Annotated in this window: 54 protein-coding genes and 1 tRNA gene (2 of these 55 only partly in view); 27 read left to right on the top strand and 28 right to left on the bottom strand. The window is 34.3% G+C overall.

Features of this window, described 5'->3' with window-relative positions; translation table 11 throughout:
- The 8 genes from nuoF to aspS all read right to left on the bottom strand — a co-directional run.
- A protein-coding gene (gene nuoF / locus GWR14_RS11445; RefSeq protein WP_163409160.1) for an NADH-quinone oxidoreductase subunit NuoF crosses the window boundary here: on the bottom strand, window positions 1-49 show its 5' end (the start). 1,322 nt of this gene lie to the left of the window's left edge; only the first 49 of its 1,371 coding nucleotides appear in the window; it begins with the start codon at window positions 47-49; its stop codon lies beyond the left edge, outside the window.
- A gap of 1 nt (window position 50) precedes the next feature.
- A complete protein-coding gene (locus tag GWR14_RS11440; protein WP_163409159.1) occupies window positions 51-581 on the bottom strand; it encodes a complex I 24 kDa subunit family protein in 531 nt (176 codons plus the stop codon).
- Between the two features lie 82 nt (window positions 582-663).
- Complete coding sequence (locus tag GWR14_RS11435; RefSeq protein ID WP_163409158.1) at window positions 664-1,902, bottom strand: NADH-quinone oxidoreductase subunit D; 1,239 nt, start codon at window positions 1,900-1,902, stop codon at window positions 664-666.
- A 24-nt stretch (window positions 1,903-1,926) separates the two neighbouring features.
- On the bottom strand, window positions 1,927-2,448 hold the full coding sequence (locus tag GWR14_RS11430) for an NADH-quinone oxidoreductase subunit C (protein WP_163409157.1): 522 nt from the start codon (window positions 2,446-2,448) through the stop codon (window positions 1,927-1,929).
- Between the two features lies 1 nt (window position 2,449).
- Complete coding sequence (locus GWR14_RS11425; RefSeq protein ID WP_031454074.1) at window positions 2,450-2,998, bottom strand: NADH-quinone oxidoreductase subunit B; 549 nt, start codon at window positions 2,996-2,998, stop codon at window positions 2,450-2,452.
- A 154-nt stretch (window positions 2,999-3,152) separates the two neighbouring features.
- On the bottom strand, window positions 3,153-3,518 hold the full coding sequence (locus tag GWR14_RS11420; protein WP_163409156.1) for an NADH-quinone oxidoreductase subunit A: 366 nt from the start codon (window positions 3,516-3,518) through the stop codon (window positions 3,153-3,155).
- A gap of 237 nt (window positions 3,519-3,755) precedes the next feature.
- Window positions 3,756-3,950 carry a cold-shock protein gene (locus GWR14_RS11415; protein ID WP_007137066.1) on the bottom strand — a complete coding sequence of 65 codons (195 nt, stop codon included), beginning with the start codon at window positions 3,948-3,950 and terminating at the stop codon, window positions 3,756-3,758.
- Window positions 3,951-4,258: 308 nt separating this feature from the next.
- Window positions 4,259-6,010 carry an aspartate--tRNA ligase gene (aspS, locus tag GWR14_RS11410; protein WP_163409155.1) on the bottom strand — a complete coding sequence of 584 codons (1,752 nt, stop codon included), beginning with the start codon at window positions 6,008-6,010 and terminating at the stop codon, window positions 4,259-4,261.
- 166 nt (window positions 6,011-6,176) lie between these two features.
- Here aspS and GWR14_RS11405 point away from each other — a divergent pair, with 166 nt between their 5' ends.
- Together GWR14_RS11405 and GWR14_RS11400 are read left to right on the top strand one after the other, a co-directional pair.
- Complete coding sequence (locus GWR14_RS11405) at window positions 6,177-7,172, top strand: TlpA family protein disulfide reductase (RefSeq protein WP_163409154.1); 996 nt, start codon at window positions 6,177-6,179, stop codon at window positions 7,170-7,172.
- Window positions 7,173-7,383: 211 nt separating this feature from the next.
- Complete coding sequence (locus tag GWR14_RS11400) at window positions 7,384-7,731, top strand: toxin-antitoxin system YwqK family antitoxin (RefSeq protein ID WP_163409153.1); 348 nt, start codon at window positions 7,384-7,386, stop codon at window positions 7,729-7,731.
- 67 nt (window positions 7,732-7,798) lie between these two features.
- Here the strand turns inward: GWR14_RS11400 and GWR14_RS11395 are convergent, their stop codons facing one another.
- The 8 genes from GWR14_RS11395 to GWR14_RS11360 all read right to left on the bottom strand — a co-directional run bounded on the left by GWR14_RS11395 (window position 7,799) and on the right by GWR14_RS11360 (window position 17,076).
- Complete coding sequence (locus GWR14_RS11395; protein ID WP_163409152.1) at window positions 7,799-9,346, bottom strand: PepSY-associated TM helix domain-containing protein; 1,548 nt, start codon at window positions 9,344-9,346, stop codon at window positions 7,799-7,801.
- 3 nt (window positions 9,347-9,349) lie between these two features.
- Entirely contained in the window at window positions 9,350-9,652 is a 303-nt protein-coding gene (locus GWR14_RS11390) for a hypothetical protein (RefSeq protein WP_163409151.1), read from the bottom strand.
- Window positions 9,653-9,655: 3 nt separating this feature from the next.
- Entirely contained in the window at window positions 9,656-9,988 is a 333-nt protein-coding gene (locus GWR14_RS11385) for a hypothetical protein (protein ID WP_163409150.1), read from the bottom strand.
- A gap of 161 nt (window positions 9,989-10,149) precedes the next feature.
- Window positions 10,150-13,326 (bottom strand): efflux RND transporter permease subunit, encoded by a 3,177-nt coding sequence (locus tag GWR14_RS11380; RefSeq protein ID WP_163409149.1) that lies wholly within the window; start codon window positions 13,324-13,326, stop codon window positions 10,150-10,152.
- A gap of 92 nt (window positions 13,327-13,418) precedes the next feature.
- Window positions 13,419-14,486, bottom strand: coding sequence for an efflux RND transporter periplasmic adaptor subunit (locus tag GWR14_RS11375; protein WP_163409148.1), 1,068 nt, complete (start codon window positions 14,484-14,486; stop codon window positions 13,419-13,421).
- An 8-nt stretch (window positions 14,487-14,494) separates the two neighbouring features.
- Window positions 14,495-15,829 carry a TolC family protein gene (locus tag GWR14_RS11370; protein ID WP_163409147.1) on the bottom strand — a complete coding sequence of 445 codons (1,335 nt, stop codon included), beginning with the start codon at window positions 15,827-15,829 and terminating at the stop codon, window positions 14,495-14,497.
- A 19-nt stretch (window positions 15,830-15,848) separates the two neighbouring features.
- Window positions 15,849-16,448 (bottom strand): TetR/AcrR family transcriptional regulator, encoded by a 600-nt coding sequence (locus GWR14_RS11365; protein ID WP_163409146.1) that lies wholly within the window; start codon window positions 16,446-16,448, stop codon window positions 15,849-15,851.
- A gap of 106 nt (window positions 16,449-16,554) precedes the next feature.
- Window positions 16,555-17,076, bottom strand: a complete 522-nt coding sequence (locus GWR14_RS11360) for a YceI family protein (RefSeq protein ID WP_163409145.1) — start codon at window positions 17,074-17,076, stop codon at window positions 16,555-16,557.
- A 261-nt stretch (window positions 17,077-17,337) separates the two neighbouring features.
- On the opposite strand from GWR14_RS11360, the gene GWR14_RS11355 reads away from it, so the two are divergent.
- The 3 genes from GWR14_RS11355 (at window position 17,338) to GWR14_RS11345 (ending at window position 19,490) form a co-directional block, all read left to right on the top strand.
- Window positions 17,338-18,312, top strand: a complete 975-nt coding sequence (locus GWR14_RS11355; protein WP_163409144.1) for a polyprenyl synthetase family protein — start codon at window positions 17,338-17,340, stop codon at window positions 18,310-18,312.
- Window positions 18,313-18,324: 12 nt separating this feature from the next.
- A complete protein-coding gene (locus GWR14_RS11350) occupies window positions 18,325-19,071 on the top strand; it encodes a hypothetical protein (protein WP_163409143.1) in 747 nt (248 codons plus the stop codon).
- Between the two features lie 65 nt (window positions 19,072-19,136).
- Window positions 19,137-19,490: a hypothetical protein gene (locus tag GWR14_RS11345; RefSeq protein ID WP_163409142.1), complete on the top strand. Its 354-nt coding sequence runs from the start codon at window positions 19,137-19,139 to the stop codon at window positions 19,488-19,490.
- Window position 19,491: 1 nt separating this feature from the next.
- Here GWR14_RS11345 and GWR14_RS11340 read toward each other — a convergent pair whose 3' ends face one another.
- On the bottom strand, window positions 19,492-20,067 hold the full coding sequence (locus tag GWR14_RS11340; RefSeq protein WP_163409141.1) for a hypothetical protein: 576 nt from the start codon (window positions 20,065-20,067) through the stop codon (window positions 19,492-19,494).
- A 60-nt stretch (window positions 20,068-20,127) separates the two neighbouring features.
- Window positions 20,128-20,682 (bottom strand): hypothetical protein, encoded by a 555-nt coding sequence (locus GWR14_RS11335; RefSeq protein ID WP_163409140.1) that lies wholly within the window; start codon window positions 20,680-20,682, stop codon window positions 20,128-20,130.
- 118 nt (window positions 20,683-20,800) lie between these two features.
- Between GWR14_RS11335 and GWR14_RS11330 the strand changes: the two genes are divergently transcribed.
- From GWR14_RS11330 to GWR14_RS11315, 4 genes are all read left to right on the top strand, one after another.
- The gene (locus GWR14_RS11330; protein ID WP_163409139.1) at window positions 20,801-23,578 is read left to right on the top strand and encodes a 2-oxoglutarate dehydrogenase E1 component; all 2,778 of its coding nucleotides are present in this window, start codon (window positions 20,801-20,803) and stop codon (window positions 23,576-23,578) included.
- A gap of 86 nt (window positions 23,579-23,664) precedes the next feature.
- Complete coding sequence (odhB, locus tag GWR14_RS11325) at window positions 23,665-24,906, top strand: 2-oxoglutarate dehydrogenase complex dihydrolipoyllysine-residue succinyltransferase (protein ID WP_163409138.1); 1,242 nt, start codon at window positions 23,665-23,667, stop codon at window positions 24,904-24,906.
- Window positions 24,907-24,992: 86 nt separating this feature from the next.
- The gene (locus GWR14_RS11320; RefSeq protein ID WP_163409137.1) at window positions 24,993-25,772 is read left to right on the top strand and encodes a ThuA domain-containing protein; all 780 of its coding nucleotides are present in this window, start codon (window positions 24,993-24,995) and stop codon (window positions 25,770-25,772) included.
- Window positions 25,773-25,831: 59 nt separating this feature from the next.
- The gene (locus tag GWR14_RS11315) at window positions 25,832-27,055 is read left to right on the top strand and encodes a TCR/Tet family MFS transporter (RefSeq protein WP_163409136.1); all 1,224 of its coding nucleotides are present in this window, start codon (window positions 25,832-25,834) and stop codon (window positions 27,053-27,055) included.
- Between the two features lie 113 nt (window positions 27,056-27,168).
- On the opposite strand, the gene GWR14_RS11310 is transcribed toward GWR14_RS11315, so the two are convergent.
- The 6 genes from GWR14_RS11310 to GWR14_RS11285 all read right to left on the bottom strand — a co-directional run bounded on the left by GWR14_RS11310 (window position 27,169) and on the right by GWR14_RS11285 (window position 35,522).
- The gene (locus tag GWR14_RS11310; RefSeq protein ID WP_163409135.1) at window positions 27,169-28,671 is read right to left on the bottom strand and encodes a T9SS type A sorting domain-containing protein; all 1,503 of its coding nucleotides are present in this window, start codon (window positions 28,669-28,671) and stop codon (window positions 27,169-27,171) included.
- A 53-nt stretch (window positions 28,672-28,724) separates the two neighbouring features.
- Window positions 28,725-29,162: a retropepsin-like aspartic protease gene (locus tag GWR14_RS11305; protein WP_163409134.1), complete on the bottom strand. Its 438-nt coding sequence runs from the start codon at window positions 29,160-29,162 to the stop codon at window positions 28,725-28,727.
- Entirely contained in the window at window positions 29,099-31,777 is a 2,679-nt protein-coding gene (locus GWR14_RS11300; RefSeq protein ID WP_163409133.1) for a CHAT domain-containing protein, read from the bottom strand. The genes GWR14_RS11305 and GWR14_RS11300 overlap by 64 nt, the downstream gene beginning before the upstream one ends.
- Before the next feature lie 124 nt (window positions 31,778-31,901).
- Window positions 31,902-33,854, bottom strand: coding sequence for a PKD domain-containing protein (locus GWR14_RS11295; RefSeq protein ID WP_163409132.1), 1,953 nt, complete (start codon window positions 33,852-33,854; stop codon window positions 31,902-31,904).
- Between the two features lie 181 nt (window positions 33,855-34,035).
- Window positions 34,036-35,016, bottom strand: a complete 981-nt coding sequence (locus tag GWR14_RS11290) for a hypothetical protein (RefSeq protein ID WP_163409131.1) — start codon at window positions 35,014-35,016, stop codon at window positions 34,036-34,038.
- A gap of 206 nt (window positions 35,017-35,222) precedes the next feature.
- Window positions 35,223-35,522: a hypothetical protein gene (locus tag GWR14_RS11285; RefSeq protein WP_163409130.1), complete on the bottom strand. Its 300-nt coding sequence runs from the start codon at window positions 35,520-35,522 to the stop codon at window positions 35,223-35,225.
- Window positions 35,523-35,810: 288 nt separating this feature from the next.
- Here GWR14_RS11285 and GWR14_RS11280 point away from each other — a divergent pair, with 288 nt between their 5' ends.
- From GWR14_RS11280 to GWR14_RS11260, 5 genes are all read left to right on the top strand, one after another.
- On the top strand, window positions 35,811-36,392 hold the full coding sequence (locus GWR14_RS11280; protein WP_163409129.1) for an RNA polymerase sigma factor: 582 nt from the start codon (window positions 35,811-35,813) through the stop codon (window positions 36,390-36,392).
- 6 nt (window positions 36,393-36,398) lie between these two features.
- Window positions 36,399-37,124 (top strand): tetratricopeptide repeat protein, encoded by a 726-nt coding sequence (locus GWR14_RS11275; protein WP_163409128.1) that lies wholly within the window; start codon window positions 36,399-36,401, stop codon window positions 37,122-37,124.
- 201 nt (window positions 37,125-37,325) lie between these two features.
- Window positions 37,326-38,105, top strand: a complete 780-nt coding sequence (locus GWR14_RS11270) for a TatD family hydrolase (protein WP_163409127.1) — start codon at window positions 37,326-37,328, stop codon at window positions 38,103-38,105.
- A gap of 63 nt (window positions 38,106-38,168) precedes the next feature.
- Window positions 38,169-39,305: a 1-acyl-sn-glycerol-3-phosphate acyltransferase gene (locus GWR14_RS11265; RefSeq protein WP_163409126.1), complete on the top strand. Its 1,137-nt coding sequence runs from the start codon at window positions 38,169-38,171 to the stop codon at window positions 39,303-39,305.
- Window positions 39,295-40,329, top strand: coding sequence for an asparaginase (locus tag GWR14_RS11260; protein ID WP_163409125.1), 1,035 nt, complete (start codon window positions 39,295-39,297; stop codon window positions 40,327-40,329). The genes GWR14_RS11265 and GWR14_RS11260 overlap by 11 nt, the downstream gene beginning before the upstream one ends.
- A gap of 156 nt (window positions 40,330-40,485) precedes the next feature.
- Here GWR14_RS11260 and GWR14_RS11255 read toward each other — a convergent pair whose 3' ends face one another.
- Complete coding sequence (locus tag GWR14_RS11255) at window positions 40,486-41,727, bottom strand: MFS transporter (RefSeq protein ID WP_163409124.1); 1,242 nt, start codon at window positions 41,725-41,727, stop codon at window positions 40,486-40,488.
- Between the two features lie 90 nt (window positions 41,728-41,817).
- On the opposite strand from GWR14_RS11255, the gene GWR14_RS11250 reads away from it, so the two are divergent.
- The 6 genes from GWR14_RS11250 to GWR14_RS11225 all read left to right on the top strand — a co-directional run bounded on the left by GWR14_RS11250 (window position 41,818) and on the right by GWR14_RS11225 (window position 47,287).
- Window positions 41,818-42,687, top strand: coding sequence for a LysR family transcriptional regulator (locus GWR14_RS11250; protein ID WP_163409123.1), 870 nt, complete (start codon window positions 41,818-41,820; stop codon window positions 42,685-42,687).
- A 60-nt stretch (window positions 42,688-42,747) separates the two neighbouring features.
- Window positions 42,748-42,834, top strand: a tRNA-Ser gene (locus tag GWR14_RS11245).
- A gap of 177 nt (window positions 42,835-43,011) precedes the next feature.
- A complete protein-coding gene (locus GWR14_RS11240) occupies window positions 43,012-43,539 on the top strand; it encodes a DUF6438 domain-containing protein (RefSeq protein ID WP_163409122.1) in 528 nt (175 codons plus the stop codon).
- Between the two features lie 353 nt (window positions 43,540-43,892).
- A complete protein-coding gene (locus GWR14_RS11235) occupies window positions 43,893-44,576 on the top strand; it encodes a DUF3800 domain-containing protein (RefSeq protein WP_163409121.1) in 684 nt (227 codons plus the stop codon).
- The gene (locus GWR14_RS11230) at window positions 44,566-45,105 is read left to right on the top strand and encodes a hypothetical protein (RefSeq protein WP_163409120.1); all 540 of its coding nucleotides are present in this window, start codon (window positions 44,566-44,568) and stop codon (window positions 45,103-45,105) included. Before GWR14_RS11235 ends, GWR14_RS11230 begins: the two co-directional genes overlap by 11 nt.
- 652 nt (window positions 45,106-45,757) lie before the next feature.
- Window positions 45,758-47,287 carry a Fic family protein gene (locus GWR14_RS11225; RefSeq protein ID WP_163409119.1) on the top strand — a complete coding sequence of 510 codons (1,530 nt, stop codon included), beginning with the start codon at window positions 45,758-45,760 and terminating at the stop codon, window positions 47,285-47,287.
- A 46-nt stretch (window positions 47,288-47,333) separates the two neighbouring features.
- Here GWR14_RS11225 and GWR14_RS11220 read toward each other — a convergent pair whose 3' ends face one another.
- The 3 genes from GWR14_RS11220 to GWR14_RS11210 are packed head-to-tail and all read right to left on the bottom strand — an operon-like array spanning window position 47,334 to window position 51,308.
- Window positions 47,334-49,862 carry a TonB-dependent receptor gene (locus GWR14_RS11220; RefSeq protein WP_163409118.1) on the bottom strand — a complete coding sequence of 843 codons (2,529 nt, stop codon included), beginning with the start codon at window positions 49,860-49,862 and terminating at the stop codon, window positions 47,334-47,336.
- Window positions 49,863-49,865: 3 nt separating this feature from the next.
- Window positions 49,866-50,762 (bottom strand): FecR family protein, encoded by an 897-nt coding sequence (locus GWR14_RS11215; protein ID WP_163409117.1) that lies wholly within the window; start codon window positions 50,760-50,762, stop codon window positions 49,866-49,868.
- A 24-nt stretch (window positions 50,763-50,786) separates the two neighbouring features.
- Window positions 50,787-51,308 carry an RNA polymerase sigma factor gene (locus tag GWR14_RS11210; protein ID WP_163409116.1) on the bottom strand — a complete coding sequence of 174 codons (522 nt, stop codon included), beginning with the start codon at window positions 51,306-51,308 and terminating at the stop codon, window positions 50,787-50,789.
- A gap of 192 nt (window positions 51,309-51,500) precedes the next feature.
- Here GWR14_RS11210 and GWR14_RS11205 point away from each other — a divergent pair, with 192 nt between their 5' ends.
- The 7 genes from GWR14_RS11205 to GWR14_RS11175 form a co-directional block, all read left to right on the top strand.
- Window positions 51,501-53,459, top strand: a complete 1,959-nt coding sequence (locus tag GWR14_RS11205) for an LTA synthase family protein (RefSeq protein ID WP_163409115.1) — start codon at window positions 51,501-51,503, stop codon at window positions 53,457-53,459.
- 169 nt (window positions 53,460-53,628) lie between these two features.
- Window positions 53,629-54,081 (top strand): hypothetical protein, encoded by a 453-nt coding sequence (locus tag GWR14_RS11200; RefSeq protein ID WP_163409114.1) that lies wholly within the window; start codon window positions 53,629-53,631, stop codon window positions 54,079-54,081.
- Window positions 54,082-54,432: 351 nt separating this feature from the next.
- Window positions 54,433-54,795: an S-adenosylmethionine decarboxylase family protein gene (locus GWR14_RS11195; RefSeq protein WP_163409113.1), complete on the top strand. Its 363-nt coding sequence runs from the start codon at window positions 54,433-54,435 to the stop codon at window positions 54,793-54,795.
- A gap of 3 nt (window positions 54,796-54,798) precedes the next feature.
- Window positions 54,799-56,028 carry a DUF4178 domain-containing protein gene (locus tag GWR14_RS11190; RefSeq protein ID WP_163409112.1) on the top strand — a complete coding sequence of 410 codons (1,230 nt, stop codon included), beginning with the start codon at window positions 54,799-54,801 and terminating at the stop codon, window positions 56,026-56,028.
- 6 nt (window positions 56,029-56,034) lie between these two features.
- Window positions 56,035-56,214 carry a hypothetical protein gene (locus tag GWR14_RS11185; RefSeq protein ID WP_163409111.1) on the top strand — a complete coding sequence of 60 codons (180 nt, stop codon included), beginning with the start codon at window positions 56,035-56,037 and terminating at the stop codon, window positions 56,212-56,214.
- Window positions 56,215-56,225: 11 nt separating this feature from the next.
- The gene (locus GWR14_RS11180) at window positions 56,226-56,441 is read left to right on the top strand and encodes a DUF350 domain-containing protein (RefSeq protein WP_163409110.1); all 216 of its coding nucleotides are present in this window, start codon (window positions 56,226-56,228) and stop codon (window positions 56,439-56,441) included.
- Window positions 56,434-57,671: the 5' portion of a polyamine aminopropyltransferase gene (locus tag GWR14_RS11175; protein ID WP_163409109.1), read on the top strand. 283 nt of this gene lie beyond the right edge of the window; only the first 1,238 of its 1,521 coding nucleotides appear in the window; its start codon is at window positions 56,434-56,436; its stop codon lies beyond the right edge, outside the window. Before GWR14_RS11180 ends, GWR14_RS11175 begins: the two co-directional genes overlap by 8 nt.

Here is a 57,671-nt window from a genome sequence, read left to right as displayed (position 1 = left end):
TCTTAATACCCGGAATATTGATTTTGTCTAATAATATTTTCTTTGACATCTTATTTATCGTGTAATATTATTTTATCGTCTCTGCAATCAGCGATTAACTGATCGATTTTGTCTTCTGTCAGTTTTTCTTTGTAGAAATCACCTAATTGTAACATCGGAGCATACCCACAGGCACCTAAACATTCTACACCGGCAATGGTAAACATTCCGTCAGGAGTAGTTTCTCCCATTTTAATGCCTAATTTTTCAGAAGTATAATCCATTAAATTTTCGGCACCATTTAAACAACAACAAGAAGTCTGGCAAAACTCAAACATGTATTTTCCAATTGGTTTTTGGTTGAACATGGTATAAAAAGTAACCACTTCATAAACCTCGATTGGTTTTATCTGAAGAATCTCAGCCACTTTATCCTGTAGTTCAATACTAAGCCAGTTGTTATGTGCATCCTGAACTTCATGTAAAACAGGCAATAAAGCCGATTTTTGTTTGCCTTCAGGATAATGACTAATAAGTTCATTGATGCGGTTCATCAATGCTTCAGTCATGTTTATTTCTTGTTTGTAATGTTTACGTTCCATTTTTTATTATTTTGAATCTTAAATTTTAAATTTTAAATGTTTATGGCATTTATAATTTACAATTCAAAATTTATAATTCATTTTATGCGTCTAATTCTCCTGCAATTACATTTAAACTTGACAAAATAACAATTGCATCTGATAATAAAGCACCTTTGATCATTTCCGGATAAGCCTGATAATATATAAAGCAAGGTCTTCTGAAATGTAATCTGTATGGCGTTCTGCTTCCGTCTGTAACCAGATAAAAACCGATTTCTCCATTTCCTCCTTCAACAGGGTGGTAAATTTCTGCAACAGGTACAGGAACTTCTCCCATTACAATCTTAAAGTGATAAATCAAGGATTCCATTGAAGTATATACATCTTCTTTTGGAGGAAGGTAATAATCAGGTACTTCTGCGTGATATTCATTTCCAGCTGGCATTTTATCCAAAGCCTGACGAATAATACTTAAACTTTCCCAAACCTCGGCATTACGAACACAGAAACGATCGTAAGTGTCTCCTGATTTTCCAACAGGAACAGTAAATTCAAAATCTTCGTAAGAAGAGTAAGGGTGTGCTACACGTACATCATAATCGACTCCGGCAGCACGTAAGTTTGGACCTGTAAATCCATAAGCCATTGCTTTTTCAGCTGAAATAGCGCCTACGTTTACAGTTCTGTCAATAAAAATTCTGTTTCTTTCAAATAAGTTTTCAAATTCTTTCCATGCAATTGGAAATTCTTCAAGGAAAACATTTAATTTACGGAATGCTTCCGGAGACCAGTCTCTTTCAAATCCACCAATTCTTCCCATATTGGTTGTCAAACGGGCTCCACAAATTTCTTCATAGATTTCATAGATTTTTTCCCTAAACTGGAAAACGTATAAAAATCCGGTATATGCTCCTGTGTCAACACCAAGAATTGAGTTACAGATCAGGTGGTCTGCAATACGGGCCAATTCCATTACGATAACTCTTAAGTATTGAGCTCTTTTAGGTACTTCGATACCTAATAATTTCTCTAAAGTCATCCACCATCCCATATTATTAATAGGAGAGGAGCAATAGTTCATACGGTCTGTCAGAGGAGTAATTTGGTAAAAAGGACGATTTTCGGCAATTTTTTCGAAAGCTCTGTGAATGTAACCAATAGTTGGTTCAGCATCAAGAATTCTTTCACCATCCATCAACAGAATATTTTGAAAAATACCGTGTGTTGCAGGGTGCGTAGGGCCTAAATTTAGTACAGAAAGCTCGCTTCCGTCTTCATTCAGTCTTTCCTTAATTATTTTAGCATAACGATGCTCTGGTGATAATAATAGTTCTGACATTTTATAATGTTGAATTATTTATTTTTAGCAATTTGTTGTTGTTCTTCCAAAGAATCTGTCATCTTTATCCGTTCTTCCGCTGTCTTCCATCGGGAATTCTTTTCTCATCGGGAAAGAAACCATTTCATCCATATTTAAAATACGTTTCAATTGCGGATGACCGATAAAGTTTACCCCATAAAAATCGTATGTTTCTCTTTCCATCCAGTTTGAACTCAGGAAGATATTTGAAATTGTTTTTATTTCAGGTTTTTCTCCGTTAAGGAATACTTTGATTCTAATACGCTTGTTTTCGTACCAATTGTGCAAATGATATACTATAGCAAACTGACGTTCTGTTTCGTTATCCGGATAGTGGATACCGCATAAATCAGTTAAAAAGTGAAAACGTAAATCAGTATCATTTTTTAAAAAAAGAATCAGGGCTGTAATTTTATCAGCAGAAGTTTCAAATGAAAAAATATCTCTTTCCTGTTGAAAGTTAAAAACACTTGAGTCAAATGTTTCTATAAGTTTGTCCTGAATTAGGGTGTTTTCTAAAGCCATCTTATGAAATATTATAGGAAGCTAATAATTCTTGGTATTCCGGAGAGCTTCTTCGTCTCACAGATTCGCTTTTTACCAATTCTTGAAGTTTCATTACGCCGTCAACAATTTGTTCAGGTCTTGGAGGACATCCAGGCACGTAAACGTCAACCGGAATTACTTTGTCAATCCCTTGTAAAACGGAATAAGTATCAAAAATTCCGCCTGATGAAGCACAGGCTCCAACAGCAATTACCCAGCGTGGCTCAGACATTTGTTCGTAAACCTGTCTTAAAATAGGAGCCATTTTTTTGGAAATAGTTCCCATTACCATCAGCATATCTGCCTGACGGGGTGAGAAACTCACACGCTCAGAACCAAATCGTGCTAAGTCGTAATGTGACGCCATAGTTGCCATAAATTCGATTCCGCAACATGAAGTTGCGAAAGGCAATGGCCAAAGAGAATTCGCGCGTGCCAAACCTACAACGTCATTTAGTTTTGTGGCAAAAAAACCTTCACCAACAACACCTTCAGGAGGGGCAACCATATTTACATTTGAATCGCTCATTTATTTTAGATTTTAGATTCCTCATTTTAGATTTTAAAAATCTAAAAGTTGAAATCAATATTTTAAAAAAATCAATATTATATCTTGAGAAATTTCTTTTTTCAAATCTATCCTGATAACTATCGGGACTAAAATCTGAAATATTTAAATTTCTTTATTCCCATTCTAATGCTCTCTTTTTGATGATGTAGAAAAAACCAACCAAAAGTAAAGCCATAAAAACAATCATTTTCAACATTCCTTCAATTCCCAGTTCTTTAAAGTTTACTGCCCAGGGATAAAGGAAAATTACCTCTACATCAAACAGAACAAATAAAATAGCCACAAGGAAATATTTTACTGAAAATGGAATACGTGCGTTACCAACCGATTCGATACCACATTCGAAATTTTTGTCTTTAGTTTCTGAGGTTCTTTTTGGGCCTAATTTTCCGGAAATAATGATAGTTCCTACCACAAAACCTACCGCCAGAATAAGCTGCATTAAAATAGGAAGATAGCTGTATTGTTCAGATTGCATAAACTTAGGGTTTTTACTTAAAAAATAAGCCACAAAGATAGGTTTCAACTCTGTAAATCACAAGCTAAAAAAGGATTTAAGTATAGTGCTGAACAGGGTTTAAGTGTAATTTTTATTGATTATAAATAACAGGTTAAACTTTTACATTTTTTTAACAAGAAAGCAAAAAAAAACGTTTCGAAATCAATCGAAACGTTTTAAACCATTCAGGCAAAAAAAATAAATGCTATATTTTTCTTAGATCACTGCTACTTTAGCAGCAACTTTCCCTTTTCTTCCTTCTTCTTCTTCGTAGCTTACACGGTCACCTTCGCGTAATTCTTCCGCGTTAATTCCTGAAGCGTGAACGAAGATGTCCTTTCCTGTTTCTTCGTCTGTAATGAATCCATAACCTTTAGATTCATTGAAAAATTTTACTGTACCTGTACGCATTGTAATTGTAATAATAATTTATAATAAAGCAAATGTAACATATTAACTGATACAAAAGACAAGTACATGTTAATTTTTTGTAAAAATTATTGATTTCCAGTGTTTTTACGTGGTTTATTGCAAGTTTTTTTATATGAAATGCCCTTATTTGAGAATCATTAATTGTAAGAATATAAAAAACGATAATTTGTAAGAATTTCATATTTTGAAAAAATCAATATTGCGAAAATTTTTATGATTTTTTAATAAAAAGAAAAATGCAGCTGAAATTTCAACTGCATTTTTGGTATAAAACTATCTCGGTAAAATTAAACAAGGTCAATTTTAATGTGTAATTCTTTTAATTGCGCTTCATCAATTGCAGCCGGAGCATCAATCATAACATCACGGCCTGAATTGTTTTTAGGGAAAGCAATAAAATCCCTAATAGTTTCCTGACCACCTAAAATAGCTACTAATCTGTCAAGACCAAATGCTAATCCTCCATGAGGTGGTGCTCCAAACTGGAAAGCATCCATTAAGAAACCAAATTGTGCTTTTGCTTCTTCTTCAGTAAATCCTAAATATTTGAACATTAACTGTTGTGTCGCTTTATCGTGAATACGGATAGATCCTCCTCCAATTTCGTTTCCATTCAAAACCATATCGTATGCGTTTGCACGAACTTTTCCCGGTTCTGTTTCTAATAAAGCCATATCTTCTGGTTTTGGAGAAGTAAATGGGTGGTGCATTGCATGATAACGACCACTTTCTTCGTCAAGTTCTAATAACGGGAAATCTACAACCCATAACGGAGCAAATTCTTCTGGATTACGCAATCCTAAACGAGTTGCCAATTCCATACGAAGTGCAGATAATTGCGCTCTAGTTTTGTTAGCTGGTCCAGAAAGGACAAAAATCATGTCTCCAGGATTTGCTTCTGTAGCTTTTGCCCAGTTTGCCAAATCATCGTTATCGTAGAATTTATCTACAGATGATTTGAAAGTTCCGTCTTCGTTACATTTTATGTAAACCATTCCAGATGCACCAACCTGAGGACGTTTAACCCAGTCAATTAATCCGTCGATTTCTTTACGAGTGTAATTTCCTGCTCCGGGAACAGCGATTCCGACAACTAATTCAGCTGCATTGAATACAGGGAATTCTTTGTGCTGTGCAAATTCGTTTAATTCACCAAATTTCATCCCGAAACGAATGTCCGGTTTGTCATTTCCGTATGTTTTCATAGCATAATCGTAGGTAATTCTTGGGAATTTGTCTACTTCAATGCCTTTAATTTCTTTTAATAAATGTCTTGTCAGACCTTCAAAAATATTTAGAATATCTTCTTGCTCTACAAATGCCATTTCGCAGTCAATCTGAGTAAACTCAGGCTGACGGTCTGCACGTAAATCTTCATCACGGAAACATTTCACAATTTGGAAATATTTATCCATTCCCCCAACCATTAAAAGCTGTTTGAAAGTCTGTGGCGATTGCGGTAATGCATAAAACTGACCTTCGTTCATACGGCTTGGTACAACGAAATCTCTTGCTCCTTCAGGAGTTGATTTGATTAAGTAAGGCGTTTCAACTTCGCAGAAATCTAAATCAGAAAGATATTTGCGAACTTCCATTGCCACTTTGTGACGGAATAATAAACTGTTTTTTACCGGATTTCTTCTGATGTCTAAATAACGGTACTTCATCCTGATATCTTCTCCACCATCTGTTTCATCTTCAATAGTAAATGGAGGAGTAAGAGCAGTGTTTAAAATCGTTAATTCTGAAACTAAAATTTCGATTTCACCAGTCGGAATGTTTTTGTTTTTGGCTTCACGCTCAATTACAGTTCCTTTTACCTGAATTACAAATTCCCTTCCAAGAGTTTTTGCCAATTCAAAAACGGTTTTATCGGTACGGCTTTCGTCGAAAATAAGTTGTGTAATTCCATAACGGTCACGTAAATCAACCCAATTCATAAATCCTTTATCGCGTGATTTTTGAACCCAGCCCGCAAGTGTAACTTCGGTATTAATATTTGAGGCATTTAATTCGCCACAATTATGACTTCTATACATTGATCAAAATTTTAGACTGCAAAAGTAAACACAAAATTCAAATTAATGTAGAAAAGTAATAACATGATGCTTATAAATTTGAAATATTTTGTTAATGCCTAATTTTCTAACATAGAATTTCTTTAGATTTGATCTGCTAAACAAATAATAAATAAATTTCACACATATGAAAAAAGTTATTCTTTTAGGTTTGATTATGCTTAGCGTTTTTGGCGTTGATGCTCAAACTAAGAATCAGATTAAATTTACGGCTAAAATTACGAACAGAAATAGCGATACCTTGGTTATCCGAGGAGCAAATGATTTTAAACAAGCTATTCCCATTAACAAAAAAGGAATTTTTGCTGCTACTTTTGAAGCTCCAAAGGGGTTTTATCAATTTTCTGATGGTCATGAAGTTTCGAGTTTGTATTTAAAGCCTGATTCAGAAATAAATCTGACTATGGATGCAAAACAATTTGATGAAACGATTGTTTATAAAGGAAAAGGAGTTGATGAAAGCAATTTTCTGGCTCAGTACTCATTGAGCAATGAGAAATTTCAAAATGAGGCTTTTTCTAAAGACGAAACAGAATTTGCTGCACTTTTAGAAGCGAAGAAAAAGTGGGATAATGAAACCCTTGCAAATGGAAAATATGATGCAGAATTTCAAACCGCAGTAAAAAATGCATTCGTACAATTTCATCAATATGCGGCGCAGGCTTATGCAAGTAATGCGAAAACAAACAAACTTAAAGGAAAACCATCACCGGATTTCGATTATGTAAATTATAAAGGAGGAAAAACAAAACTTTCTGACCTTAAAGGAAAATATGTTTACATTGATCTTTGGGCAACCTGGTGTGGGCCTTGCAGGGCAGAAATTCCTTTTTTGCAAAAAATTGAAGAGAAATATCATGGAAAAAATATTGAATTTGTGAGTATTTCAATTGACAAGGAAAAAGACAATGAGAAATGGAAGAAATTTGTAGCCGATAAAAACTTAGGCGGAATCCAATTATTTGCTGATAAAGATTGGGAATCTGAATTTGTGACAAGTTATGGCGTAACCGGTATCCCGAGATTTATTTTAATCGACCCAAAAGGAAATATTGTAAATCCGGATGCAGAAAGACCATCCTCTCCAGAACTTCAAAAACAATTAGATTCATTGCTTAACTAAATTTATATCTAAAATTTACAACGTTATCGTAATTTTAAATATTTTTAAAAATCCCAGTAAAACCAATGCCTGAGCATTGGTTTTTTTATACCGTACTGATTTCCAATGTTAAGTTTTTACTCAATGTTACCAAATTGTTAAGTAAAAGTTTTTTTAATGTAAACTATTAACTATCTTTGATAAAGATTTGATAACATTAATACCTAAAGATATGAAAAAGTGTGTAATTTTAGCTGCAGTATTGTTCTCAGGGATTTTAGCTGCTCAAGAAACAAAACCTGAATTGGAAGCTGTTGGTAACAAAGTTAGAGCTACTTATTACTATGAAAATGGTAAAGTACAGCAGGAAGGTTTTTTTAAAGAAGGTAAATTAGACGGTGTTTGGGTATCTTATGACGAAAATGGAAATAAAAAAGCAATTGCAGAATACAAAGACGGATTGAAAACCGGAAAATGGATTTATTTCAACGACAAAAATATTTGTCAGGTAGATTATTCAAACAGCAAAATTAATTCGGTGAAAAACTTAGAAGAAAAAGTTATCGCACATACAAATTAAGATGATTTCAGTTAATTAAAAAAGGAGAAAATTCATTGAATTTTCTCCTTTTTGTTTTCTAAATCGTTTATTCTGTTTCTTTTGGTTTTAATGAAAAAGCGATGTAAAGTGTGAGGGAAGCCAGGACAATCCAGAAAACATCAATAAAGAAAATCTGAATACGGTTTTGAAGGAATGAACTCCAGAACCAGTTTCCGGAAACGATTCCGTTTGTAACCGGAATTAAGAACCCTAAAATACTTCCTGAAATCAAACACCATTTGTTGGTAAAGGCGTCATTCTTTTTGATAATAAAAAAGATTGCAAGCAATAGCCATCCAATAAAATAAATGCTGTATAAATTAGTTTGTGTCAAAGGATGAAATAATTTGGTCGAAATAAAAGCCAATGCCGTAACAGGATACATACTTAAACAAATGGCCAAATAAATTCGGACAACACCTTCGTTGAAACGACGTTTTTTTTCCGGCATGTTTTTCTTATCTCTTGCGATTAACCAAATCATTACTCCCGAAATAATCACAAAACAGGTTATAATTCCAAGAACAAAGCTTACAATTTTTAAGGCATATCCGCCATAATCACCAAAATGAATGCGGTATAAAACATTTTTTACAACATCTAAATAATGGTTTTCTGTTTCAGGATTTTTTCTTGCAACTTCTTTGCCGTCTGCAATACGATAAACTACTTTTCCGATTCCGGTAAATTTTTTGGTGCTTAATAATTCGCCTTCAACTAAAACATGCATATTGGTATCACCGTAGTTATGAATCATCACTCGGGTAATTTCAAAATCCTTCCAGTTACTTTTTGCTTTTGAAACTAATTGATTGATGCTAAAAGGGACTGCTAATTTTTTATTGTCAAATTTAAATTCAGGATCTGTGTATTCCAGTTCTTTATATAATTTATCCTGATCACCATTGTAAAGTGTCATTACAGCCGGAGCAACGATTAAAAGTTTAATCATAAAAAAAGCACCGGTTACGGCATATACAAACTGAAAAGGAAGGCCAATCATTCCTAATGCGGTGTGCGCATCTGTCCATAAAGTTTTAAGCTTTTCTTTTGGACGGAAAACATAAAAATTAGATACAATTTTTTTCCAGTGTAATAAAACGCCTGTAACTATTGCAAACAGGAAAAACAACGCAATAAAACCCGAAAGATAATATCCGGCAGGATAAGGAATTTGAGCTAAAAAATGCAGTCGGTATAAAAATTCTCCCAAAGAATAAGATTCTTCGTAGGTTGCTGTTTTATAATTTTTGGTATCTAAATAAAAAAAGCTTCCTTCTTTTTGTTTAGCAGGAGCGAGAGTATCTTTGGTTCCTTCTGCATAAATGTTAACCCTTCTTTCGTTGCTGTGCTTAGAAATGGTAATATTTCGCCCATGCAAAATATATTCTTTGTCCAGTTTTTTTAAGGCAGCGTCATAGTTTAAATCAATTTCCCGTGAAATAGGGGCTGATTCATTTCTCTCCCAATTGATGATTTCATCCCTGAAAAAGGAAAAAGAACCGGCAAAGAAAATCACAAAAAGAACTACACTGATAACAATTCCGCTAACAGTATGCGTATGAAAATAGATATTATAATTACGATTACTCATGGATTATTGTGCAGTTGGATTATAGGTTTGTCCTAAATATATAAAAAGAGAGAAAATTAGGGATAGAAGTATGTAAACCATCCAGATTTTCCATCCGTTTTTGGCTAAAAAAGCAACTACCATAAGCACCACCCAAAGGATAAAACCGCTAAAAGCCATTGTAATAAGAATATCTGCCCGGTTAAACCACGAAGCTAAAGCCAAATGAAAGGTAACCGAAACAAAATAACCACCCAGAATGGCAGCTGTAATTTTGGCAAACCGTTGCCATTTAGACTGAGTTAAGTATTTAGGATTTGCGGGCATATTTTAGGAGTAATAAAATTCTAATGAAGCTATAATTATAAAAAGAATCAATAATGCGAAGCGGCTTATTTTTTTTAGAGGTGTTAGCAAAACAATCAGGCTTCCGATGGCCATTAACTGAATAAAAAACAGCAGAGTTCCGCAGCCCAGTGATTGTGTAAAAAGCCAAAAACCATATGCAGTTAAGAGCAAAACTAATCCGGTGATTTTGGTTTGTTTTGGATTTTTCTGCATCCATTTTTCAAAACCTAAATCATAGGATAAAACAGCTCTTTTTGAAGTGTAATATAAAGTGTAAAAAGCTAAAAAAACGATAAGACTTGCTATTGTTATCATAATCCGAAATTTTATGAAGCAAATTTAGTTTTTGAAGTAACACAAAACAAATTATTTTTATTTGTTCCAAATAAGAAATAAGATTAAAAAGTAAATTAAATCAAAAAAGCCTGTTCATTAATTTGAACAGGCTTTTCAATTTAAATCAAAACAACAATTAATTAATGCGTATGTTTAGGGTTAAAACCGTCTTCGCTTAATTCTGTTGCCTCATAATCGGCAACCATTTCAGCTTCGTAATCGATTTTATCTCCTTTAGAGAATTTCTGAATTAATTTCTCCATAATATTATAAATTACTGGTACTACGATTAAGGTTAAGAATAAAGAAGAAATTAATCCTCCAATAATTACCCAGGCCAAACCGTTTTTCCATTCAGCTCCTGCTCCGGATGCTAATGCAATTGGGAACATACCGAAAACCATTGCAATTGTAGTCATCAAAATCGGACGTAAACGAGCGTGGTTAGCCTGAATTAAGGCTGTTCTGATAGATTCTCCTGCGGCTCTTCTTTGATTGGTATAATCGACAAGCATGATCGCATTCTTACACACCAGACCAATCAACATAATGATACCCAAAATGGTAAAGATGTTAAGTGAGTTGTTTGTTAATGCAAGAGCTAACATCGCTCCAATAAACGAAAGCGGAATAGCAAACAATACTACGAATGGGTGTGCGAAACTGTCATACAAACTCACCATTACAAGGTAAACCAAAATAATAGCTGCTAATAAAGCGATTCCTAAAGTACCAAAACCTTCAGACTGATTCTCCATATCACCACCCCAGATGTAGTTAACTCCGGCCGGTTTTTTAAGTTTGTCTAACTTCTCCTGCCATATTCCAACAATCGTTCCTGATGGTACACCAACGTTTTGTCCTTTTACAGTTACCGAAGCAGATTTATCTCTTCGCTCTAGCTGGCTAGGTCCAGAACCTTCTGTAATATCGGCAAACTGGGATAGTTTAATTTGTTGTCCCGCTGCATTAATGAAAATTAAATTACTTACATCTGTAATACTTTTTCTGTCGAATGCATTGTATCTGATGTTGATGTCATACTCGTATTCTCCGGCTCTGAATTTACCGTCTGTGTTTCCGCTAAAAGCAGTCTGCATTGTTAAACCAACAGTTTGAAGTGTCAATCCTAAAGCTGCCATTTTATCACGGTCCACTTTTACATTGATTTCAGGGTTTCCGTCTTCAACCGTTAATTTGATTTCTGTCGTTCCAGGAATAGTTCTCAATTCAGCTTCAGCTTGTTTCGCAAAAGCCATTGCAGCTTCTGTTGAAGGACCTGTAACGATCAATCCTAAGGTAGCATCTTCAGCAGTACCTAAGATACCAACAGGAACCGTTTTTACTTTTGCTCCAACTAATACTTTTTCAAGTTTACGTTTGATTTTAGCCGCATATACATTCGCATCATCCGTACGATCTTTTTGTTCGATCATTTTTACGTCAATCTCTGCTTTGTAAGCAGTAGCCTGAGATGCTCCAAAACCTTCAGAGGTTTGTCCTACAGTTGTAATCTGGCTGTGAACATATTCCTGAGATTTTAAGAAAGCTTCGGCTTTTTGAGTCATAAAGTTCGTTTGCTCTAAAGATGCGTCTTTTGGCATTTCAATCTGTACTAAGAACTCTCCACTATCAGAAGAAGCAAAGAACTCCCCTCCGATGAAACCTCCGCCCATTAATCCAATGGTAGAAGCAAAGAACAATATAATTACTACGACGAAAGTCTTGATATAATGATCTAAACACCATGTAAGTAAGTGAGAAACCCAGTCTGTGAAACGTGTTAAATAGTCTTCAAAACCAAGAATGATTCTTCCAAATAAATTCTTTCCTTCAATATGCTCTAATTTACCAAAACGAGATGACAACCATGGGATAATAGTAAATGAAGCTAAAAGCGATAACATCGTTGAGATAATTACTGTAACACAGAATTGCGTAATGATATTAGAAACCAATCCTGAACTCATCGCAATCGGCAAGAATACCACGACAATTACCAAGGTAATAGAAGTTACTGTACCACCAATTTCCGCTGTTCCATCGTAAGATGCACGGATTCGGCTTTTACCCATTTCCATATGTCTGTAAATATTCTCGAGTACCACAATCGCATCATCTACAAGAATACCAACAACAAGAGATAAACCTAATAAACTCATTAAGTTCAGGGTATATCCCATTAAATAAATTCCGATGAAAGTTGCAATCAACGAAGCCGGAATCGAAACCATTACGATCAATGAGTTTCTGATACTATGAAGGAAAAACAACATTACAAATGCTACCAGAATTACCGCAATCAATAAATCGTGAACTACAGAGTCAGCAGCTTCAAGAGTAAAGATTGTACTATCTTTTGCTACTTCCAGTTTAAGTTTATTTACCTCATAATCTTTTTCTAATGTTGCAATTGTTTTCAATAACTGCTCACTTACTGCTACGGCATTGGCATCAGATTGTTTTACGATTTGTAAAACGATCGCACTTTTTTGATCTACACGCGATATTTTTTCAGCGATTTTCTGCGTATCCTGAACATCTGCAATATCACCTAAACGAATTTGGATTCCATTTTGAGAAGAAACCACTAAATTTCTTAATTCTTCAACATTTTTATATTTACCTGCTAAACGAATTAATATTTTTTGGTTACGGGTCTGAATATTTCCTGTTGGGAAATCTAAGTTTGAAGTCAGAATATTTTGTTGTACCTGAGGAACAGACAATCCGTAACCCTGCATTTTTACTGCATCAAGATTTACCTGAATTTCACGCTCAGAACCACCAATAATATTTACCTGAGCTACACCTTGTACACGGGACAAAATTGGCGCTATTTTTTTGTCAATTAAGTCGTAAAATGCTGCTTCATCCATCTTACCATTTGCCCCAAGTGTCATAATTGGTAAATCACTCAGTGAGAATTTGGTAAGAGCCGGCGTTTTAACATCATCCGGTAAATCACTGATAATGGCGTTGATTTTACGCTGTGCATCATTAAGAGAAAAGTCGACTTTTGCGTTTGATGTCAACGTAATCGAAACGATAGATAAACTCTCGTAAGACTTTGAGTCAATCTTTTTTACGTTCTCTAAAGACGCTATCGCATCCTCAATTTTCTTTGTAACTGTATTTTCTACCTCACTTGGAGAAGCTCCTGGGTAAATCGTAGAAATTGTAATAACGTTTTGCTCAAATTTTGGAATCAGCTCATAGCCTAGTTGGCTGTAGCTGAACAATCCACCAAGTGTCAGAATTGTAAACAATACAATTACCAGCGACGGACGTTTTATGGATATTTCGGCTAATTTCATATATTTTGTTTTAGGCTGTAGGCTATACGCTGTAGGCTTTAGGCATTTATAAAAAGGCTTAAAGCTTATTGCTTACGGCTTAAAGCGGTCAATTATTTAATAATTTCTACTGTATTTCCGTCTTGTAAGTTGATCTGACCTGTAGTGATAACTTTTTCTCCGTCAGATAATCCGTTGATAATTTCTACCTGATCTCCTAAAATTCTACCAGCAGTTACTTTTTTCAATTTAGCTTTACCATTTTCAGCTACAAAAATTTCGTTGCTGCTCACACTTCCAACAAATGCATTTCTTGGTACCACCATTAAGTTTTGTTTCTGTTGTTTTGAAGCAAAATTTGCAGTTCCGTACATACCTGCTTTCAGGTCATTGTTAGAATTGTTTGTGATTTCAATTTCAACAGGGAAGTTTAAGCTTGCGTCTGCTTTTGCAGCGATAAAAGTAATTTTGCCAGGGAATGTTTTATCTGGGTAAACACTTGCTGTAACATTAATATTATCTCCTTTTTTCAAGCTGGCTACCTGATTTTCGTTTACTGTAACAGTCAGCTTTAATTTAGAAACATTAACGATATCAAATAAGGCAGTTGCAGGCATGCCGGTTAAGATAGATCCCGGTTCAACGTATTTTTTGTTGATAAATCCGTTGATTGGCGCTTTTACTTTTGTATCACCGACATTAATGTTTGCTTGTTTTAAATTAGATTCAGCATTTGTTAAAGCCAATTTTGCCTGATCTAATTGTTGTTTTGTAACACCACCTGTTTTAAAAGCATTTTCATATCTCGCATAATCAGATTTTGCATTTTGATAAACAGCCTGAGCCTGTTGTGCACTTACATTAATTACGTCACCTCTCATGGTCAGTAAAGTCTGACCTACTCTTACATAATCTCCTTCTTTGACCAAAACACTAATTACTTTTCCGGATTTTTCAGCAGAGAAAGTCAATTCCTGAGTTGGTGCAAAGTTTCCATTAGCAACGAAATCCAATGAAACTACTTCTGTTTTTACAGGAGTTACTTTAACAGAAACAGCAGCATTTTTCTCAGCTACGATATCTGTTTTCGCTTTGTTCTCGGCCTTATTTTTAGTTAATACGAATCCAATTAGTGCTAATGCTCCAACTATGACTACAATTGTTATAATAATTTTTTTCATTTGTTCAGTTATTTAATAAGAGTTTTTAGTTCGCCTTTTGATTTGATTAGAGATATTTCGGCAATTTTATAATTTAAAACTGCTCTTGTAAAATTGTTTTGAGCTTCCTGATGTGCATTTTCAGCATCTAATAAATCGGTTAAAGATGCTAATCCCTGAAGATAATTGTTTTTTGTATTGCTTAAAATCTCACGGGCTAAACGCATGTTTTCTCTTTGGTTCTCAATAGTAACCATGTTATTATTGATTTGGGTCATTGCATTTCTGTAGTCCAGATCCAGTGAAAGTTTAGTGTCTTTCATGTCCTCCTGAATCGATCTGATTTCAATATCAGCCTGTCTTACTTTAGCACGGGTTCCAAATCCTGTAAAAATTGGTATATGTAAGTTTAATCCAATTGCAGAGAAATCTGACCAGTAAACCCCTTTTTCGGGTTTTGCAAACCACGGAAGTTCAGGTCCCTGACCAATATAGTTATAGCCTGCAGTTAATGAAAGTGTTGGATAATATCCTGCTTCAACAGCTTTTTTATTATATACTAACAGTTCTTCCTGTTTTTTCAAAAGCAGATATTCTGTTCTGTTTTCTACATTTGGGACTTCAGTCAATGCAGCAGGTACAGCTTCAAATTCTTTTTTTGGAATTTCAATTTGAGTTTCTATAGGCATACCCATATAAAATTTTAAAGAATTTTCCTGTAATTCAACTTGGTTTTTAACCTGCTGGCGGTCTGTATCAATATTGGATAGTTTTACAACAATTCGATCCAGATCAATTTTTTTGGCTAAGCCGTTTTCAAATTGTCCTTTTACAATATCGTGAACTTTTGTCGTATTAGCATAAGTACTGTCTAAAAGGGTTAATCTTTCACGCTGTACATAGACAGAGTAATAATTGTTAGCTACTCTTTCAATTACCTGTTCTTCTGTTAATTGATCGTTTATTTGGTAAAATTCACGTGTAGATTTTGCCGCTCTCAATCCTGTAAAAACAGATTGATCAAATATAGCCTGAGTTAAAGAAACTCCGGCAGTTGATGTCCATTTCTGACCAAATGCTGCCTGAATTGTAGTTCCCGGAGCATTAAATGCCGCTCCGTCAATAACAGTTGTCTGAATGATTGGATTGTATGTCAAATTACCATTGGCAGATATTTGTGGTAATGCTCTTGAACGTATTTCCTGAATTTTATATTCACTGTTTTCAACCTCTAATTTAGATTTTCTCGCTTCGGCTTTATTTTGAAGCGCATACGTAAGAGCATCTTTTAAGGTTAATGTCTTGACTTGTGCATTGGCTGAGAGGCCAACGGAGCACAAAAATATTAGAATTATTCTTTTCATATAGTTTATAGATTGACGATTAATTTGTAATTTTTTTAAGTTGTTTTTCCAGTTCCTGTATTCCTTTTTCAGTAGCCATTGCTCTGGTATGATATTCCAACGCTTCCAATTCCATTTTCTGTGCTTCTCTTTCTGAAATCGTTGTTTCGTTAATGTGAAAAACCAGTGTGTAATAAAATTTCACATAAACATCAACATTAAGATCTTCACGATAAAATCCTTCACGGATTCCTTTTTCAATATTTGCTCTAAAATACTGAGTACACTGATCGATTTCTTTTGTTAGTACTGTCTGATAGATTTCAGGATAATGTTTTTTTAACTGATAAATAGGGGAGGTATCAATATTATTTTTAAACATATCGCGAAACATTTCCCTGATTTCAAAATTTTCCTGAATCGAATTATAATCTTTGGCCACAATAGTGTCGATTAAATCATGCACTTGTTTATGTACCGTTGCTGTGCTTTCTTCGATTAAAACTTCCTTATTACAAAAATATTTGTAGATCGTTTTTTTTGAAATACACATCTCTCCTGCAATATCATCCATTGTAACGCTCTTAAAACCGAGTTTTAAAAATAAATCACTTGCTTTTGATATAATTTTCTCTTTCATTTTAATTCTAAATTCTATTACAGAATATAATGAGGGTAACTAAAGTTAACGAAAAAGTTCCCTATTATTGTAATAATTTTATATTAACTTATTCATTTTGTAGTGTTTATATGCTAAATTCTAAATTTGCAATAAGCTTGATATCTCTTCCAAGGGCTAAACCTCCGTTATGATTAAATGAGTTATAATCAAGGCCAAAATCCTGACGTTTGATGTCACCTTTAATTTCAAAAGCTACTTTTTTCTCACCATTGTAGGTGTTGACTCCAATAAATTCTGCATCTAGTTCCACAACTTTGGTAACATCTTTTATTGTTAAATCGCCTTTAAAGAAATTGATGTTATTATTCACTTTTTGAAAAGAAGTCGATTTAAAACTGATAATCGGATGCTCGTTTACATTAAACAAATCATTTAGCTGTAGATGTGAATCTATTTGCTGAAAACTATCATTTTTATTGTTTATGTCTAAAGAAAATTCGACTGAAGCATCCTCAATTTCATTGTCTTCAATGTTTACATAGCCATCAAATTTATTTGTGGTTCCTCCTAAATAAGCGATAATCGAATGTCTCATTTTTATTAAAACATCAGACTGGCTAGAATCTAAAGTCCATGTTGTTCTCATAAATATTTGATTTTAGTGAGTTTATAAATCACATAAATTCTTTTGGAAACTTTTCTAGTGTTTTTAGTTTCCGTGTGCAAATATAGACAGGAAACTCAAAATACCAAAAAAGTTTCCGTGTTTTTTTTGAATAATTTTAAGAAATTAAAAGAAACTTGAAATCCGACAGGATTTAAATCCTTTTTTAGCATTTAAATTTTAGACCTTAATATTTCATATTTGAATTGTATCTTTGAGCCTCGCAAATCAGAAATTCATTTTATGCACGATATTAGCCAGTACCAGGATTTTTTTATTGATTATCTAAAAAGCCAGAACATAAGCAGAGAGCCTAAAAATCTATATGAACCTATTGAATATATTTTAGGACTTGGTGGCAAACGGATACGTCCTGTACTAACTTTAATGGCGGCAGAAGTTTTTGATGCCGATTATAAAACCGCACTTCCGGCTGCAATGGCGGTAGAGGTTTTTCATAATTTCTCTTTGGTTCATGATGATATTATGGATGATGCACCATTACGCAGAGGACAAGTTACGGTACATGAAAAATGGAACCTGAATACCGGAATTCTTTCCGGAGATGCAATGCTTATCCTCGCATATCAATATTTTGAGCAATACGAACCGGAAGTTTTTAGGGATTTAGCGAAACTTTTCAGCAAAACAGCCCTTGAAGTTTGTGAAGGCCAGCAATGGGATGTGGATTTTGAATCCCGTACAGATGTTACGATTCCGGAATATTTGAAAATGATTGAATACAAAACAGCTGTTTTGGTTGCTGCAGCCATGAAAATGGGCGCTATTGTAGCAAAAACTTCGGAAAAAGAAGCCGATTTAATTTATGATTTCGGACTTAATTTAGGATTGGCTTTTCAGCTTCAGGATGATTATTTGGATGCTTTTGGAGATCCTGAAACTTTTGGAAAACAAGTTGGAGGAGATATTATCGAAAACAAAAAAACCTATTTGTATTTAAAAGCTGTTGAGTTTTCTGCTCCTGAAAAAGCAGCAGAATTGCAAAAGTTATTCAGCTTACAGTTGGAAGACAACACAGATAAAATAGAAAATGCCAAAGCGATTTTTAACGAATCAGGAGCTTCAAAATCAACTCAGGAGGCTATCGAAATGTACACTTTTAAGGCTTTTGAAACACTTGAAAAAATGGATATCAACGCAGAAAAGAAAAATATCCTGAAGACTTTTGGTGAAAATCTAATGGGCAGAAAGGTTTAATATTCAAAAATTATGGATGCCATAGTAAATGCTTTTTTCTTTACTGATAAAAATAGCAATGCCAGCAAACAGTTGATTTTTGCGGTATGTTTTCCTTTTTTTACATTTTTTGCCTTAGGAATTGACAGCGTTCCGTTTAGTAACTATTATTTTGACGGTCGGCAAATTACAAATGTTTTAGCGATACTTTATTTTTCTTTCTTCTTTTGGGTTTCAGGTTCTTATTTAAGGAAGCTCATGTTTGTAATGGTTTTTTTGTCTTATATAGGAGAAGTACTTTTTTGCACCTTGCTCGGAATGTACAATTACAGGACAACCGATATTCCGCTCTATGTTCCTTTTGGTCATGCGATTGTGTATGCTTCAGGGTATGTTTTTGCGCATACGGATTGGGCTGTTAAAAATGATACGGTTCTAAGAAAATATTTTGCAGCAGGATTCGCTTTATTATTTTTATCTGTCGGAATCCTTCTGAAAGATGTTTTTTCGCTGATTTTCGGATTGCTTTTTTTTTGGGTTTTAGAGAGAAAAAAATGGCAGAATTTGTATTATTTCATCGCTCTTTGTGTTATATTTATTGAGCTTGCCGGAACGTATTTTGAATGCTGGAAATGGGTGCCAAAAACTTTCGGGTTGATACCGGCTGCCAATCCGCCAATGGGTGCTGTGTTTTTCTATGCAGGCGGCGATGTCCTCTTATCTAAAATTGTAGATTATTGGAAATCAAAAACAACAACTAAAGAGTTTGATTTGAATTAGTTGATTTTTGAAATTGAAATTGAGTTTGATTTTTGTCATTGCCATTGAATCTTGAAATTAAAAATATGTATGTTTCTCCCTTAAATACCGATTTGTTGTTCGAAGAAGCTCAAAAAGATTCTTTGTATGTTAAATTAATCGAACAGCTCAATAAAGATTTTAATCTGGCAAATGAAGGAATCGATTTTCCGCTGAGCATTAATCCTGAAGAATTAAAAATTCAGCTTCACGAAAAAATTTACAGAATGATTCAGTACAAATTTGCTGAATACCTCAATCTACTTTATATAATTGATGTTCCTGAAAACGAAATCAAACAGCTTGACGGATCAGATTTGGTAATTCTCGCAGAACAGGTTTCTTTTTTGATTTTGAAGAGAGAATGGCAGAAGGTTTGGTTTCGGAATTTTTATAAGTAAGTTATTCAGTTATCAGAATACTATAATTTTCAGGTCTTACGATTTTTTTTAATTTATCTAATTCATCGGGAAAACCAAATATACTTACATCTATTTTACTTCCTATAATCTGGAATCGATTGCATTTAAAGCAAATTTTCGAAATGCCAATTATTTTTTCCCTCTTTTTAAAAATAAAAATATCCCTATATTCTGCAATACATGCAGCTGCGTCAGGAATTGGTAAGTCTTTTTCACTAAATACAGATTCAATGTTTTTCTGTTGCTTAATGTTTAATTTTGACTTTTTATAATTGTGTTTCAGTAAAATTTTCTCAAAATCTTCTGGAATATTATCTGGATAATGCCCAACAAATAAATCACTGAATTCAAGTTCTTTTTCAGTTTTATTATCTTTTCTTATAAGTTTAGAAAAATCATCATCAGAAAAATTTAAATAATAATGTTCAATTTCATCCGAATCAAAAAAAGGTCTTAATTCTTTTTTGACTGTTTTTTGGTTTTCAGAATCCGTCTTTTTAGAATTATTACAACTTGAAATGATTATAGCTGTAATTATAAAGATGTATTTTTTCAAATCTTCACGTTTTAAATAACTTAGAAACTTAGTATCTCAGAACCTTAGCGCCTTCAAAAACTAAAAATACACCCTCACAAAAGGCATAAAACCAGAGCCGTACAAACTTTTATCTTCGTCAAACAGTACATCATATCGTGCCCCAATAGTAACGTTTCCGGTTCGGTAGCCCGCTCCCAGATATAAGGCCGTATTCCAAAAATTATCTGAATAAGATGGGTAGAGAGGTGTTTCATCAAAATCTCTGTTTACTCTTACCTGCTCCAGTTCGGCAGATAATTGAACTTGAGGAATTGGATTTACAAGTCCAATAAGGCTTCCTCCATAAACAAAAGATTCATATTGGTTTTTTGATGACAGATAGCCAAACTGCAAGCCAACACCAACCGAAACAATTTCGTTCACATTATAAATAGCACTCGGCATGACCGAAATATCGGTATAACCGGAACCAAATCCAAGCCCCAATCCACCACCAAACTGAACCTTATCCCAAAAGTTAGGACTTTGGTCAATAGTGTAGTTTTGTTGTTGTGCAATAGTTGAATTTGAGAATAAGAGTGTCAAAATCACAAAAATTGATTTGAAAACGATTGAAAGATGCATTTTCTTCATAGTTTAGGCTATTTTTAACAAATTTTTACGTAAAAGTACGTAAAAAAATCATTTAAATAATATCGATTGTTGTACTTTTGCCGTTCTATATAACAAAAAGTATATTCACTCAAATATTATGGATAGGTTTTCATTTTTAAATGCAGCGCATACCGAGTTTTTTGCACAATTATACGATCAATATTTAGTTAACCCAGACAGCGTTGAGCCAAGCTGGAGAAGTTTTTTTCAGGGCTTTGACTTTGGACAAACAACTTATAATGATGAAAATCCTGTGCAAACAATCGTTGAGTATGTAACTACTAACGACAACACAGATTACAGTAAAGTTTCTGAAAAATTACAAAAAGAATTTAACGTTTTAAAATTAATTGATGGCTACCGTACACGTGGTCATTTGTTTACTAAAACAAACCCGGTTCGTGATCGCAGAACGTCATCGCCAACTTTGGATATTGAAAACTTCGGATTAACAACTGCTGATCTTTCCACAGTTTTTGATGCTGCTCAGGTTATCGGGGTTCCTCCTTGTACTTTGCAGGATATCATTACCCGTCTTAAAGCAATTTACTGTCAGCATATTGGTGTTGAATATATGTACATCAGAAACCCTGGTGTTGTAAAATGGATTCAGGACAAATTGGGTGTAAATAACAATCAGCCTGATTTTTCTAAAGAAGAAAAACAAACTATCCTTACTAAATTAAATGAAGCTGTTTCTTTCGAAAACTTTTTGCATACTAAATATGTAGGTCAAAAGCGATTTTCATTAGAAGGTGGAGAATCTATCATCCCGGCTCTTGATGCTTTGATCGAGCAGGCAGCAGAAAAAGGTGTTGAGCAGTTCGTAATGGGAATGGCACACCGTGGACGTCTGAACGTTTTAGCAAACATCTTCGGAAAATCAACTCAGGATATCTTTAGCGAATTCGACGGTAAAGATTACGATCAGGAATATTTTGACGGAGACGTAAAATACCACTTAGGTCTTACTGCCGACAAAAAAACAAGATCAGGAAAAAGCATCAATATCAATTTGGCACCAAACCCTTCGCACTTAGAAACGGTTGGAGCAGTAATTGAAGGAATTACAAGAGCAAAACAGGATAAATATTTCCCTAACGATTTCTCAAAAGTATTACCAATCGCCGTTCACGGAGATGCTGCAATCGCAGGACAAGGGTTACTTTATGAAATCATTCAGATGGCACAATTAGACGGTTACAAAACCGGAGGTACCATTCATATCGTAATCAACAATCAGGTTGGATTTACAACAAACTATTTAGACGCCCGTTCATCAACTTATTGTACAGACGTTGCAAAAGTGACACTTTCACCAGTATTACACGTAAATGCTGATGATGCTGAAGCTGTTGTACATGCAGTATCTTTTGCATTAGACTACAGAATGCAGTTTGGACGTGACGTATTTATCGATTTATTAGGGTACAGAAAATACGGTCACAATGAAGGTGATGAGCCTCGTTTTACACAGCCGGTTTTATATAAAATCATTGCAAAACATAAAAATCCAAGAGACATTTATGCAGAGAAATTATTGTCTGAAGGTGTAATTGATGCATCTTATGTAAACGGTCTTGAGAAGGAATACAAAACAGATTTAGAGGAAAACTTAGAAGCGTCCCGTAAAAAAGCATTGACAATCATTACACCATTCATGCAAAATGAGTGGAAAGGATTCGAGCAGGTTTCTGATGATGTAATGTTGAAAAAAGTAGATACTACTTTCGCTAAAGAAGGACTGGATTCTATTATCAATACCATTTCTACTTTACCTTCGGATAAAAAATTCATTAATAAAATCAATAAAATTGTATCTGACAGAAAAGTTGGTTACGATAATAATACTCTTGACTGGGGGACAGCAGAGGCTTTGGCTTATGGTTCTCTTTTAACTGAAGGATTTGATGTTAGAATTTCCGGTCAGGATGTGGAGCGTGGTACTTTCTCACACCGTCATGCTGTGGTTAAAGTGGAAGATTCTGAAGAAGAAGTAATTTTATTGAACAGCATCGAAAACAAAAAAGGAAACTTTGGCGTATTCAATTCACTTTTATCAGAATATGGAGTTTTAGGATTTGATTACGGTTATGCTTTGGCAAACCCGAAATCTCTAACAATTTGGGAAGCACAATTCGGGGATTTCTCTAATGGAGCTCAAATTATGATTGACCAGTACATTTCTTGTGGTGAAGATAAATGGAACAACCAAAACGGTATTGTTTTATTATTACCTCACGGATATGAAGGTCAGGGGGCTGAGCACTCTTCAGCAAGAATGGAACGTTATTTACAGCTTTGTGCAAGGCATAATATGTATGTCGCAGATTGTACAACGCCAGCGAACTTCTTCCACTTGTTAAGAAGACAAATGAAAACGAATTTCCGTAAACCTTTAGTAGTTTTCTCTCCAAAAAGTTTATTGCGTGATCCAAGATGTGTGTCTTCTGTAGATGAATTAGCAAACGGAAGCTTCCAGGAAACTATCGACGATACTACAGTAAACAAAAAAGACGTAAAAACTTTGGTTTTCTGTACAGGTAAATTCTACTATGATATTGCTGCCGAAAGAGAAAACAACGGAAGAAAAGACGTTGCAATTGTTCGTATTGAGCAATTATTCCCTTTCCCTGCTGAGCAAATCAAAGAAATCATTGCAAAATACCCAAAAGCAGATGATTATGTTTGGGCACAGGAAGAGCCTAAAAACATGGGAGCTTACAGTTTTATGTTAATGAACTTTGATCTTGTAAAATGGAGATTAGCTTCATTAAAAGCATATTCTGCTCCGGCTGCAGGAAGCTACACACGTGCAAAACGTCGTCATGCAGATGCAATCAGAATGGTATTCGATAAAAATTTATTCAGATAATTAAAAATAATTGTTTCAAGTTTAAAGTTTGAGGTTATTCCAAAGCCTGAAACTTTAAACAAACTAAACTTAAAACAAAAAACAAGATGATTTTAGAAATGAAAGTCCCATCACCAGGGGAATCAATAAAAGAAGTTGAAATTGCAACTTGGTTAGTAAAAGACGGAGATTATGTAGAAAAAGATCAGGCAATTGCTGAAGTTGATTCAGATAAAGCTACTCTTGAATTACCTGCTGAAATGAGCGGTGTAATTACACTAAAAGCTGAAGAAGGTGATACAGTAGCAGTAGGTGCTGTAGTTTGTTTAATTGATACTGATGCAGCAAAACCGGCAGGTTCAGCAGCTGTACCAGCGGCAGAGGCTCCTAAGGCTGAAGCTCCAAAAGCAGAAGTAAAAGCTGAGGCTCCAAAAGCAGCTCCGGTTCAGGCTCCTGCAGCAACAAGTTATGCAGCCGGAACTCCATCTCCTGCAGCAAGAAAAATTTTAGACGAGAAAAATATCGCTCCGGCATCAGTTTCAGGAACTGGTAAAGGTGGAAGAATCACTAAAGATGATGCTGTAAATGCAGTACCTTCAATGGGAACTCCAACAGGAGGAAGCCGTGGAACTGAGCGTACAAAATTATCTATGTTACGTCGTAAAGTAGCAGAAAGACTGGTTTCAGCTAAAAATGAAACGGCTATGTTGACTACTTTCAACGAAGTAAACATGACGCCGATCAACCAGATTCGTAACGAATACAAAGATGCTTTCAAAGCAAAACATGGTGGTCTTGGTTTAGGATTTATGTCATTCTTTACAAAAGCAGTAACAAGAGCTTTACAATTATATCCTGATGTTAATTCTATGATGGACGGTGATTACAAAATCGCTTATGATTTTGCTGACATTTCAATCGCAGTTTCAGGACCAAAAGGATTAATGGTTCCTGTTGTTCGTAATGCTGAACTTTTAACTTTCCGTGGAATCGAAGCTGAAATCAAAAGATTAGCTTTAAGAGCCCGTGACGGTCAAATTACAGTTGATGATATGACAGGTGGAACTTTCACAATCACTAACGGTGGTGTTTTCGGAAGTATGTTATCTACTCCAATCATTAATCCTCCTCAGTCAGGAATCTTAGGAATGCACAACATTATCGAGCGTCCAATCGCTGTAAACGGTAAAGTTGAAATTCACCCAATGATGTATGTTGCTCTTTCTTACGACCACAGAATCATCGACGGACGTGAGTCAGTTGGTTTCTTAGTGGCTGTTAAAGAAGCTTTAGAAAACCCTGTAGAATTATTGATGAACGGAGATGCTAAAAGAGCATTGGAGTTGTAATTAATAGTCCTTTCAATTATAAAAGCCTCAAATGATGAAAATCATTTGGGGTTTTCTTTTTATATTCGAAAAATAAATATCTGAATATGAAAATAAAGCTAATATTACCGACCATTATATTAAGTCTGAATTTTGTTTGTGCAAATCCGCCAGCTAAAAAACGCATATTAGTGTATACGAAAAACGGAAAGGGCTATGTGCATAAAAATATTGCAGCCAGTGTGGAGGCTTTAAAAAAAATTGGAGAAGCAAATAATTTAATTGTTGATGTTTCAGATGATCCTTCGGTAATGACAATCGAAAATTTAGAAAAATACAATTGTCTTATTTTTTCGAATACGTGTAATGATATTTTTGATACAGAAGAACAAAAGCAGGCATTTGCAGATTATATTCAGCGGGGAGGTGCATTTGTAGGAATTCATAGTGCCTCTGATTCTGAACGCTCCTGGTCCTGGTATACCAAAATGATAGGAGGAAAATTTAAAAAACACCCTGCTTTTCAGTCTTTTGAAATAAAAGTGATTGATAAAAATCATCCCGCCACTTCAAAACTTCCTGAAGTGTGGAAAAAGGAAGATGAGTGTTACTATATGGATGAACTTAATCCTAATATTCAGGTACTATTGGCAGCCGATTTGCGAACAGTGAACGACAATGAAAAAGCAGTTTATCCGGGACGCATTTTTGGGAATTACTTTCCATTGGCCTGGTTCCATGAATTTGAAGGAGCGAGAGTTTTTTATACCGCTTTGGGACATGATAGTAAAGATTATTCTGATCCTGTATATATTGAGCATCTTACGGGTGGAATTTTATGGGCCTTGGGTAAAAATCCAAAAAAGAAGCTTTCGAAGAAAAATTAATTAAATAGCAGGTAAAAAGCATTCTTTCAGTTTAATTTAAGTAACTAACCAACTCATTTATGTCTTCAACTAAAAAGCAAGCTGCAATAGGCTTTATCTTCATCACTATGTTAATTGATATTACTGGATGGGGAATTATTATTCCGGTTATCCCAAAACTGATTAAGGAATTAATACACGGTGATGTGAGTGAAGCTGCAAAATATGGCGGCTGGCTGACCTTTGCTTATGCAATGACACAATTTTTGTTTGCGCCCTTGATTGGTAATTTAAGTGACAAATTTGGTCGTAGACCTATAATTTTAATTTCGCTTTTTGCTTTTGCACTGGATTATATTTTACTGGCATTTGCTCCAACAATTACATGGCTGTTCGTAGGAAGAATAATTGCCGGACTAACAGGAGCCAGTATTTCAACCGCTTCGGCTTATATTGCTGATGTGAGCACACCGGAAAACAGAGCTAAAAATTTCGGAATGATTGGAGTCGCTTTTGGACTCGGATTTATAATTGGACCTGTTCTGGGTGGTATTTTGGGACATTACGGATCCAGAATTCCGTTTTATGCCGCAGCAGTTTTGTGTATGCTGAATTTCCTGTACGGTTATTTTATTTTGCCGGAATCTTTATCGAAAGAAAACAGAAGATCTGTTAATTTAAAAAGAGCGAATCCGATTGGTGTTTTTTTGAACCTAAGGAAATACCCTTCGCTTTATGGATTGCTGATTGCCTTGTTTTTGATTTACGTAGCAGCTCATGCTGTCGAAAGCAACTGGAGCTATTTTACCATGTATAAATTTGGCTGGAACGAAAAGATGGTCGGAATTTCGTTGGGTGTTGTCGGAGTGTTAGTAAGTCTCGTTCAGGGTGGTTTGATACGATGGACCAGCAAAAAATTAGGAAACAAAAAAAGTATCTATATTGGAATGTCTTTATATACCCTTGCGATGTTCCTGTTTGCCTTTGTTTCAGAAAGCTGGATGATGTTTCTCTTTTTGATTCCGTATTGTCTTGCGGGAATCGCAGGACCGGCATTGCGTTCTATAATTTCAGGAAGTGTCCTGCCAACAGAACAAGGAGAAATTCAGGGTACAATTGCGAGTTTAATGAGTGCTGCAACCATTATTGGTCCGCCGGTAATGTCGAGTCTTTTTTATTATTTCACGCATCAGGATGCACCATTTGAGTTTCCGGGAATGCCATTTATTCTTGGTGGTTTGTTGATGATGAGCAGTGGAATTGTTTCTTATATTTCATTGAAAAAACATTCGAATAACAATTAACCAATTTTATAAATGTTTAAAATCCCAAATTCCAATTAAGGAGTTTGGGATTTATTATTTTTACCAAAACTAAATTTTGGAATTTGGAATTTCAGATTTTAAATTTAAACCCTTTATTCTTTTATAATTTTGATGGTTTTGATTTTTCCTTCAGATTTTACTTTTAGGAAATACACGCCTGTTGAGATATTTGATAAATCAATTTCAGAATGAACGTTGTTTATTTTTTTTACTAAAACAGACTTTCCTGAAACTGAAAATATTTCGATTTCATCAATATTATCTGTGTTGCTTAATGACAATTTATTTTTTACAGGATTAGGATAAAATTTAAAATTTGGTAAAACAAAATCATCATTTGAAAGTGCTCCGTTTGATTTTGCAGTTACAGCAAGACGTTGTGTACTTTCGACATTGTTAATGGTTTGTGAGGCATAATAAGTAGTTCCGTCAACCAAAACTGTTGTTAAAGGCAAAGTTGTTGCAGCAGCTTTGCTTGTTTTACCGGTTGAATTTTGAGAGCTGTACCATTTTATGTTTTGACCATCCACCACAATATCTGCCAAAGTTTGCCCAGGGGTAAAATCAAAATTTATTGCGTTTTTACCGTTTATTAGTGGAGATGGTGGATTTACAGCGATTTCTTTTATCAAATAACAGCCAGCATTTTTATCTAATATTACCACAGTGTAAATTCCAGGAGTTAAATTTGAGAATATACTATCTGTAAAAAACTGATTTAAGTTTGGTGAAATAGCATACATATAAGAACCACTACCACCAGTTGCGTTGATTGTTATGGTTTGATTTTCTACCGCAGCAGTTGCTGATAAAATTACTGGCTCGGATATGGTTGCCATATATGACACAACACAGCCATTATCATCTTTTATAGCTATTTTATATGTTCCAGCAGCTAAATTTGTAAAAACATTTGAAGATACAAAGTTTAGCCCTCCGTCAAGAGAGTAAGAATGAGGAGATCTTCCTCCTGTTGCATTAATAGAAATTGAACCATCATTATTGCCATTACAACTTATATCTGTCTTTGCATAGGTTGCTTCTAATGGTTTATAAGATACCATAGTACCAGTTATAGCCATTTGACAGCCTAAAGCATCTTTTACCATTATAACATACACTCCTTCGACTAAATCTGTAAATATATTACTTGATATATATGATTTACCATAGTCAATGGAATAAGTATATGGACCTTTTCCTCCAGTAGATTGAATCGTAATTTTTCCTTTTTCATTCTGACATGAAATAATTTGTTCAATAAGTAATGATGAATTTAAATAAGGCGTTATAATTAAATTAAAATAATTAGTAGTAACTGCTCCGTTATTATCAATTCGGGCATAAATAGTTTTAGAAGCAGTACTGCTTACATAATTCGTCGGGTTTGCAATAGCATTTGTATTATTTGTAGCATCCGCAAGGCTTATATGGTAGCTTACAATAGTTTCATTAGGATTCAAATTGCCAATCAAAAGTGTTTTTTGAGAAGTTAAGTTAAATGAAGTATCTCCTGCACAATGCTCAATATCGCTAACCTGAGCATAGAAAAAATTGGTAAATAAAAGAAGTAAACCGAGTAGTATTTTTTTCATACGTATACATTTGTTAAAATAGGCTCGGCAAATATAGCTAAAAAACTTACTTTTTATTTCAAATACAAATAATGATTATAATAATCAATAATCGCTTTCCCTTCCAGTAAAACATCAGCTCCAATTATACCATGAACGGGTTTTGCCCTGTATTGTTGTAAAGCTTCATTTACGTGCGAAAGATCAAAAATAACCAGACTAAAATCAGTGTTTTTCCAGGAACCCAGCTGAAGTGTATTGTGTTTTGAAAGTTGTGTTTTCATTCCGGTTCCGCCTGCACCGGCAGCTTTGGTTTTAGAGTTTTTTGTGGTGAGTTCAAATCGCTCAATACTTTCAAAACCTATACAGGAATTTGAAGCCCCGGTATCTAAAATAAAATTTCCGGAAACACCATTGATTTTTACCTTAATCAATAAATGCTGTGTTTTCATGATTTTAAATTTGATCTTTTTGTACTTTTCTTTTTTAAGAACCAGGTGAAGATTTTCCATTTTTGATAATGATTGAAAACCAAAAATAAACCAATTACAGTCAATAAACTAATGATGTAAAAGATATAATTGGTCGAATTTGTTTCAGTTGAAATTGAGCCATAATAAACAAAAGAACTCCAGTAATATGGAGATTTTTTAGCATTCGGAATCGATTTATCATTTAAATATTCCAGTTTAGCATTAGCATTGGCTTCAAAATACGTTTGGTTATTTTGAATGTTTTTATAAAAATCAGTCATAAAAACTGATGTAGTGTAATCATTTACTTTCCATAACGAAAATAGCAGATTCTGTGCTCCTGCAAACTGAAAACCTCTTGCCACACTCATGGAGCCTTCAGCTTTGTAGAGCTTTCCAATCCCGGTTTCACAGGCACTTAAAACTACTAAATCCGGATTGATGTTCAGGTTATACAATTCTGAGTATAAAATTTCCTGATCATAAAATTTGATACTTGCCGGAGTTTCAATATCACCTGCAGCAGCGTGTGTGCTTAAATGCAGGATTGAATAATTGGAAACGTTATTTTTAAAATTAGAAAAACTAGCATCGGCATTTTCTAAATATTTGCCTTTAAAATTACTGCGGATAGATTCTAATTCTTTTTTCGAATAATGCAATTCAAAAGCCGTTTTTTCGAAAACCGGAAACACACCCAAAACGTTTTTTTCTGATGTTGAAATTGGCTTTGAATTCAGATACATATTTGCCGAATTATTATAGGCAATCCTAAAATCATTTAGCAAATAATGCATTTTAGCAAAGTTTGTTGTGTTTGATTCAGTAGTAATCAAAGCTTCAAAAGGTAGGAAATTCAAAATGCCGTCAGGAACCAGGACCAGGTTTTTATAAGTTGCGTTTGAAGGCAGTTTTAATAAATCATAAGTTCTTTTTCCATAATAACTATATCCGACAATATCATTTGTAATTGCATCTGAAGTATTAAAATAATCTATAAATTTCAGGATTTTTGGAATTGCAACATCTGTGACATTAAAATGATTCAATGTAATTCGGTTATTTTGTAAGGTGAAATAATATAAATATTGGGCACCCATAAAATAATAAACCATTACAGATTTATCCTTTTCTAATTTTGAAAACAGCGTTTTTAAATCGAAATTCTCAGGAATCAGATTTGGATTTTCAGATTGAATTTTCTTCAATGAAAGCATCAGCTCATTTTGCTTTTTTATTGCCAGATTGATATTTGAAATGTTGGCCAGATTCCCTTTCTGCTGTTCTTTTAAAATGGAATTATTAATGTTTTGAAGCTGTTGCCAAAGTTGTCTTTCTTCTGCGGAAGCAGTTTTAATATTCGAAAGATAACGTTGTAAAATCCCGGATTTTGTTCTCTCAGCCAGTTGAAAGGCTTCTTCCAGATATTGGGTTTTCTTTTCTTTTTTATATAATTGATTGTAAATCAAAAGACATTTTTCAGTACGATTTCTGGCGCGAATTTGTGAAATGATTTTAGAGTTTTCATACACTAAGCTGCTCATCAATAAGTCTTCAATATGAAAAGAAAGTTTATAGCCTTTAATTGCTTTTTCAGGTTGATTTTGATTCGTAAATATTGCAGCCTGTAAGTCCAAAACATCCATTAAAATTGTTTCTGCATACAATTCATTTTCATTTGGAAGAATATTTTTCACAGCATAATTCGGAATTAAAATTTTAAGTGTTGCTGCTATTTGTCTGGTACTTTCTGCATATTTTTTTTCATCAAAAAGCAATAATGCCTTTTCATAATAAAGTTTTGCAATTTTTCGAGGTTGTTGATTTGGAGTTTCCAGAAAAAGCTCAGTTGCTTTTTCTAAATACGAATCGGCAATCTTAAACTGATGTGTTTCCCGACTAACCGCTGCAAGATTTCGATAAGAATTAGATAAATTCTCCAAATGATCTTTTTCATTTTCCAAATATTTAACCGCCAATTTAAATGCATTTTCGGCCTTTTTATATAGCTCTTGTGTCATTAGATTTCCCTTGAAACCTAGTAAATAATTATTTCCAAGATTATTCAGCAAAATTCCTTTTTGAGAATTTGATAATTGTTCCGTTTTTAAAGTATTCTCCAGTAATGCAATGGCAAAGGAAATCTTGCCGGAATTTTGATAAACATTAGACAAATTAAGAATCGCTGCAAATTTTTGCTTTTGTACTTCCGGATAATTTTTGGATGTATTTACAATAAAAAAATATTGTTTAATAGTGTTTTCGGCACTGTCATAATCGCCTAAAACGGTATATAAATTACCTAAAGGTTTCAGGCAATATTCGATAATATCGTAATCTTTAAGTTTATATTTCTGAAAGATTTGCCACGCTTTTTCATAACTCGAAACTGCATTGTGCGTCTGTCCAAACTGATTTTGATAATAAGCTTTGTTGCAGCTTAAAACCACAACAGCTAATAATTCGTCTTTGGTTTTGGGCTTTCGATTTTTCCAGAAGTCGGCTTCGATATCGGTTAAATTTTTCAGCGCTTTCGTGGAAGGGTTCGCAACAAAAGTATCGATTGCATTGTAAATTTTGTCTTCGGGGTTTTGCCCAAAAACATTTAGATTAAAGAGGAAGAAAATTAAACCATATAAGCGATATAAGTTCATATAATTTGTTGCATGTTTTGTTTCACAGAGATTCACGAAGTTTTCGCAAAGTCTGACAGAGAATTAAAAATAGGTTTTTGTGTACCTCTGCGAAAAATCTTTGTGAATCTCTGTGGAATAATTCTTAAAATCTCCATATCCCATATACCTGAAAATAATTAAAGTCCTGTTCAAAGTTGATCACATAACGTGCGCCTAAACTTGGTCCGATTCTGGCGAATCCTGCTGTTAAATCAAATAAAAGGCCGGTTTTGAAATCAGTAAATGAGTTTTTTACGGTATTGCTTGAAGTTGTCGTTTTGATTAAAATGTTTTCTTTATCTCCTTCAAAAGTTTCTATTTTTATATCTTGTGTCTGCTCTGATGCAACATTGATATTAGCCTGAATTCCGGCTCCGACTCCTATATAATTATTAATGTTGTACCGAATCAAAACGGGTACTTCCCAATTAACACTTTTATTTTCGGTCGTAGTCGTTGTGCGTTCTAATTGCCTTGTTCCGTTTGCGTTTGTAATGACTTCGCTGACAACATTTGTGGCGCTGTTATATTTATTTAAAGCATTTACCCATTCGGCCTGCCAGTAAAAACGATAGGCTTTAAAAGGTGAAATTGTAGCACCGACAAAATAACTTGTCGATTTTTCAAGATCCGGATAAAAGTTATAACCTGCTTTTGCACCGATAGAAATTCCGGGTAAGAAGCGCGTGGTGGCGTAATTGGTTATAATAGGTTCATTTTTATCAAAAATAATGGAGGTCCGGCTTTTGGTTTTTACTTTATGAAAGTCTTCACTGAATTTCATTGAATAACGTACAAATCCTTTGGTGCTGTCTTTTTCCTGAACATTTTTTTGTTCAGTACCAGGAAGATAAATATTCTTAAAGGTAAAAATGATTTGTTTTTTTGTAATTATAGTGTCCAGGCAGCTTACAGTTGGTTCTTCTCCTTTTGGGCAAATCGGGCATTCTGGATACATGCCTTCAATCTGAAATGTTTTTTTGTCAAACATATCCGGAATATCGGTTTCTAAGCGAATTTTTCTCGCCGGACCTTCACCATTGTTTTGAAAACGGGTTTTGAATTTTACTCTTTTAAACCGAACAAGTCTGTAATTCATAAAACTTCCGTTAGAACCCATTTTGTTCGGGTCGTGAGAGGTTACGATTTCCATTTCGAGGTTTTTTGCCTTATGGTTTTTAAAACTGCGATTTGGTACAAAAATCCCTCGCATGGTAACTGTTGCGCTGGTATCTTTGATCATTTCGGGAGTTGTTTTAAAGGTATAAAAAACATTACGGGTTTCGCTTGGATTGGCATCGTCAAATTCCAAAATCGAAACATTATGATAGAGCGTGTTTGCTTCTTTTAAACTCGCATCTAAATCTTCTTCGGTTGTTGTATTTTTATATTTTTTGAGTTTAAAAGTGTTTTCGGCAGAAGCCACATACGATTTTGTATCGTCGAGATCATCTACAGCAGCAATGGTTTTTTCTTTTACTTCACGTTCGTTAGCATAAGTTCTGAAATCGATCAGTTCGAAATTGTTGTTTTTGAATTGTTTTTCATTGTAAAAAAGATAAAGCTTACCACTTGCGACATAATTTTCCAGATTTTGATAACTAACCACGACTACCATTTCCTGTTCAGGAATCGGGTCGCAGTTTTTTATAATTGTAAATCCGTTTTGGTCAGCGATAGAGGCTATATCTTTGTAATCGGCATCGGTAATATCGTTTACGGCTACTTTTTTTGGGCGTGTTGCCGGAGGTTTTCCGTTATCGTAATTGTTGGTTACGGCAAGTCGGGTGGTATAATTACCTTTGTTTTTATAGGTGTGTTTCGGTTCGGCTTCTTTGCTGTAATGTCCGTCTCCAAGTTCCCATAAATAGGAATAGCTTGGTTTTGGGGCACCTGCAATTGGGATTAACGGCGGGGTTTCGGGTTTAAAAGTTACCGAATTGCCTTTTTGAGTATAGCTGATATTTGCTCTTCGGGTGATGGTGTCTTTTACTTTGGTCTGTGCAAACACCATTGCTGATGAAAGAATAATGAAACAGCATAAAAGTTTTTTCATGGTCGAGGAGGTTTTTAGCCCTGATGGAAGCGGCATCCTTTTGTGCCGGGGTTCGGCATAAAAGATATAGCGGACAGCAGGATTAGCTTCTAAATAGTGTCAGAAAAGTTTAAAACAGCATTAAATGTAAAAAAAAGTGATGAGCAAATCACCACTTTTTCCTAAAAAAAGTATTTGAAAGTTACTGAATGGCATTGATTGCAGCTACCAGTTGCGCTTCTGAACCGACAGTTGTTTCGGCAAGTGTAAAGGTGTAAGTCTGATCTGCGGCAATTGTAACACCTTTGATAGCATAACGCCATTGACCGTTGTCTTCTGTTGCAAAAATGATATGGCAGGCTAAACCAACCGGAATCTGACCGTAGTGTTCGCTAAATAATCCTGCAGCAGTATAAGTGTCTAATTTTGCCAGAGCATTTGTTCCTTCACCATCATAAGACAGATAAATTGCGCAATTGCTGTTGTCATAATCTTCAGGGGCATCTACCAAAATAGTGGTTTTAGGTCTTGGATCGCTGTAAAAACGGTCAACATTTGTCCATCCAAAGTTTCCAAAAGTTACATAATAGTTTGTGCCTTCTCCCTGAACACCGCCTTTTCCGTTGGTGCCGTCAGCACCTGCTTTGGCTTCTCTCCACACAAGTTCTTCGGCTTCGTCAATTACACCTGTCCACAACGTCATGGTATTGTCTACGCCACCTGTTAAAGTAGCAGGAACTATCATACTCATAGAACAGGAAGTCTGAAGTTCAACACCGCCTTGTGTAGCTTTGATAAAGAATTCTCCGCCGGAGATTAAAAGGTTTTTCTTTCCGTCAGCCATTAATCCCATAGTTGGTTTATTGGTTACCAACATACTTCCTTTGTCAAAAAGTTCAACATATTCAATGTCGATTGTTCCGGTTACGGCATTTCCGTTTTTGGTAAGACAGCTTCCGTTGATGTTTAGTTTAACACCTTTTGCAGAGGTTATGGTGATTGTTCCGGCTCCGGCTGTAGCTGTAAAATGTTGTGTTTTTCCTGAAAGGGCTTCATCTCTTACTGCTGCAAATTCAGCTGCTGATGCTGGTATGATTTTTTCATCTCCTTCGCTGTCATCACAGCTTACAAATGTGGCTAAGGCTAAAAATAATAATCCGATTTTTTTAAAATTTGTGTTCATGATTTCTAAATTTTTATAAATCTGAACTGATCGTTATCAGTTGGTTTTCAGATTTCGGTTGTTAATTTTAATTTTTATATTCTTATATCAATTTGGGTTTGATATTGTTACCCTTGGTTTTAAAATTTATTTTTTAATTCATTTTATATGACTATATCAACTGGCTTTTAAAATTGTTACCCCTGTTTTTTGTTTTTTTTAAAAAATTATTTGGAGAGGCATTTTTCTTCAAAAACATTTCCGTCTTCATCTAGTGCAACCAGGATTTGTTTTTTCTTTGAAAGACGAATAATTAAACACAACCAGACTATTGACCAAAGTCCCAGTGTCGCAAAAACTAAAGTTAGTTGTAGAGAAGAATCGATTTGTCTTTTTTCTTTGGATAAAACCACATAAGGGAGTTTATCATTTTTTTCAATCACGATAAATCCGTTGCGAATTTTGTTCGACAGTATTTGCTGGAACTTGGCAAAATCTTTCTCGGTTGTAAATTGATAACTTCCCATTTTTATGTGATTTTTTAATTCTAAATAATCTTCTATTGTCTTATATCAATTTGTTTTTGGTATTGTTACCCCTGTTTCTGTAATTTTTTTCAGATTCTTTTTTTTACTTTAGCTAACCCGTTGGGTGTAATTAAAGTTTAAATCACAGGCTGAGTGGAGTTGAAGCTCTTTTTGTTTCATAAGCCTTCGACTCCGCTTAGGATGATATTAAGTTTTCGTTATGTTGATATATAGAAATGATAGATGTAATCAATTGCAGCCAAGGGATTTTAGTTAATAATTTTCAATATGGAAAAAAGTAAAATTCATCCCGATCAAATGTATATTGAAGGACTGGCGAGTAATAATTCAGCAGTAATTCAGTCGATTTATAAAAAGTTTGTTCCTAAAGTTGTGTACTTTATAAAAAACAATTCCGGTGATGAAGATCAGGCTCAGGACGTTGTTCAGGAAGTGATGATATTGCTTTTTAATCAGGCGAAAGCCAATACGCTGCAGCTGACCTGTCCGTTTGATGCTTATTTCTTTTTGCTATGTAAAAGGAGATGGCTTAACGAATTGAAAAAAACTTCGAATAAAGGGGTAACAATAAACGAGGATTTGGTATCTGTAAAAGAATCAACTCAGGAAATGATTTTGCAGACAGAAGCCTTTGACGAAAAACAGCAGCTTTTTGATATGATGTTTCAAAAATTAGGCGACAAATGCAAAGAACTTTTACAATGGAGTTTTACGCTGAAAAGCATGGAAGAAGTAGCAGAAAAGCTTGACGTAACCTACGGATACGTGCGTAAAAAGAAATCGTTGTGCGTAGGGCAGTTAACGCAGTGGATTCAGGAAGCTCAAATCTATAAATCGTTAAAAAAGTAACTCATCATGAACGAAGAAATGTACATATTGTTTGATCAGTATCTTCAAAATGAAATGACAATTGAAGAAAGAACTAATTTTGAACGCCAATTGGCAGAAGATGAATTGATGGCTTCGTCATTTGAAGCTTTCAAAGAAATGCACTTTCAGCTGGCTAATAAATTTGGAATTGCCCAGGAACGCGAGGCTTTTAAAGCGAATCTTAAAACCATTTCTGAGGCAAATTTTAAATCGGCACAACCAAAAGTTATTCAGTTTAAGCCTTGGTATTTTGCAGCGGCAGCTTCTGTGGCGGTTTTATTCGGATTGTTCTTTTTCAATCAAAATGCAGATCCAAACTTTGAAGATTTTAATCATCCCGAGCAGGCATATTTTACAGAGAGAGGCAATCTGGATGCAGTTTTAAAACAGGCTGAAGGAGCTTTTAATACAAAAAATTATAAAACAGCTATTCCGCTTTTTGAAACTGTTCTGAAGGAAAAGAAAACACCTGAGATTCAATATTTTTATGGAATTGCCTTATTGGAAGAAAATCAGTTTGCTAAAGCCGAAACGGTTTTTAATGAATTGAAATCAGGAACTTCTGCATATAAAGAAAAAGCGCTTTGGTATCTGGCTTTATCCAAATTAAAACAAAAAGATTACAAAGCCTGTAAACAAATTCTGGAAACCATTTCGCAGGATTATGAAAATTATGATGATGTTCAGGAGCTTTTAGAGGAGCTGGATTAATTATTTCACAAATCATATACAATTCGCAAAGACTTAAAATGCTTTGCGAATTTTTTATTTAAATTAAGTTTAGTCAACAAACAATATAAAAGGAATCATCAATACTTTCATGAATATTATTTCCCAAAATCTTTATCTCAAATCCTGAAATTGGTATTCTTTTAATATTGTCGTAATTTTGACAGCTTTAAAATGATATCCTTGAATTCAACACCTATTATTACCGATACACACACGCATTTATATTCTGAAGAATTTGATCAGGATCGTGACGAAATGATGCAAAGAGCAATAAACGCAGGCGTGACACGATTTTTTATTCCTGCTATTGATGCCGCTGCAACACAGTCTATGTATGATCTGGAGCAAAATTATCCGGACTATGTTTTCCTGATGATGGGACTGCATCCCACTTACGTGAAAGATAATTATCTGGATGAGCTGAAACATGTTGAAACAGAACTTTCAAAACGAAAATTTTACGCGGTTGGCGAAATCGGTATTGATTTATATTGGGATAAAACGCATTTAAAGGAACAACAAATTGCTTTCAGGAAACAAATTCAGCTGGCAAAACAATACAAACTACCTATTGTGATTCATTGTCGTGAAGCTTTTGATGAAATTTTTGAAATTCTGGAAGAAGAAAAATCAGTTGATTTGTTCGGAATTTTTCATTGTTTTACCGGCACTTACGAACAGGCACTTCAGGCGATTTCGTATAATATGAAACTGGGAATCGGAGGCGTAGTGACTTTTAAAAACGGAAAAATCGACCAATTCTTACATCAAATTGATTTAAAACATATTGTTTTAGAAACCGATTCGCCTTACCTGGCGCCAATTCCATACCGAGGTAAACGCAACGAAAGCAGTTATTTAGCAAATGTAATTGCAAAGCTGGCCGAAATTTACGACCTTTCAGATACAGAAATTGCAGAAGCAACAACGCAAAACTCCAAAGACGTTTTTGGGATTTAATACCCCGATTACGATACTTTAATTTTTTTTTTGTTCTTTTGCCCACCTAAATTGATATTTATAATGCAGAAATTTGACGCTATTCGACCATTTTATGATTCTGAAGTAAATGAGGCACTTCATGGAGTTGTCAATCATCCGATGATGAAAACCATGATGAATTTTACTTTTCCGGAATTAAATGATGAAGTTTGGAAAGAACAATTAAAGAAAACACATTCAATACGTGATTTTCAATGCAATTTTATTTATCAGACCATTCAAAAAGTGCTCGAAAAAAGTTCTGAAGGGCTTACGACTTCGGGTTTTGAAAAATTAGAAAAGAATACTCCTTATTTATTTATATCCAATCACCGTGATATTTTGCTTGATACGACTTTATTGAATGTTTGTCTTTTCGAACATGGTTTGGTCATGACAGCATCGGCAATTGGGGATAACTTAGTTAAAAAAGCATTTTTGAGCATATTAGCAAAACTGAACAGAAACTTTTTGGTTTTAAGAGGTTTAACGCCACGTGAAATGCTGCAAAGTTCTAAATTGCTGGCAGAATATATGGGGCAGTTACTGCTTCGCGAAAACCGTTCAGTCTGGATTGCACAACGAGAAGGCCGTACGAAAGACGGAAATGACGAAACCAATCCGGGTGTTTTAAAAATGATTGCTATGGGTTCTGATGAAGCGAATCCAATGGATTATTTCAAAAAATTAAAAATTGTTCCGGTATCCATTTCATATGAATACGACCCGACTGATGTTCTGAAAATGCCGCAATTAATGGCAGAAGCCAATAATGAAGTATATGTAAAAGACAAAAATGAGGATTTCATGACCATTTTAAGCGGAATCATGGGAACCAAAAAAAGAATACATATTTCTGTTGGAGATATTTTAGATACAGAAATTGATCAGATTGTTGCTGAAAACGATAATTCAAACAAACAAATTCAGGCATTGGCACAAACTATTGATGATTCGATTTTACAGAATTACCAATTGTGGCCAACCAATTTTATCGCCTACGACATTTTAAACGGAACGAATCAATATGCTCATTTGTACAAAGAAAGTGAAAAACAGCTTTTTGAGCGTCGTTTAGAAAAAAGAATAGGAACAGACAATGGTGTTGCAAGACAAGGATTTTTAGCCATGTATGCCAATCCTGTGGTAAATAAATTAAAATACCAGAATGCCTTCTAAATCCAAAATACTCTTAATTTATACCGGTGGAACCATCGGAATGAGCAAAGATTTTGAAACAGGAGCACTTAAAGCTTTTGATTTTGGGAAATTGCTCAAAAACATCCCGGAAATAAAACAACTGGACTGTGAAATTGAAACGGTTTCATTTGAAAATCCGATTGATTCTTCGAATATGAATCCTCAGATGTGGGCCAAAATGGCCACTATTATTGAGGAAAATTACAATAAGTTTGACGGATTTGTAGTACTTCACGGTTCAGATACCATGTCGTATTCTGCATCGGCATTGAGCTTTATGCTCGAAAATTTAGCTAAACCTGTTGTGTTTACGGGCTCGCAATTGCCAATTGGAGATTTGCGTACAGATGCGAAAGAAAACCTTATTACAGCGATTCAGATTGCTTCGCTTCAGGAAAACGGAAAACCTGTAATTAATGAAGTTTGTCTCTATTTCGAATATAAATTATACCGTGGAAACCGGACTTCAAAAGTTAATGCTGAACACTTTAGGGCTTTTACAGCACCTAACTATCCTGAACTGGTAGAATCAGGAGTACATCTAAAATTAAACAGACATTTATTTCTTCCGGTAAAAACCAATGCGAAACTGATTGTTCATAAAAACCTGAACAACAACGTAGCCATTATAAAAATGTTTCCGGGAATGAGCGAAACAGTGCTGGCTTCAATTCTGGCAACTAAAGATTTAAAAGGAATTGTTTTAGAAACCTACGGTTCAGGAAATGCGCCAACCGAAGACTGGTTTTTAAATTTGATCGAAAAAGCGATTCAAAATGGTTTGCATATTGTTAATGTAACACAATGTTCCGGCGGAAGTGTTAATATGGGACAATATGAAACCAGTACAGCTCTGAAATCTTTGGGTGTGATTTCAGGAAAAGATATCACGACTGAAGCTGCCATTACTAAATTAATGTATTTGCTTGATCATACTGTTACCATTCCACAAAACGAATTTAAAGATGTTTTTGAGATGTCTTTACGTGGAGAGATTTCGTAAAATTAAATACCAATATTAAAAATTCCAAATTCCAAAACTGAACATGAAAGCTTAAAGTTGGGATTTGGAATTTTTTTATTTTGGATTTTCTTTTTCTATAATTTAATCGTTTCAGTTTGTCATTTCTGTAAAAGTTAGATAATTGGAATTTGGAATTTAATTTTTAGAATTTCGATATGATACCGGACAAGTTTCCAGTTCTTCAGAAGACTTATGGTTTTTGTAATACACATAAACAATTACAGAAATGATACATATTATTCCCTGAATAGCAACAGTATTTCGGGTTCCGATAATGTGGGAAACGTAGCCGATAATCAAACTTCCCACAGGAATCATTCCCTGATAGGCCATCATATAATAACTGATACTTCTGGAACGCATTTCGACCGAACTTTGTGTCTGAATATAAATGTTGATGGATGAGGTTTGTCCCATCATTCCGATTCCGCTTAAAGTCATACAAATCAGCGCTACAGTCAAATTGTTTGATAAGGCGAGAATAATGATGCTAAAACCCAGCAACAAACTGGCACCGAGCATTAATTTATTCATGTTTTTGGATGATTTCAGGTTGGCAACATAAACCGCAGACAAAACAGAACCAATTCCGGCAGCACTTTCAAACCAGCTGAATGTTTGTGCGTTACCGCTAAAAATGTCTTTTGCAAAAACCGGCATTAAGGTGTTAAAAGAAATGACAAACAAGCTGCTGCATGTTAGCATTAGCAGCATTCGGGCCATTTCGGTTTCTTTTTTAACGTAATCAAGACCTTCGATAAGATCATCCAGCATATTAAGTTTGTTTTCGGTTTTAACATGAGGAGTGATTTTCATCATCATCAGGGTAATCAAAACCGGAATGTAGCTGAAAAAGTTTCCCATAAAGCAAAAATCTTCTCCGTAAGTATGCAGAATTATTCCGGCAAGCGAAGGACCGGCAATTCGGGCAAAATTATTTAAAGTCGAGTTAAGGGCGACGGCATTTGGTAAATCTTCTTTATCATTAACAATATCAATCATCATGGTCTGACGGCAGGTCATGTCAAAGGCATTTATGATGCCCTGAATAAGACTCAATGCCAGAATAAAGTTGATGTTGTAGATTTTGAAATAGATTAACAAAGCCAAAGCTCCCGCCTGAAGCATTGCCATAGATTGCAAAACCATCATTGTTTTGTGTCTGTCGTAGCGGCCAATGATACTTCCTGCCAAAGGAGCCAGAAACAAAGATGGAATCATACTTAAAAACGTTGCCAGTCCCAATAAAAATACAGATCCTGTTATAGTATAAACCATCCAGCTTACAGCCGTTTTTTGCATCCAGGTACCAATTACCGAAACAGACTGACCGTAAAAGAATAATTTGAAGTTTTTTGATTTTAATGCCTTAAACATGACCCATTTTGTTTTGTACAAAGGTCGGAATTATGATTTCATTAGAAAAATTAATAATTTTACTTATAATGAGTAGTAAAACTTATCAATATGGAGCTCTACCAATTAGAATATTTTATTAAAACGGCTGAGGTATTGCATTTTACGAAAGCAGCCGAATTGTGTTTTGTAACCCAGTCCGGACTTTCACAGCAAATAAAAAAGCTCGAAGAAGAACTAGGAATGCCTCTGTTTATCAGAATTGGAAAAAAAGTACAGCTTACAGAAGCCGGTTCTGTTTTTTTGATTCACGCTAAACAGGTGATTGAAAATGTTCAAAACGGGAAACAGGCGATTGATGATTTAAACGAAATGATTGGCGGTGAATTGCGAATTGGGGTTACCTATATTTTTGGTCTGTTGATTTTACCGGTCATAGATGCGTTTGCGAAAACCTATCCACATCTTAGAATTATAGTTGAATATGGTGCGACAGAATCACTGGAACAAAAATTAATTCAAAATGAACTCGATTTGGTTTTAGTTATTTCATCACATGAAATTGGACCTCCGATTCAAAAAGTACCTTTGTTTACTTCAGAAATGGTAATGGCGGTTTCAAAGTTACATCCTTTAGCAAATTTGGATAAAATTGCTTTTAAAAAGATAGAGGAAATTCCGCTTATTTTGCCCGGAAAGGGCTCGAATTCAAGAGAGTTTGTAGAAGAATTATTTCTGAAGTATCATATGAAACCCCAAATTTTGATCGAGTTAAATTCAATTCATGCTTTACTGCAAATGGTGAATAACAGTGACTGGGTGACAATTGTAGCCGAAAAAGCGCTGAAGGGCTGGGACGATCTTAAAGCGATTCAGATTACGGGAGTTGCGACAAAGAGAGATTCTTTTATGCTGACAATGGGCGGTTACCAGAAAAAGGCGGTAAAATTGTTTATGGAAGAATTCAGGAAAAGCATTTAAAGTAATTTCAGATTTTGCTTTTGTAACTCGTTTTTTTTTATGTTATTTGCAAACCAAAATAGAAAGGTGTCCGAGTGGTTGAAGGAGCTAGCCTGGAAAGCTAGTATATGGGTAACTGTATCGAGGGTTCGAATCCCTTCCTTTCTGCAAAACAAAATCCCGCAATTTCATTAAATGAGATTGCGGGATTTTTGTTTTAAATCTGGTCATACATTTTTGAAAAAATCTATCTTCGTAAATCAAAATTTGAGCAATAATTTTTAGATAAATATAGATTTGAAGGATAAAGAGCAAAAATATTGTTGGCAGTTTTGGAAATAAATTATGAAAAACCAAATTATAATTTTAAGTTTTCTATTCGTATTAATTTCCTGTTTTAAAAAGGAAGAAGTTAAGCTATTTCCTTTTGATGATTTTGTTTTTTCTTCTACTGGTTTACATCATCTAAATTCTCTGAAATTTACAGAAAGTGATACCATTTATTTTCAGAAGCGGTATCCTGAACCGATAGAAAACTCTTATACAATCCTTAAATCTGCAGAAAGAGAAAAGCTTAGTAAATTATTTAATGGAATAAATTTCAAAAAGTTTGATAGTATTTATGAACAAGAGAATTTATGCGATGGTCAGGCTTATCTTTTGAATGTTTCTATAAAAGAAAAGCATAAAAGGATTTTTTTATATGGTAATGTAATTCCAAAAGAGCTCAAAACCTTTATAGATTCATTAGGGAAAATAAAAGCTAATTTGAAATTTCTCCCAATAAAGAAAGCTATTGATTTTGGAGATTTAGGATATCTCATACCTCCGCCGCCACCTCCAAAACCAGAAAGAATACATTTTGTAAATTGAAAAACCTCTAATCCAGCCCCGATAGAAATGATATCCTTTTGTGGCGGGGTTCGTCACAAAAGATAAAATGGATAGTGGGACTAAGCGTGTTTTGAAATGGAGTTTGCATGTCTTAAAACTTAGAAGAATTAAATTATTGTACCATTAGTGTGCATTTTAATTGAGAAAAACGCTAGCGTTCGTTTTTAATGAAAAAGTATCAAGAAGCGTATGTTTTTTATATGGCCGTTCATTTATTATTATTTTTAAGCTAATTGAACTTATTTTTGGAATGATAAAAAAATGCTTTTCGGTCGATATTTAAAAAAGAATTTAAAAAAGCTTATTTTAGATGTTTATTTAATACAGAAGTAATGAAAAGAACCTATAATATTTATTGTGATGAAAGTACTCATATAGAAAATGATGGACAGCCGTATATGATTTTAGCGTATATAAGTACGCCTTATCACTTATTGAAAATGCACAATAAAAATATTCGTGACATGAAAATCGAACATTTTTATCGTGGAGAAATGAAGTGGAGTTCTATTTCAAAGTCACAATATCCATTTTACAATAAATTAATTGATTATTTCTTTAGTAATGATGAACTCAATTTTAGAGCTATTATTATTGATAAATCACAATTAAACCATAAGGCTTTTAATCAAGATCATAATACATTTTATGATAAGATGTATTATCAATTATTGAATAAGAAAATAGACCCTAATTGTAACTACAATATTTATCTCGATATAAAAGATACTAATTCCTACATTAAAGCAAGAAGTTTAAAAAAGTATCTTGAAAGAGATTATAACAATATTAGAAATTTACAAATTATCCGTTCGTATGAGAGTGAATTAATGCAATTGTCAGATGTATTAATGGGGGCTATTAATTACAAATTGAGAGGATTAAATAAAGTTACAGCTAAAAATAATATTATTGATAAAATCGAAAAATTACGTTGTAAACCATTAACAATGCGAAATAAAGAAACAGAGAAAAAGTTTAATTTATTTTTTATCGATTTGAAAAATGGCAATTAATTATATTAAAAGATACAACGAACTATTAGAGTTAAATCATCTAAATGAAAGAGATAGAAAAATATCTTTGAAGGCAATTTTTGATAGAGATATTGCAGATAATCAAAACTTTAGTTTTAATTCCAAAATAATTAGACCACTAAAGAAAGAGGATAAAATTGATGTTGAATCATTATTTAAACACTTAACTTATAAAACAGAAGATGAAACAGATAATAAAGGAAAAGTAATTCAAACAAGAGACTTTTTTGATTTTGAAAGGTCTAAAAGGTTACACTGGATATTGCCACATATTGAAAGTAAAATTCCAGATGTAATTAATGTTTTCAGTGCAATCAACAGAATAAGAGGTAAAGATATAATTAGAACTTATATTCATAATGTAAAAGAAAACTATATAATAATTTTAGAGCCGCAAAGAAGCGGTCAGGATTATTATTTCATTACTGCATATTATTTAGAAAAGAAATATGGAGGATTGAATATGATAAAAAATAAATATAAAAATAAACTTGACGAAGTTCTTTAAACCGCAAAATCCGGTACACATCGGGGCGTATCGGATTTCGTAATTCAATTCTCCTATTATGGTAGAATGAACACCGCAAATATACGAAAAACATTTTGGGTTTATCAACAAAAAATAGAAGTTATTAACAAAACAACATAAAGGGTACTATTGAAAAGTCTGATATGTAATATCTATACTGTTAAAAAAAGAACATTTCTCTACCTATTATAAATTTGTTTTTTATTTCTCCGAGGTAAAAAAAAGCATCCTTTTGTGATTTAGTTCTAAAACGAGACCACAAAAGATAAAATGGATAGCGGACTAAGGGTGTTTTGAAAACGGATTATATGCTTCTTAAAAATAATCAGGAAGATAATTTAGTGTTTGATTAGATTTCTAAATGCGAAAAAGCGTGTGGTTTTATTGTAAAATGGTATTTTGCGTTTATTTTTTATGAAATACGTCTTGTTTTTACGACGCCTCGAAAACCTGTTTTTCTCTTAAAGTCAATAATAAAACCTGTTATTCATGGTTTTAACCTATTATTCAGAAATTCTAAAAAAATAAAAACCCATATTTCATATTTTTAAATAAAAACAACCTGTTTTTCGTGTAAATAACCTGGTTTTCATATATTTGAATGGATTATTTATAAAATGTTTGTACAAATATGATAGTTTTTTCTAAAGATATAACGGTATTTAATGGCAAAACAACCCCTGAACCTGCTACATTAGCAGGATATGGTGCCATAATAGATGCATTACAGTTAAGTATACCAATCCCTGATAAATTGGCTATCATTAGTAAAAAACATAAACAATACAGTACAGAAAACTGGTTAATCTTTACACCAAGACATCATCCAAAAGAAACATTATTTCATCATCTTGTTTTTGCTTTGAAATATGAAGGGATAAACCTTTTGTTCTTTAAAAAATTATTTAAAAAAATTTCGAAAGAAGAAATAACAAATATCATCCAAAGTGAACCAACGGGACAATACAGTCGAAAAATTTGGTTTTTGTATGAATGGCTTATGCAGGAACAGCTGGATATTCCAGATCTGACGATAAAAAACTTTATTCCATTAATAGATGAAGATATTCAGTTTGGGTTATCAATTTCTGTTAATTCCAGTCGTCATCGAATTAAAAATAATTTGCCCGGTACGGTTGATTTTTGTCCGTTAATTTTTAAAACCGATAAACTGAAAAATTACATAGAAGAAAATCTCGCTGAAAAAAAAGATACTTATTTAAATAGTTTTCATAAAGATGTTTTGCAAAGAACTTCAGCTTTTTTATTGCTAAAAGATTCAAAAGCCTCTTTTACGATTGAAGGAGAAAATCCTACTACAAATCGTGCTTTGCGTTGGGGAAAAGCTATTGGTCAGGCGGGTTCAAAACCTTTGGATAAAGAAGAACTTATTCGATTACAACAAATCGTAATCGAGAGTAGCCGTTTCATAGAAATGGGTTTTAGAAAGGAAGGTGGTTTTGTAGGCGAGCACGAACGTACAACCGGTGAACCTATTCCGGAGCATATTTCAGCCAAAAAGGAAGATATAGAAAAACTCATTGACGAACTGATTGCTACTTATAAAAAACTGGAAGAGACTAATTTTGATACCGTTTTGTCCGCTTCAGTAATTGCCTTTGGTTTTGTGTTTATTCATCCGTATGTAGATGGAAATGGAAGAATTCATCGTTATTTAATTCATCATATTTTATCTAAAATGAAGTTTACACATCAGGGTATTATTTTTCCTGTTTCGGCTTCTATCTTAAGTCATATTGATGATTATCGAAATGTATTGGAATCGTATTCTCATCCGTTACTTGATTTTATCGAGTGGGAAAAAACAAAGTCTAACAATGTGGAAGTTTTAAATGAAACAATCGATTTCTACCGTTATTTTGATGCTACAAAACAAGCGGAGTTTTTATACGATTGTGTAAATGATACCATTGTAAATGTTATTCCGCAAGAAGTAACGTATCTTCAAAAATATGATGAAATGAAAAGCTATTTGGATGATGTTTTTCAAATGCCGGATAAAATAGTTGCGTTACTGATTCGGTTTTTAGAACAAAATGATGGAAAACTTTCTAAAAGAGCAATTGAAAAAGAATTTTCAGTTTTGACTGAAGAGGAAATAAAAGAGATTGAGCGAAATTATAAATCAGTAATGACGTAAAATTCAAAACAGGTTTTAAAGATGAACAGCTTGCTCATTAGCTAAACTACAAAAAATAAACCCGTACAAAAGCATTAAATGTATTTTCCAGAGCATTGATATTTACCTCTTCGATGGTTGAGTTTTGTGAGTTGATACGATAACTTCTGTTTATAGTTTCTGATGAATTAAGAAGGTTCTGTACAGAAATTCCAGCCTTGCATTTTATTTTATCCGAAAAAGTACTGGTGAAACTTATTGAGGCATTTAGCTGTAAATAGTCATTTAACTGGCTGCTGTTTGGGTTTCGATATACAATCATTGGATTTTGATTTTCATCAAATTCAGGAACACGGGAAGCGGGCTGAGTGTAGAATCTGCCAGACATCCAGCTTCCTCCTAAGGCAAATTGCCAGCGTTTGTTGTCGTAAATAAATCCACTTCTAACTGCATGCGGAACTTCCTGATTACTTGTAAAGTCCTGATCATGTAAGCTATCAAACGCATATTCATTATTATTGTACTGGTAAGTTACCCAACTGGTAAAATTGCGCCATTGTTTTTGTAGCAGCGTTTCGATACCATAGACGGTATATTTGCCTAAAGTATTGGCAAATTCAAACTGTCCCTGAAACCCCTGGCTTATACTATTGATTCCGCTTACTTTTTTAATAAATGGTTCTGCAGTAAACAACCATTTACGCTTTTGAAAATTTAGAGCAAATGAGAGCTGTGAGCTTTTGGTAACCGGAAGGTTATCGCCGTTAGAAAGCGTCCATCTTCTTTTTTCCAGACCAAAGAAGTTTTCCTGAAAATCAACAATTTGTTGTGTTGTCTGGCTTTTCATTTCGCCCTGAAGTTCCATGCCAAAATCTTTAGTAAGATTGTAACGTATTAAAAAACGGGGTTCTGTGCAAAAGGTACGAAGGGTTTGAAAATAGTTTTGTCGGATTCCGGCAGTCAGGAAAAATTGTTTATAGTTTGCATCGGCCTGCGCATATACAGCATGAGAAAGGAGGTGTTCTTTGCTATTTTGAAGCTCAAAAGTATTATCGTTATTAGTGTTGTCAATATTGGTGTGATTAAGCTGATAGCCTAGCTGTAGTGAGAAATTTTTACTTCGTGAAATGCGGTGACTTATTTCGAGGCCTTTATCCAGTATAGTATTTTCCTGTTTAAGAATTCGGTTACTTTCTATAAACATATCACGTGAATCAATGCTGTAATTGTTGTAATGTAGTGACCATTCAGTTGCATCACCGGATTCCCATTTGGTAGAAAAACAGGCATTTCCGGCTATTGTCTGCTGGTCAAGTTTGCTTTTTTCATCGATAGTGCCATTATTGTCTGCAATGCTTTGGTTTACGTTGAGCTCGTTGGAAATTAAAATGGAGTTTATCCTAAGTTCGGAGTGCTTCCCTATTTTTTGCCTGTACTGACCTGTTATATCATAGAAATAGAAATCTTCAGAACTCTTATAATCAATATCCTCATCGATAAACAAGTTGGTGATTTTAGTATTTTGAAAAATACGTTTAAAATAACTCTTATATGTGGGCGAAGCAAAATAATCGGTTATGGATCTTCGGGCACTAAATTGCCAGTCAGCCTTATCGGATGTCTTATATGAAGTATTGAAATCGATATTGAGCATATTGATTCCTATGGAACTTTCATAAAAATTATTTGATTCAGGCAGTGTTTCAATAATTACGGTACTGGATACTGCCTGTCCGTACTGAGCAGGACTTGCATTTTTATAAACAGTAAATGATTGCGAAAGATTAGGATTTAAAGCAGAGATAAGACCAAAAAAGTGCCCTGTCTGGTACAAGCGTATACCGTTCCAAAGAAACAGGTTCTGGTCGTGTGTTCCTCCTCGGAAACTGATGTTAGAAACGGTTTCATCAAGGCTTACAGCACCGGGTAATTGCTGAATGGTCTGAAACACATCCGGTTCTGTCATGCCCGGAAGTATCCCGGTATTTTTAGATTCGATTTTGTAGCTTCCATTTCCGTCTTTTTTAATACCACGCGTTAATAAATGCATGATTTGCACTTCAGAGAGCTGGGCGATATTAACAGATAGTTCAATTGTAGTTATTCCTTCTTTTACAAAGGTGCTTACAGCTACGGTTTTATTTTTGTAGCCTACATGAGAGATGTACAGGTTTTTGTTGTTGGAAATAAAGAAACAAAAACGACCTTCGGCATCTGATTGTATGGATTGTTTGGGGCCCAATGTTATCGTGGCAAAAGGAATGGGGTCTTTTGTATCAGCATCTAATAAAAGGGCACAAAGTTGCAAAGATTTGACCTGTGCCGGTTTTACAACAATATAATTATCAGAGATACGATTAAAAACAAGATCTGTTTCTGTTGTAAGTTTAGTAATGATTTCTTGTGTATTTCCTGAAGGAATAGCTGAAATCATAATTCCTGCGATATCGTGCTCGATGTAATTAAACTTTATATTGTACGTAGACTCAATGTCCCGTAAAGCTTTGCGTAGGGGTATTCGAGTCCCGTCCTGCTGGGCATTTGCTGCCCAACAGGTTAAAAATAAGATATATAATAATAAAGCTTTTTTAGACAATTTTTACTTCTTCATTAATTCATAACTGCCATCTGCGAGTTGGGTTCTCTTAAGGTTAAAGGTTTCTTCAATAATCTTTAGGGCTATGTCTAAATTATCTGCCGGTACAGTACCGGTATATTCTTTGTTGATGTGCACTTTATTGACTTTAATTGTAACATTATATTTGCGTTCCAGTTCAGCAGTAACTTCGTTGAGCAAATCAGCACGAAAAATAATTTGATTGGCAGTCCATTCAGGCTGGTTTACAGTTACTTTGTTTACGATCCAGCTGCCTTTGTTTATGGTAACCATTTTGCCCGGGGTCACTATTTCTTCTTTATTTTCTTCACTAACTCTCACCCTGCCTTCGTAACAGGCTACATCCATTCTTTGACTGCGGGATCGCACATTAAATTGTGTCCCCAAGACCTGAACAATCCCGGTTGGTGTTATAACACTGAATTTACTTCCTTTAACAACTTTAAAATAGGCTTCCCCCGTTAGACTAAGCGTTCGATTTTTTTGCCAGTCTGATTTATCAAAATTGATTTCCGAATCAGAATTCAGGCTCACCTGAGATCCGTCAGGGAGTAAAAATGTTTTCTCAGTTCCTCTGGCTGCATAAATGGATGTTTGTGAGTCTTTTAAGAATAAAAATCCAATTCCTGTGAATAATAGCAACATTGCTGCCGCTGCCATCCATTGAAAAGAATGCGTTTTAAACAACGATTTCTTTTTAGGGGCCGCTAAAACGGTTTGCAGCATATTGCCGGGTTCTCTCTGCGACACACTCAGTTGTGCGGAATGTTCTTTTATTTTTTCAAACATTTGCCAGTCAATATCTTTGCCTAAAGCCTGTTTTTCGTCTTCAGACAAATTGTTGCTAAGCAAACGTGATAAATAATGATCCTCTTTCATAACGTACTATTTTTTTGTTTTCAGTTACCTGAAATTTTCTATGTTTTTCTTTAGTGCAAGCATGGCCAGATGAAGTCTTTTTTCTACTGCTTTTACACTGATTCCCAATGCGACTGCAATTTCTTTTTGAGGAATTTTGTCGATACGGTGCATTAAAAAAGCAATTTTTTGTGTTTCGTTAAGATCATCAATAGCTTTTAATAGCTTTTGCCTGAATTGTTCTTCTTCAAGTACAAATTCAGGGCTTTCGTTTGTAGCTATAACTGGCTGCGATTGCTGCACATAATTAAGAACTACTTTTTGATGGGCGACTACCTTTAGTGATTTATTAAATGCTACTGTATAGAGATAAGATTTTGCTTTTTCCCACGGAATACTGCTGCAATTTTGCCATAATTTGATGAAAGCTTCCTGCGCAGTATCATACGCCTGATCTTCGTTGCCAAATTTGTAATATAGAAAATTACGGAGCGCTTTTTCGTGGCTTTTAAAAAATAGGGAAAAATGATTCTCGCTGCAGGTATTGTAAATTTCTTTTTTTGACATAAATGTAACCTTAGATATAAGTGTAACCCCTGGTCTGATAAAATCCCTACCTGAAAAATAAAATAAATATTTCGGGTAGGGATGATAATGTAACAGCGGTTGTATACTCAGATGCAAAGATAGGGTAACTCAAAACACCCTTATTTGCTTTTTTCTAAATAAAAATGAATCAATAATTAATTTAGTTCGGTTATGGTTAAAAAATTTACGATCCCTAAAAGGTTTTCTTTACTATTCAATTTTGTGCTTTGGTTTTTAGTTGTATCACTGCTATTACGAATAAGCTTTTTTATCTGGCAATATGACGAAGTTTCATGGAATATTGTAAATTTTTTAAGAACGCTTTTTACGGGTCTTTTTTTTGATATCGGAACTATAACTTTCATAAGTTTTCCTGCAGTTATTTACTTTTCTGTATTTCCTGACAGATGGACAGGAAGCAGAGGAGATAAAGTTTTAGTTTGGGGATTTACGGCAATAACCATTTTTATACTGGTATTTACCTTTTTTGCTGAGTTTACCTTTTGGGATGAGTTTAAGACCCGATTTAATTTCATTGCAGTTGATTATCTTATTTATACGCACGAAGTGATTGCCAATATAGAAGAGTCCTATCCGTTGCCATTGTTAATTGGAGGTGTATTGTCAACAACTTTGGGAGTACTGTTTCTGTTTTATAAACAGGCAGCTTTTCAAAATACATTTACCTGTAAGGCAGGGGTAAAGTCAAGATTAATTCTTTTGGCAGGAACCTTATTGACAGGACTCTTCTTCACTGTTTTTATAACCAATAATCAGGCGGAGTGGAGTTCTAACCGATATAATTCGGAAATATCAAAATCGGGTATATATTCTTTTTTCGCTGCATTTAGGAATAATCAAATGGAGTATCGGGATTTTTATACTTCTATCGATGATAAAAAAGCTTTTGGCATTGTAAAAAGTAAGTTAAATGGTGCCAACGTAAATTATATAGGTAAAGGTTTTTCTATACACCGGAGGATTACAGATAGTCTTTCATCTGAAGAAAACAGAAATATAGTATTCATACTGGTGGAAAGTCTTAGCGGCAAATTTATGCAGGAGTTTGGTAACAAAGAGAAAATCACTCCATTTTTAGACAGTCTGGCACAAAAAAGTATTTTTTTTAGTAATCTGTACGCCACAGGTACCAGAACAGTAAGGGGTATGGAAGCCGTGACACTTTGCATACCGCCCACTCCTGGTCAGAGTATTATAAAAAGACCCGAAAACACAGGTCTTTATACGGTAAACAGCGTATTTAGATTAAAAGGGTATGACAGTAACTTTTTTTACGGTGGAGATGGTTATTTTGATAATATGAACGATTACTTTGGTGGTAACGGATTCAATATTTATGATCGTGGTAGAGGAAGTATATTAAACGATGCTATAAATGCGACCCGAAACAATATTGAAGACAGCGAAGTTACTTTTGAAAATGCATGGGGTATTTGCGACGAAGATATTTTTAATAAAATGCTTTCAGTGGCCGATAAGCAATACGCTGCTAAAAAACCGTTCTTTAATTTTGTAATGACGACCTCTAATCACAGACCCTATACTTATCCCGAAGGGAAAATAGATATACCTTCGGGTACAGGTCGTTCTGGTGCGGTAAAATATACTGATTTTGCTTTACGCAAAATGTTCGCAAAAGCCCAAACAAAGCCCTGGTTCAAAAATACTGTTTTTGTAATAATCGCTGATCATTGCGCCAGCAGTGCAGGGAAAGATGAAATTGATGTGGCAAGTTACCACATACCCGCCTTTATTGTAAACTTTCCTGATGAACCTAATCAAAAAATAAGTAAACAATGTTCTCAGATAGATCTTTTTCCTACTTTGTTTTCCCTTTTTAGATGGAATTATGAGTCTGATTTTTTTGGAAAAAATGTTCTTAGTAAAGATTTTGAAGAGCGGTCGCTTTTGGGCACTTATCGTAAATTGGTACTGATGAAAAAGAATAACGTAATGATTTTAAGTGACCAGAAAAAACAGGCCTTTTACAGCTGGGATAAAACCAACAACAATCTGAGACCATTAAAGATAGACAAATCATTTTTAGATGAAACAATAGCCTGGTACCAAACAGCCGATTATCTCTTTACAAATAAAATGCTTAAATAAAAATATAATACTGATATTCCTGCGGATTAATTTTTTAATAAAAAATAAATATTTATGGTAGGGATGTAAACATAACAGGGGTTATATATACAGAAGCAAAGTAAAGGCTGCAGAAAAATGGTCTTTACGTATTGCACGAAATAAAATAATAAATTTAATTACTTTTATCATGACAAAAAAAATTTTTGCCTTAGCCTTTTTAGCCGTAAGTGTTTTAACCACTTCTTGTGACAATGACGATGACAAATCACTTAATACAGATCCTACGCCTGCAATTTCTGTTCTTACAGTTGGTACATGGAGAATTACAAAATTTGAAGATAGTGGTGTTAACAAAACTGCCGATTTTGCCGGCTATAATTTTACTTTTAGTAATGGGAATGTATTAGCTGTAAACGGTAATGACCAAACTTATTCAGGATCTTGGTCCGTTACATCAGATGATGAACATGACACTCCACCGGATACTGATCTGGATCTGAATCTTTATTTTGCTAACCCACAAAGTTTTAGAGTACTTAACGAGGATTGGGATATTATTAGTATTAGTGATACAAAGGTTGAAGTTGCTGATATAGATGATGATGGCCCATCAGACTACTTGGTATTTGAAAGAAACTAATTATAAAGGATTTCATTTTTAATTCTAAAAACTCCCGTCGATGATGGGAGTTTTGTTTTTTCAGACATATCATTAAAATAATAAATGAATAGTTGAAAATTGATGAATAGAATTTCTAATTCAGCCCGATAGAAATGATATCCTTTTGTGGCGGGGTTCGCCACAAAAGATAAAATGGATAGCGGGACTAAGGGTGTTTTGAAAACTAAATTTCTGCTGCCTGAAAATTCAAAAAAACTCAATTATATAGTCTCTATTCGTGAGTCGATAAATGATTTTGGAAATCTATTTTCACATTATTTTATTAGAGAAATTATTATATATTTGGCACCTGAGTTATATAAATAATTGATGGATTTACCGCCTTATTCACCGGGACTGCATAAACTGGTTACTTTACATGTTGACAAGACGGAGAAACTTACAGCCAGTAATGATTTTGTTGTGGTAACAAATTCTATTTTAGAGAAGTACGGTTTAGAGAAGGTTGGAGTAGTGGTGCATGATTTTGAAAATAACAGTTTTACCATTTCGTTCTGCCTTAAAGAATCCCATATTTGTATACATACCTGGCCAGAATACAATCAGTTGACTTTGGATGTTTATTTGTGCAATTATCTTCAGGATAACTCGCATAAGGTTCGCAGTGTCGTGGCCGATTATATTGCTTATTTTGAAGCGAAAATTATTAAGGATTTTGAAATTAACCGATAAAACATGAAAATTCCTTGTTACGATTGTAATACAGAAACCGAATTAGAGGTTGGTTTTGAAGTACTCAATTTTGTTTGTCCTAAATGTCGAAGCTTGTATGTAGGTGATGATGAAGGGAAATTTTGCAGAAAGTCACAATATAAAGCTGAATCAGAAGTTATTCCGCTGGCTATTGGCGATACTGGTTTTTTAAATGGAAGTCAGTACAAAGTAACCGGTATTTTGAGAAAAAGAGTGCATCCTGATTACAGATGGACAGAGTTTATTCTGCAAAATGATGTAAAAGAGTTTCTTTACTTGTCGCTTTCAAACGGGCATTGGATGATGCTTACCGAAATGAAAAAGATTGATGATTTAAAGAAACGTACCAAAGTTCTGAATTATGATGGTAAAGATTATGATTTATTCGAACATTCGGATGCTGAAATAGTGAATGCGCAGGGATTTTTTGATTTTGAGATTCCGGTTAATAAACTGGCACATCTTGCTGAATTTATAAATCCTCCCTACATTGTTTCGGTAGAAAAAATGAACAATGTACAAACAGCTTTTCATGGAGAATATATCAGAAAAAGCGAAATAAAGAAAGCTTTTCCGGGAATCACGCTGCCGTATCAGTCAGGAGTCAGTATGATTCAGCCATACCGTTTTGATCTTAGAAATACAGCTGTTGTTTTCTGCCTTTTTGCTTTGCTGATTATAACCGCAAACTGGTATATTTATAAAGATCAGGTGGAACAGAATGTTTTTAACAGTACAATTAAATTCAGCGAATTTGATAATAAAGAAGTTACCAGTCCGTCGTTTGTGCTCAATGGTGCTTCGGCTCCGTTGACGATTAAGGTTTCAACGGGTGTCAATAATTCATGGGCAAACTTAAATGTTGCATTAGTGAATGAAGATACCAACGACGAAATTTACGCCAACAAGGACATCGAATACTATTATGGTTATTCGGATGGGGAATCCTGGACAGAAGGAAGCCAGTCTGAGAAATTTAATATTTGTGGGGTAAAAGGAGGAAAATATCACCTTTTGATTACACCGATGAAAGCGCCGGAAGATATTTCTAACAGTGAAATGCATGTAAATGTAGTCTGGAATGAGCCTTCAAACCGAAATGTCTGGATCGTGGTTATCGGTATGATTGTAATTTTCTTCATCATACGTTTTTTTAAAAATCAATTTGAAAAAGAGAGATGGGCAGACAGCTCGTACTCTACATACGAATAAGTCAATATGAAAAGAATTTCGGATTTCTTTACCAACAACTGGGCTCCATTGGCAATTGGATTTTTTTGCTTTGGGGTTTATATTTATTTTGCTCTTGCCGGAAACCGTATCTGCGACTGCGAATCTACCGAAAGTTACAAGTCTACGGGAAGCCGTACATCCTATAACCGTTTTTATCACAAATAAAATTTAACAATATGGAATATATTCACGCACAGCCAATAGTTAATTCTATTATTTATTCTTTTTTAGGAATAGTCATCTTATTAATCGGATACTTTATCATCGAAAGACTTACTCCTGAGAAAACATGGAAAGAAGTTGTAGAAAAAAATAACATTGCTGTTGCGATTGTTCTGGCAGCTTTTATCATTGGAATCTCCATGATTATTAGTGCCGCAATTCATGGGTAAAAAGTTTCTCAGGTTTGAATTTCTTTTACTGTTTGCTGTCTTTATAATCGCCACCTGCGGACTCATTTACGAATTGGTTGCAGGAACACTGGCAAGTTATTTATTGGGCGATTCGGTAAAACAATTTTCATTTATTATTGGAGTTTACCTGTTTTCGATGGGTATCGGCTCCTTTTTTTCAAAGTTTTTCCATAAAAATCTGCTCAACACTTTTGTTGAGATTGAGATATTGGTTGGACTGATTGGCGGATTGAGTTCGGTAGTTTTGTTTTTACTGTTCGAAAGCGTTGCATCCTTTCAGTTTATCTTGTATTTATTTGTTTTTGTAACCGGTTTTTTGGTCGGTTTGGAGATTCCACTTTTAATGAATATTTTAAAAGACAGAGTCGAATTCAAAGATCTGGTTTCAAATGTTTTTACCTTTGATTATATCGGGGCTTTGCTGGCGTCGATATTGTTCCCATTGGTTTTAGTGCCGAAATTAGGCATAATGGGAACGTCGCTTTTCTTCGGAATGATCAATGTGAGTATCGCCATTGTTTTATGTTTTCTTTTGAAGAATGAATTAAAAAAGCCTTATTTCTTAAGGGTAAAAGCAATTTTTTCATTTCTGCTTTTGCTGAGCGTTTTTGTTTTTTCAGATTCTATTCTGGCTTATTCTGAAGGCAAATTGTATGGAGAAAATATTATTTATACCAATACAACTCCGTATCAGCGAATTGTTTTAACACATAATAAAAGTGATTACCGATTGTATTTAAACAACAATCTGCAGTTTAGTTCTGCTGATGAATATCGCTATCACGAAGCTTTGGTTCATCCTGCAATGTCGATTGCTAAAAAGGTAAAAAACGTTTTAGTTCTGGGCGGTGGAGATGGTTTGGCGGTTCGTGAAATATTGAAATACAAAGAGGTTGAAAAAGTAACTCTGGTTGATTTGGATGAAGGAATGACAAAGCTTTTTAAAACCAATACAGTATTAACGAATTTCAATAAAAACTCATTGAATAATCCGAAAGTTACAGTGATCAATACTGATGCTTACATTTGGGCAAAAAGCTGTACAGAAAAATTTGATGTTGCAATTATTGATTTTCCGGATCCTTCCAATTACAGTTTAGGAAAATTGTATTCATTAAACTTCTATCAAACCATAAAAACCATTTTACAGCCGGATGCAGCTGTTGTCATTCAGACTACTTCGCCTTATTTTGCGCCAAAATCATTTTG

The sequence above is a fragment of the Flavobacterium ajazii genome (assembly GCF_010614725.1).
GTDB lineage: Bacteria > Bacteroidota > Bacteroidia > Flavobacteriales > Flavobacteriaceae > Flavobacterium > Flavobacterium ajazii.
This window is presented reverse-complemented; position numbering and strand designations above follow the sequence as displayed.

Excerpts from the sequence above, each read along its gene's own strand:
- GWR14_RS11295 (WP_163409132.1), bottom strand. The coding sequence starts at position 33,854 with ATGAAAAAACTTTTATGCTGTTTCATTATTCTTTCATCAGCAATGGTG.
- GWR14_RS11420 (WP_163409156.1), bottom strand. The coding sequence starts at position 3,518 with ATGCAATCTGAACAATACAGCTATCTTCCTATTTTAATGCAGCTTATT.
- GWR14_RS11280 (WP_163409129.1), top strand. The coding sequence starts at position 35,811 with ATGGAAAAAAGTAAAATTCATCCCGATCAAATGTATATTGAAGGACTG.
- GWR14_RS11195 (WP_163409113.1), top strand. The coding sequence starts at position 54,433 with ATGGATTTACCGCCTTATTCACCGGGACTGCATAAACTGGTTACTTTA.
- GWR14_RS11365 (WP_163409146.1), bottom strand. The coding sequence starts at position 16,448 with ATGAAAGAGAAAATTATATCAAAAGCAAGTGATTTATTTTTAAAACTC.
- GWR14_RS11210 (WP_163409116.1), bottom strand. The coding sequence starts at position 51,308 with ATGTCAAAAAAAGAAATTTACAATACCTGCAGCGAGAATCATTTTTCC.
- GWR14_RS11205 (WP_163409115.1), top strand. The coding sequence starts at position 51,501 with ATGGTTAAAAAATTTACGATCCCTAAAAGGTTTTCTTTACTATTCAAT.
- GWR14_RS11240 (WP_163409122.1), top strand. The coding sequence starts at position 43,012 with ATGAAAAACCAAATTATAATTTTAAGTTTTCTATTCGTATTAATTTCC.
- GWR14_RS11235 (WP_163409121.1), top strand. The coding sequence starts at position 43,893 with ATGAAAAGAACCTATAATATTTATTGTGATGAAAGTACTCATATAGAA.
- GWR14_RS11335 (WP_163409140.1), bottom strand. The coding sequence starts at position 20,682 with ATGAAGAAAATGCATCTTTCAATCGTTTTCAAATCAATTTTTGTGATT.
- GWR14_RS11275 (WP_163409128.1), top strand. The coding sequence starts at position 36,399 with ATGAACGAAGAAATGTACATATTGTTTGATCAGTATCTTCAAAATGAA.
- GWR14_RS11305 (WP_163409134.1), bottom strand. The coding sequence starts at position 29,162 with ATGGAAAATCTTCACCTGGTTCTTAAAAAAGAAAAGTACAAAAAGATC.
- GWR14_RS11400 (WP_163409153.1), top strand. The coding sequence starts at position 7,384 with ATGAAAAAGTGTGTAATTTTAGCTGCAGTATTGTTCTCAGGGATTTTA.
- GWR14_RS11285 (WP_163409130.1), bottom strand. The coding sequence starts at position 35,522 with ATGGGAAGTTATCAATTTACAACCGAGAAAGATTTTGCCAAGTTCCAG.
- GWR14_RS11385 (WP_163409150.1), bottom strand. The coding sequence starts at position 9,988 with ATGATAACAATAGCAAGTCTTATCGTTTTTTTAGCTTTTTACACTTTA.
- GWR14_RS11395 (WP_163409152.1), bottom strand. The coding sequence starts at position 9,346 with ATGAGTAATCGTAATTATAATATCTATTTTCATACGCATACTGTTAGC.
- GWR14_RS11260 (WP_163409125.1), top strand. The coding sequence starts at position 39,295 with ATGCCTTCTAAATCCAAAATACTCTTAATTTATACCGGTGGAACCATC.
- GWR14_RS11360 (WP_163409145.1), bottom strand. The coding sequence starts at position 17,076 with ATGAGAACAACATGGACTTTAGATTCTAGCCAGTCTGATGTTTTAATA.
- GWR14_RS11225 (WP_163409119.1), top strand. The coding sequence starts at position 45,758 with ATGATAGTTTTTTCTAAAGATATAACGGTATTTAATGGCAAAACAACC.
- GWR14_RS11265 (WP_163409126.1), top strand. The coding sequence starts at position 38,169 with ATGCAGAAATTTGACGCTATTCGACCATTTTATGATTCTGAAGTAAAT.
- GWR14_RS11425 (WP_031454074.1), bottom strand. The coding sequence starts at position 2,998 with ATGAGCGATTCAAATGTAAATATGGTTGCCCCTCCTGAAGGTGTTGTT.
- GWR14_RS11300 (WP_163409133.1), bottom strand. The coding sequence starts at position 31,777 with ATGAACTTATATCGCTTATATGGTTTAATTTTCTTCCTCTTTAATCTA.
- GWR14_RS11230 (WP_163409120.1), top strand. The coding sequence starts at position 44,566 with ATGGCAATTAATTATATTAAAAGATACAACGAACTATTAGAGTTAAAT.
- GWR14_RS11200 (WP_163409114.1), top strand. The coding sequence starts at position 53,629 with ATGACAAAAAAAATTTTTGCCTTAGCCTTTTTAGCCGTAAGTGTTTTA.
- GWR14_RS11405 (WP_163409154.1), top strand. The coding sequence starts at position 6,177 with ATGAAAAAAGTTATTCTTTTAGGTTTGATTATGCTTAGCGTTTTTGGC.
- GWR14_RS11310 (WP_163409135.1), bottom strand. The coding sequence starts at position 28,671 with ATGAAAAAAATACTACTCGGTTTACTTCTTTTATTTACCAATTTTTTC.
- GWR14_RS11255 (WP_163409124.1), bottom strand. The coding sequence starts at position 41,727 with ATGTTTAAGGCATTAAAATCAAAAAACTTCAAATTATTCTTTTACGGT.
- GWR14_RS11355 (WP_163409144.1), top strand. The coding sequence starts at position 17,338 with ATGCACGATATTAGCCAGTACCAGGATTTTTTTATTGATTATCTAAAA.
- GWR14_RS11320 (WP_163409137.1), top strand. The coding sequence starts at position 24,993 with ATGAAAATAAAGCTAATATTACCGACCATTATATTAAGTCTGAATTTT.
- GWR14_RS11330 (WP_163409139.1), top strand. The coding sequence starts at position 20,801 with ATGGATAGGTTTTCATTTTTAAATGCAGCGCATACCGAGTTTTTTGCA.
- GWR14_RS11380 (WP_163409149.1), bottom strand. The coding sequence starts at position 13,326 with ATGAAATTAGCCGAAATATCCATAAAACGTCCGTCGCTGGTAATTGTA.
- GWR14_RS11215 (WP_163409117.1), bottom strand. The coding sequence starts at position 50,762 with ATGAAAGAGGATCATTATTTATCACGTTTGCTTAGCAACAATTTGTCT.
- GWR14_RS11315 (WP_163409136.1), top strand. The coding sequence starts at position 25,832 with ATGTCTTCAACTAAAAAGCAAGCTGCAATAGGCTTTATCTTCATCACT.
- GWR14_RS11370 (WP_163409147.1), bottom strand. The coding sequence starts at position 15,829 with ATGAAAAGAATAATTCTAATATTTTTGTGCTCCGTTGGCCTCTCAGCC.
- odhB (WP_163409138.1), top strand. The coding sequence starts at position 23,665 with ATGATTTTAGAAATGAAAGTCCCATCACCAGGGGAATCAATAAAAGAA.
- GWR14_RS11390 (WP_163409151.1), bottom strand. The coding sequence starts at position 9,652 with ATGCCCGCAAATCCTAAATACTTAACTCAGTCTAAATGGCAACGGTTT.
- GWR14_RS11345 (WP_163409142.1), top strand. The coding sequence starts at position 19,137 with ATGTATGTTTCTCCCTTAAATACCGATTTGTTGTTCGAAGAAGCTCAA.
- GWR14_RS11375 (WP_163409148.1), bottom strand. The coding sequence starts at position 14,486 with ATGAAAAAAATTATTATAACAATTGTAGTCATAGTTGGAGCATTAGCA.
- GWR14_RS11250 (WP_163409123.1), top strand. The coding sequence starts at position 41,818 with ATGGAGCTCTACCAATTAGAATATTTTATTAAAACGGCTGAGGTATTG.
- aspS (WP_163409155.1), bottom strand. The coding sequence starts at position 6,010 with ATGTATAGAAGTCATAATTGTGGCGAATTAAATGCCTCAAATATTAAT.
- GWR14_RS11190 (WP_163409112.1), top strand. The coding sequence starts at position 54,799 with ATGAAAATTCCTTGTTACGATTGTAATACAGAAACCGAATTAGAGGTT.
- GWR14_RS11415 (WP_007137066.1), bottom strand. The coding sequence starts at position 3,950 with ATGCGTACAGGTACAGTAAAATTTTTCAATGAATCTAAAGGTTATGGA.
- GWR14_RS11350 (WP_163409143.1), top strand. The coding sequence starts at position 18,325 with ATGGATGCCATAGTAAATGCTTTTTTCTTTACTGATAAAAATAGCAAT.
- GWR14_RS11435 (WP_163409158.1), bottom strand. The coding sequence starts at position 1,902 with ATGTCAGAACTATTATTATCACCAGAGCATCGTTATGCTAAAATAATT.
- GWR14_RS11185 (WP_163409111.1), top strand. The coding sequence starts at position 56,035 with ATGAAAAGAATTTCGGATTTCTTTACCAACAACTGGGCTCCATTGGCA.
- GWR14_RS11430 (WP_163409157.1), bottom strand. The coding sequence starts at position 2,448 with ATGGCTTTAGAAAACACCCTAATTCAGGACAAACTTATAGAAACATTT.
- GWR14_RS11180 (WP_163409110.1), top strand. The coding sequence starts at position 56,226 with ATGGAATATATTCACGCACAGCCAATAGTTAATTCTATTATTTATTCT.
- GWR14_RS11290 (WP_163409131.1), bottom strand. The coding sequence starts at position 35,016 with ATGAACACAAATTTTAAAAAAATCGGATTATTATTTTTAGCCTTAGCC.
- GWR14_RS11440 (WP_163409159.1), bottom strand. The coding sequence starts at position 581 with ATGGAACGTAAACATTACAAACAAGAAATAAACATGACTGAAGCATTG.